This window comes from Paenibacillus phytohabitans (assembly GCF_013141775.1).
GTDB lineage: Bacteria > Bacillota > Bacilli > Paenibacillales > Paenibacillaceae > Paenibacillus_AQ > Paenibacillus_AQ phytohabitans.
Map to the genome: position 1 here is coordinate 115,011 of NZ_WHOB01000037.1, position 57,671 is coordinate 172,681.

Sequence of the window (57,671 nt, forward strand, 5' to 3'; positions counted from 1 at the left end):
GATAAGCGCTCGACCCGATACTCTGCTCCAGTTCATCTGCGCCTACCTTCGCCAGCCATTTGCTGAAGCTGACTAAAGCTTCACCCGCACCGTAAGTAACCTCCTCCAGCTCATCCATCAGATTAACGGCTTCCGTATTACTGCTGTCTGCACTGAACCTTAATTCAGCGTAGCTGAACAAGCGAAGATATATATGTTGATAAGCATTATATTGTCTAAGGAACTCTCCCATCACACTAGCAGCATCCTGAGCGCTATTCATCTGCGAGGCTGACCATGTATTCAGCTCCCCTGCAAGTGTCTCCACCATCCTGCGGTCCTGCTGAAATTGCTCCGACTGGAAGGAGGGATAGATCCGGTCCAGATCCCATGTTAATTGCATCTTCTAACATCCCCTTATCTATAGTCGCAGGAACAATTCATCCTCACATGCTTCCACCCCGTCCCGCCATAATCCTTGCTGCAAAATCCATTTCAGTATATCACGCCTGCCAAATTAGAAGTCCATGGAAATATTAGATATAATCAACTATACCAATATACCAAGCCATAACCGATTTCCGGAAAGGAGCACCGCATGGTTAACCAGTCTATTACCGAAGGAGTCATACGTACACGTTCAAAGCTGCGCAAAGATTTGCTGATTTCTATTTTTGACGAGTTCGACGGCAGCATCATGGCCCTATCTCCTGACCGGAGAACGGAGAAATATACCAAAATGGCGCAAAACGCCTTTTCCTTCTACCGGGGCAGCGCTTATCTGTTCTATTTTGATACGACAAGGCAGTACTTCCCTTACCACAGTTCACCTAGCCGTCCTACATGGATTCAAGGGGACCTGCATTTCGAGAACTTCGGCGCCTTCCGCAGTGAAGACGGGGAGATTGTGTATGATGTGAATGATTTTGACGAGGGGTATGTCGGCTCTTATCTGTACGATCTGCTGCGGATGGCGGTCAGTATTGCGCTTGCCGGCAGGCAACTCGGGCTGGGTCAGACAGAGCAGCTTAAGCTGAGCCGGAGTTATGCGGAGGCGTATTACCGGCAAATTCACCGCTTTTGTGATGGTAAAGACAATCCCGGTAATTTCGTCCTGGATGAGGATACGGCCAAAGGCCCTGTCAAGAAGCTGCTCCGCAAGCTGGAGAAACGCCGGCAGAGTCATTTCCTGGAGAAGGTCACTGCCAGATGCAGACCAGCCGGGTATTCCTTGAGACTTCGGAGCTGCTGATTCCCGGAGCTGCCGAGCAGGCACAGCTGGAGCTGGCCTTGAGCTTCTATACACAGACAGTGGTTACACGCAGCCTGAACGAGGAGCATTTCCGGATCAAGGACATCGCGGTCAAGCGCGGCTCGGGAACGGCTTCCATCGGACTGGACCGCTATTATATTCTCATTGAAGGCGGCATGGAGCAGGCCGGGACCGACGATACGGTACTCGAGGTCAAAGAAGTCCGTGTTCCCGTTCCCGCCTATTTCCTGCCCTACTCGGATTCGTTCTGGCAATCCTTTGCCCATCAGGGCAAACGTGTATCCGCGACCCAGCAGGCGATGCACCACAAGGCTGATCCCTACCTCGGCTTCTTAACGATGGACGGCCGGGAGTTCTATGTCAGAGAGCGTTCCCCGTACAAAAAAAGTCTGAAGCTGGAGAATATCGCAGACATGGACGAGCTGACCGTAGTTATCCAGCAGATGGGCAGCCTGACCGCCAAAATGCATGCCCGCGCCGATGCCGATGTCGACAAGGGTATTCTCGACTATCACAGTGAGCAGGAGATCGCCAAGGCCATGGGTCCCGATTCTGATGCCTTTGCCCGTTATATCGCAGAGTGGGCTTACGGCTATGCCGGGCAGGTAGAGAAAGACTATGCCATGTTCGCGGATTGGGTGTCGGAGCAGTACGGTATATAACGGGCGGGTCCCCCTTCTGATTACACGCAGTCAATTCTACTTTTGACAATCGCTTGTTGAAGCACAGCAGAGATACAGCTATCCCGCCTTCGGTACATCTGTTGCGCTTTAACTGCACTTCGTACAACTAAAAAGTCTGTTTTCCGCCCCCGCATCCGTTTAATTGTATTCTGTACACTTAAGCAGCCTTATAAAGACCGCATTAGCGAATTCGGGCAGATTTAGTTGTATGAACTACAGTTATATTCTGCAATTGCAACTAATCGCCGTTTTTAATTGCACATTATGCAGCTATCCCTACATCAAAGAAGCTCTCTCTACCCGGCAACCGGGCGGAAAGAGCTTCTTGATCTATCCATATTTATTTGCCGTCCGCACATTTATGAATTGAATTGGCTTGGCCGGTCCAGCTCATACAGCTTGCGGTAACGCGGTTCCCGCTCCATCAGCTCCGCATGGGTGCCGCGCATCTCCACCAGGCCATTCTCCATGAAAATCACCTCGTCCATCTGCTCCGCACCCACCAGATGATGGGTAACCCAGATCAGCGTCTTGCCCGCCATCGCCTCGAACATGGTGGCCAGCAGCTCGCGCTCTGTGCGCGGATCAAGGCCAACCGTTGGCTCATCGAGCACAACGACCGGCGTATTCTGCAGCAGAATACGGGCCAGAGCGATCCGCTGGCGCTCTCCGCCGGAGAAGCGCTGCCCTGCTTCGCGTACCGGAGTGTTATAGCCCTCCGGCAGCGAAGAGATCAATGGATCCAGCTTCGCCAGGGCTGCTGCCTGCTTAACCGCTGCCTCCGAAGCCCCCGGGTCCCCGAGCCGGATATTGTTCGCCACCGTAGTGTCGAACAGATGCGGGCTCTGGTTCAGCACGGCGATGAGCTGCGGAATCTGCTCACCGTAAGCCGCAGCGTCAATTCCGTTAATCGTCGCGGAGCCGATGGTTGGCGTGATTACGCCTTGCACCATCTTGAGCAGCGTCGATTTACCGGCTCCGCTGCGGCCAATCACGGCAACCTTCCGGCCCTGCGGCAGGTTCAGCACCATATTCTGCACTGACCAGTCGTCTCCCGCCGCGTAGCGGTAGCCCGCCGACTTCAGTTCAATATGGGCCTGCCCGCTGGTCTGAATAACCTGCACAGCGGCAGCCGCCTTCGCTTTGGCTTCTGCATTCTTGGCTGCTTCGGCCGCGGGCAGCACAGCTCCCTCCGCTGCTTCTACCCCATTCAGACGCTCCAGTGAATTCCGGTATTGCGGAATTTTCTCCACAGCCTCGGATACGGGCAGGAAGGCATCCGCTACCGGGAAGACGACCAGCACGAACGCGGCAATCAGCGTTCCGGCAATCGCTCCATCGGCATACTGTCCGCCTGCCCAGTAGAGCAGGGACAGCACGCCAAGCCCGACAACGGCTTGGCCGATGAACATGCGCAGCCGCGCCCAGCGCCGCAGCGCACCGTCCGTGCGGGCGACGGTCTGTTCGTCGGCCTCATAGGTGTCGACGAACTGGCTCTGCCGTCCGCTGATGACCCAGTCGCCCAGACCCAGCACGGCATCGGTCAGCTTCTGATACAGCCGGTTGCGCTCCTGCTTCACCTGACGCTGGCGCTTCTGGGTGAACAGCAGGGAGATCAGCGGCAATACGGCCACCAGAATCAGCATGTACAGGCCCATAAGCAGGGCAAACGCCAGATCAAACGTGCCGAGCGAAATAACGGCTACCGCATAGATCAGGAGCGCGATGATGCTCGGAAAGACCGTGCGGAGATACACATTCTGCAGATATTCGATATCGTCGGCCAGCATGCCGAGAATATCCCCGGTCTTGAAGCGCGAGGACAGGAACAAGGCCTGCGGCTCCAGAATGTTGTAGAGCCGGATTCGCATCTTCGAGAGAATGCGAAGAATCGTATCATGTCCTACGAGCCGCTCCACATAGTGGATGACGGCCCGGCTTGTCCCGAAAGTACGCACGCCGACAATTGGTACATAGATCATCAGTATATTTTCCGGCGGAATCGATGCCTTCGAGATCAGGAAGCCTGAGGTATACATCAGGGAAGACGCCGAGAAGATCGTCAGTGCGCCTAATGCAATGATCAGCACGAACCGCCAGAAGTAGGCAGAGTAATAGGGAGCAAACCATCCTTCACGTTTCAATGGATTCCCTCCAATTGACTTTGAATAAGCTCATAGTAAGCACCCTTACGGGCTGTCAGCTCACTGTGTGTGCCGACTTCGGCTACCCGTCCCTGCTGCATGACGACAATCAGATCCATGTCGGTCATCCAGTGCAGGCGGTGCGTAGCCAGGAATACCAGCTTGCCTTCGAACAGCGGCAGCATCGTTTCCTTCAGCTCATATTCTGTCTCAATGTCCAAGTGAGCCGTCGGCTCATCCAGCAGCATAACCGGGCGGCTGCTCAAGAGAGCACGTGCCAGTGCCACACGCTGCTCTTGTCCGCCGCTGAGCGAACGTCCGCCGCCGCCGATCATTTCATCCAAGCCGCCCGGCAGCGAAGATACCAGCTTCGATAATCCGGCAGACTCCAGTGCTGCCGCAACAGCTTCCTGCGTAGCCTCCGGATAATAGAACCGCACATTGTCAGCCAGTGTGCCGCTGAAGATGTAAGGACGCTGCGGGATATAAGCGGTCTGCTTGCGCCATTCCTCATCCGTAAGCGCACTGACCCCATTTCCGTTAATCGTGATATTGCCGGAGGTCGGATGAAGGAAGCCTCCCAGGATATCCACGAGTGTAGACTTACCTGCCCCGCTCTCCCCGATAATGCCGATCTTCGCATATCCGTTGAATTCAAGCTTCACCTCTTCGAGCGAGGATGCGCCTTCTTCTTCATATTTGACGCTAACTTCGTTAAGCCGTAAAGAGCTGTTATTGTTCCACGTGAAAAACGCTCCCGGAGCCTTGCCGTCCTGTATAGCTTCCTGTTCCCCCGGCTCCAGCAGCTTCGCCTGCACGGCCTCACGGTCAATAATACTCTTCATCGCCTCTCCGGCCTCCTTGCCGTCGAGTGTGGCATGGAAGTCCGCACCCACCAGCCGCACCGGCAGGAAATATTCCGGGGCCAGAATCAGGATCGTTAACCCCGTAACCAGTGTCATCTGCTCATTGACCAGACGCAGCCCGAGGCTTACCGCTACCGATGCCACCGACAGCATGGTGAAGAAGTCCATTGCGAATGAAGACAGGAAAGCCACTCGCAGCGTACGCATCGTGGCCGAGCGGTAGCGGTCGCTGACCGCTGCTATACTCTCGCTATGGCTGCGGCTGCGCCCCAGGAATTTCAGGGTTTCCAGCCCGCGCAGCGAATCCACGAAATGATTGGAAAGCGTACGATAGGACTTCAGCTGACGGTCCATCTGCTTGCGGGCCGTCATACCGATCAGAATCATGAAGACAATGATGATCGGCATCGTTAAGGTAAGAATGACACCGCTGGAGGTATCCTGGGTATATACATAGACAAGCAGCAGAGCCGGTGTTACCGCCATACCGACCATCCGCGGAATAATCAGTTCCAGGTAGGTGCGGAACTTGGTTACTCCTTCAAGCACAAGTGTGACCACATTCCCGGTTCCCCGGTCACCTGCCAGCCTCGGTCCCAGCTGGAACAGCTTGTCCATCATTTGTCTCCGTATGCTGCTGCCGGTAGCTTCCGCGAAGCGGTAAGATGTGCGGCTCATCAGCATGGCACAGGCATGGCGCACGAGAAACGCAAGAAGGAACAAGAGCGATTTAGCCCCTTGTTCCTTCAGCGGTTCTCCCGCAAACAGCGCAGAGACAACTTCGGCCAGCGATTTCGCCAGCAGAAGAATGGACAGGCTTTGCACCAGGGTAAGGAAGCCGACAATCAGAAAGACAGGCTTTACTCCTTTGTACCCAAGCAAATTTTTATCCATTAGTATTCAAGATGCTCCTTCTCGTGAACCCGTTTGTGGAAGATGAAATAACTCCAGATCTGATAACCAAGCACGAACGGCAGCAAGGTCAGCGCCACGATCGTCATTACCTTCAGTGAATAGTGGCCGGAAGCCGCATTCGTAATCGTCAGGTTGAACGCCTGATCCAGCGAGCTGATCATCACCCGCGGGAACAGTCCGATGAAGATCGAAGCTACCGACAGCGCCATTACCGCCCCGGTCATTCCGAAGGCATAACCATCCTTCTTCTTGGTCATAAAGTATCCGGAGAGCAGATAAGCAACTACGCCTAGAGCAACTACAATCCATAGCAGGGTTCCGCGTTTGTCGAAGATATCTGTCATGTTGTACGTCATTATAACGAAGGCCACCAGCAGCACTGCCAGAGGAATCAGCAGTTTCTGGGCCAGCTTACGGGCCCGCTCCTGCAAGTCTCCCAGGGTGCGGAGCGTAGTGAACATCAGTCCATGTACCAGACACAGCAGGACTACTGTAATTCCCGCTACAACTGTATAGGCATTTACGATATCGAAGAAACCGGCATACATCTGCATATCCCCGTCAATCGGCAAGCCTTTGATGAAGCTGGCGAACACCACAGCCAGCAGGAACGGCGGCAGGAAGCTGCCGAAGAAGATGCAGACATCCCAGGTTTTCTGCCACGTCTTCGAATCGCGTTTACCTCTGAATTCAAAGGCAACACCGCGGGCAATCAGCGCCAGCAGAGCGAACACGAACGGGATATAGAATCCGCTGAACAGCGTCGCATACCAATGCGGGAAGGCGGCAAACATCGCGCCCGCTCCCGTAATCAGCCATACCTCATTCGCATCCCAGAACGGCCCGATGGAATTAATCAGTACCCGGCGCTCTGTATCATTCTTGGCCAGAATCTGCGTCTCCATCCCTACACCGAAGTCAAAGCCTTCAAGGAAGAAGAACCCGACAAACAGCACTGCAATCAGCAGAAACCATAATTCATTAAGTGACATGGGTTAGTCCTCCTTGTTATACGGATCGTGGGATTCACCGTGTTCGTTATCCATAGCATAAGGGCCTTTTTTGATAACCTTGATGAACAGGCCGATCATTACCGCACCCAATATGGCATAGATTGCGGTAAACGAAATCACCGAGAACAGCACCTGTCCGCTTGTAATATTAGGTGATACACTGTCTTCCGTAGTCATAAGTCCGAATACTGTCCATGGCTGACGCCCGATCTCCGTCATAATCCAGCCAGACGTGTTGGCAATCGGTGGAAGCAGCAGCCCCCAGAACATGAACCGCATGAACCAGGTATTGGGTTTGTCCATCTTCTTGCGCCACATGAGGTAGATGGCATACACACCAAGTGCAATCATTAGCGAGCCTGCCGCAACCATGATCCGGAAGCTCCAGAAGGTTGTTTTGACAGGCGGGATATAATCTCCAGGTCCATACGCTAATTCGTACTCCTTCTGGAGCTCCAGCATACCCTTAACTTCACCGGAGAATTTACTATAAGACAGGAAGCTGAGGAGATACGGAATCTGCACCTCTCCGCTGCTGGTCTGATTCTCTGTATCGATATTAGCAAAGACCGTCCATGGCGCCGGGTCGCCGCTCTCACCCCATAGCCCTTCAGAAGCAGCCATCTTCATTGGCTGTGTTTCAACCAGATACTGCGCTTGGGCATGTCCGGCAACAGCTACGCCAAATGAAGAGATAATACCGACAATGGCCGCGATCTCGAACGATTTACGGAAAAAGGCCACGTCCTGCTTCTTAAGCAATTTATAAGCACTGATCCCCGTTACCAGGAATGCGCCTGTAGCGTATGCGGCAAGCACTGTATGCGGGAACTCCACCAGCAGCTGACCGTTTGTAATCAGTGCGAAGATATCATTCATTTCAGCCCGTCCGTTGTTGATCTGGAAACCTACCGGATGCTGCATGAACGAGTTGGCGGCCAGAATCCAGAATGCCGAGAGCATCGTTCCGAAGGCTACCAGCCAAATCGATAATAGATGAATACGCTTGGATACCTTATCCCAGCCGAAGATCCAGATTCCGATGAACGTGGACTCCAGGAAGAATGCCAATAAGGCTTCAATAGCTAGCGGGGCTCCAAAAACATCACCGACGAAGCGCGAATAGTCAGACCAGTTCATTCCGAACTGGAACTCCTGCAATATCCCTGTCACTACGCCTACTGCGAAGTTAATGAGGAACAGCTTCCCCCAGAATTGCGCCATTCTTTTGTACTCTTCATTGCCTTTTCTAACGTACATGGTCTCCATAATAGCAATTAAGAGCGCTAGTCCGATTGATACCGGCACAAAGAAATAATGAAAAATCGTCGTCGACGCAAATTGTATACGCGACAGCATTACTGTATCCATATTTCTCCCCTTCCTTCTCCCCATTCGATATGTCTATTCTGTCAAATTTTCAGGGCCTAAAGTGTGATAATTATCACATTATACACCCTGTTTGAGCATGAAATTCAATAAATTTGTGACAAATATCACAATATTACATAAAGAAAGCAAAAAAAATAAGACGGTTTCACCGTCTTGGATTTGTCCATCATTTATAGTTGTCTTGGTTCATAAAGGCATTGGTTTAGGTAATGGAAATACCTTTCTTAAGCGATTTGAGATCGCCATTCGAATTAAGCAATTGCGGCAGCATCTTCATGCTACGAACCATCGGGGAATGACAGAGACGGCAAGAAGGCGCATGCTCAAATGCGAAATTATCCCTCATCCATCCGTTACATCCATCGTTGGTACAGGCCCATATTGCGGTATTTTCTTCCGGTACTTCCTCCAAAGGCTTCTTCCGGTAGTTCATTGCCGTTCCTCCCTTCCTTTATGTTACAAGCTGAGTAACGATAAAAAAAGACCGTCCCAACTTTCACAAGCGGGGACGGCACCTTCTATTAATTACAGTTTTACAACGTTTTCGGCTTGTGGTCCGCGGTTGCCTTGAACAACGTTGAATTCAACGCGTTGGCCTTCGTCCAAAGTTTTGAAGCCGTCGCCAGTGATTGCGCTGAAGTGAACGAATACGTCGCTTCCGCCTTCAACTTCGATGAAACCGAATCCTTTTTCTGCGTTGAACCATTTAACTGTACCTGTTTGCATGTGTGTTACCTCCACAAATTTAAATTAATATGTTCTTTTTATCTTCAGACAAAGAAAAAATTCACACATTGAGAAAGGTTGTGATTCATTTGACAGCCCTTTTCAATGCGAGAATTAGGTATCAATTGTATGAATAATTTCATGTTACCACACCTTATTAACAAAGGCAAGCTGTCCCATCCGAATTTCTCCGTTTTTTCCCTTATAAGGTCTTCTTCCCAATGTAAGGGTTACCAGTTGGTCTAAATAGTAATATTTATAGCCGATATCATTGTTTACCCCATTAATTTGGACTTGAAACGGGCTCCGTCCTCTTAAATTTTGCATAAAAGGACGGCATGAACCGTTTCCGTTATCCTGACTGCCTTATTATTATATACGGCGGCTTCCGGTTTTATTCCTCGGGTTTCTCAAGAAGTTGTACCGTCACCTGCTTCACTTCACCATTGCGGTAAAATGTAATTTGCAGATCATCCCCGATCTTGGTATGGTCGTACAGATATTTGCGCAGGGACAAGGTGGATGTAATCGACTTATCATCAAACTTGGTAATTACATCATTGAATTGCAGGCCTGCATCCTTAGCCGGACCCACTGCATCCAATACTACAACCCCGTCGGTTACCGTAGTTGGAAGGTTAAGCTCTTTGCGCTGGTCTTCAGCAAGCGGTACATACGGATTATTCAAATCTACAGAGTACACGCCCAGGTAGGAACGGGCAATTTTCCCGTTAGCCGCAAGCTCATCCGCTGTCTCCATTACATGGTTGGCAGGAATCGCGAATCCCAGCCCCTCCACACCCGTATCCGAAATCTTCATCGTGTTGATGCCGATCACTTTGCCGTCCAGGTCAACCAGTGCGCCTCCGCTGTTGCCTTCATTAATGGCAGCATCGGTCTGGATAACCTCCTGCTCCCAGTCGTATACCCCATCCTGGTTCAGAGATACCGGGATCGTCCGCTCTGTATTGCTCACAATGCCAGAGGTCAGCGTATCGCCGAGGCCCAGCGGGTTACCGATCGCAATGACCGTCTCACCCAGACGCAGTTTGGAGGAATCCCCGATCTGCGCAACCGTGTTGATACCTTTGGAATCAATAGAAAGCACTGCGATATCACTCACCTTGTCGGCACCGACCAGCTCTGCCTTGCGGGTCACACCATCCACGGTAACAACCTCCAGCTTGCTGGAGCCTTCAATCACATGATTATTGGTAATGATATATGCCTTATCTTCATCTTTTTTATAGATAACTCCCGATCCTAATGCAGACTCATCGAGAATATTAAGTTCCTTGTTGTCTTCCTTATGGTTAATGATGCTTACTGCCGCCGGGCGGACAAGCGCAGCAGCCTGAATAATCCGGTCAAATGGATCGGCACTGCTCACAGCCACCTTGTCAATGACTGCCGGGGCCTGTGCTTTCTCCTCGGTGAACTGTCCCGTCACCAGACTGAACAGCAATACAGCCACAACCGCACTGCATACGGAGCTGATCAGCGATACCTGCCATGTTGCCAGCGAACGCCGTGATCTGCGGACAGACCATTTCCCTTCGGCGTATCCTTTGGAGGTACCTTGTTTGCCGGCTCTGCGCCGCGACACCTTGGTTGAATAGAAATCATCATCAAACAATCCCACGTTAAATCCTCTCCCCTCTATTGCCACCGCATTCAAGACCTGAACGCCAAGCAACCACGCCCGAGCTTAACCGCTATATCTCTTAGACTTCACAAAGTGCTAAAAGGTTTCACTTGATTCATTCACCACATTCCTGTGGGTTCTAAGCGTAAGGGGGCTCTCCTATTCTTGCAACCTACTAAAAAGTTTATAAGCTTGTATCCGGAATATTTTGCAACCTAAAAGACTACACTAGAATTAGAAGCGGCAACAGCTCATAACTTAAAGGAACGGTCTATATGATTGTATCACAGGCAGCACCGCCGCCCACATTTTTTCTGTGTTAAAAAAGATGCGAATTTTTAACATTCCCGCTACAAATTCATTTCAAAAGGAGGGCCGGACTATGGAGTCATTCTCAACAAGTATGGATCTGGTACAGTTTATCGGCAAGCTGGGTGATCTCAAGGATGAACACTACCACCTGATTCTTGTCCAAAGTGCGATGATCGAGCTGCTGATTGACAAAGGGCTGTTCTCCCGCCAGGAGCTGGAGCACAAAATCACTGAAGTGGACCGCCTTATGACTGGCTCACCTTATCCCATGGCGTAGGCCGGTCATAGTAGGTGTCACAGAGCCTGAACTCGCTGTCTTTGAAGAAGCAGCCCCGGTCCTCCATTGCCCCGCGTACAGACATTTTTGCCAGATCCATCATGTTGTGGTCTCTGCTCAAATGAGCCAGATAGGTGCGTTTGGTCCGCCCCGTCAGAATCTCGCTGAGCGCTGCTCCCGCCGCCTCATTGGACAGATGCCCCAGATCGCCAAGAATCCGCCGCTTCGTATTCCACGGGTAACGTCCCATCCGCAGCATCTCAATATCATGATTCGATTCCAGCACGAGCACATCGGCATCCGATATTGCCGTCCTTACCTTGTCGCTGACATACCCGAGGTCTGTGGCTACGCACAGCTTCTCTTTGCCGTCATAGAAATTGTAGGCTACCGGTTCCGCTGCATCATGGGAAATCGCGAACGACTCTACCCGCATACTGCCGAAATCCCGGTGCTGGCCGGTTTCCATAATGACCCGGTTATGCTCGGCAATCTTCCCGATCCCCTTCTCTATCGCTCCCCAGGTATTGGTATTCGCATAGATCGGAAGATCATATTTGCGCGCCATCGCCCCAAGCCCTTTAATATGATCAGAATGCTCATGGGTCACAAGAATTCCGTCTAACTCTGCTCCTGTCAGCTCACGCATCGCCAGCAGCTCATCTATCCGTTTGGCGCTAAGGCCCGCATCGATCATAAGCGTGGTCTCACCGTTCCGCACCACCGTCACATTCCCGGTAGAACCGCTGGACAGTACTGTAAATGAAATCCCCATATCTCTCCTGCTCCTTCTACTCTGTTGTCTTGGGACTGATAATGTCCGCACTTATCGCATCCACGTAATAGGCACTGCCGTTCTCCAGCATAAACCGCCACATCGGCGAAGCCACCTGACTCTCGGAATTGAACAATTCGCCGTAATAGCCAAGCTCAATCTCCTTCACCGCAGAATCGGCCGGAAAATACTTCTCGATCAGGCTGCTTAGCGCCTGTGAGGCCGGAAGCACCTTTTGCAGATTATCACTCCGGCTTGCACCGATCTCAATCTGCGGCCAGCGGTACGCCACAATCTTCTGATCGCTGTTGATCAGCTCCAGCCTTACTCTGAACAGCGACCACTTATTGTCCACCAGCGGATGAAGCACGAACTTGCCCACCTCGCTCTCCTGTGAATCAAAGCGGTAATTCGCGATATCTGTTATCTGGCTCTCCAGCAGACTGCTCAGCTCGGAGAACGAGGAATACATCAGCTTGCTGTCGATCGGCTCATTAAGCTTCACCGGCACTTCATTCTGCTCTTCTCCAGAGTAGCGGTACGTGATATCCGGCAGCTGCGGAGTGGCAGCCGGAATCGGACACAGCAGCCGGATGCCCTTCTCCTCCATCACCGCCTGCGTTTCTGCGGACAGGGAAGTGAAATCAAGCCCCGCGCTAACCTGATCGCGCACGTCTATCCATAGCTGATAGCATAGCAGCAGATTCAGCACCAGAAAGGCGTAGATTAATACACTTTTGGCTCTTCCCCAGTCCATACCGTTTCCTCCTCAGATAACAACGTAAGGCTAAGACGTCACTACGGTGAATATTGGACTTCCGGCCGCTGCCGCTCCTACAGTTCCAAAATCCCGCTTCGATCCTCCACGCCTTTTGTTAAATCAGCTTTGCTTTCCTCTAATCTAATTCAGCGTCAGCACACTGCCGTCACTGAGCGTCACGCGCCAGACCGGACGAAGCTGCAGCTTCTCCTCAGTCAGCGTAGGCATATAGGCGGGCGTCAGATCGGTGACCCGCAAGGAGCTGCCGATCCGGGCCAGCCGCTGCTTCAGCGCTTCACCCCCGGACAGCTCAACAATTGTTTTCTCGGACTTCTCTTCATCCATATACATCAGGGAGCGCTCATAAGAGGATACAGTCCCCTGCTGCAGCTCCAGATGGATCACACCATACTGGAGCTGAGGATTACTCATAATCGGATAGGAGCCAGATGGATAGGCACCGTAATATTGCTGAAAGGACACCTTGCGGTCCTGCCGGCCTTCTTCTGTCGCAGCCAGCCTGTAGGTTCCGTTCCAGCCGCCATGGTTATTGACGAATTCCACCGCCTCCAGCGCATCCTTCGCCGGTGTGCTGTCCCCGTCCGGAAGTGCTGCAGGATCACTATAGCTCATCCAGTTCTGCTCCTGGTCCACCTGCAGGCTGCGTTTGCTGTCGGTGTAGATTTTGGAGCCGTCCTTCTCAGGAATATATCTTGTGCTGCCTGCATCGAAGAACAGATTGCTCTGCATTTGCTCAATGGTATACATACCCGCAGGCATCACTACCTCAACCAGCGGAATTGCTGCTTCCGGAACATAATACTCACCGTTCACTGCGGTATAAGGCGTCAGATTCTTGCCGAAGTCCACATGCTGCTGCACATCCTGAACCGTCAGGTCGGCTTTGGCCGCCTCATACACAATATCACCGCGTGTGCTGAAGAAGATGGCATGCGCTTTGGAATCATTCTTGATATTGTAAATCCAGATCCGGTCGATGCTCTCTCCTTCAAACAGCGAATCCGGCGAGATCTGCATCACCCGCTGCAGCAGCGTTACTGGAATGCCTGCCCCGAAGGACAGCTCAATGCCCGGATTCTCGCTGCGGATCTTATTCCAGTCGAAATCCTGCACGGAGCGGCGCTGGAAGCTCTCGAAGCTGCGCCCCTTCAGCCGGTTCAGAATCAGATTATAGAAGGTTGAACTGGGATAGAAAAGCGTGTGCTTGTCCTCTCCCATATGAATGATCATTTTATCCGGGTAGAGCAGGTTCTCTACCTTCTCTTTAGGTCCCATAATATCGGTCTTCACATATTGGCTCTCCGACAATACCGCCGAATCACTGCCCGGCAGCCTGTAAATTAAGTAATAGCTCTCCACAAGGCTTCCGAGTATAAGCAGGAACAGCATCCATGACTTGATTTTCTCCTTCACGCCTCACTCCCCCTATGCTTCATCAAAGGCAGCGTGAACGTTACCAGAGAGCCTTCATTCAGCTCAGACTGCAGGGAAATGGAGCCGCCGTGCGCTTTGACAATTTCCCGGGCAATGGACAGCCCGAGACCCGTTCCGCCCATGTTCCGGGAGCGGGCTTTATCGACCCGGTAAAAGCGTTCGAAGATGCGTTCAATATCTTTCTTCGGAATTCCGATCCCGGAATCGCGTACAGAAACGGCCAGCATTCCGTCCTCAGTCCTATGGGCTTCAAGCCGGATCGTTCCGCCTTCAGGCGTATATTTCAAGGCATTGGAGACCAGGTTGCCCAGCACCTGATCAATCTGATCACGGTCCAGCCAGGCAGCGGCTACGTCCTTATGCACTCTCGTGCTGATATGAATCCGCTTCTGGCGGATCTGGAAGGAGAAGCGGTCCGCCACATCCTCCAGCATCTCGGAGATATCTGTCTGCTGAATACGCAGACTGGACTCCTTCGAATCCAAGCGTGACAGATGCAGCAGATCGGTGACCAGGCGGATCATCCGCTCCGTTTCGTTGCGGATAACCCCGACGAACCGCACGGCAAGCTGCGGATCATCCAGCGCACCGTCATCCAGCGCCTCCGCATAGCTCTTAATGGTGGTGAGCGGCGTCCGCAGCTCATGCGATACATTCGCTACGAACTCACGGCGCGACTCCTCGAGATTCTCTTGCTCGGTGACATCCTGCAGCACCGCAATCGTCCCGGCGATCCGGCCGCCATCGCGCCGGTGGATCGGGGTGAAGGTGACCCGCACGATATTCGGGTCCTCTCCGCCCATCGGAGACAGATGGAGCATTGCCGACTGCGCATTGCCCTGGGCCAGCGAGCCGGACTGCTCATGGTCAAGGCCGAGCAGCTCATCGAGCGGCGCTCCCTCAGGAAGCGGCCCTTCCGCTCCAAGCATCAGGGCGGCGCGGGTGTTCATCAGAATGACTGCGCCGCTCTCATCTGTCGCTACCACGCCATCACTCATATTCGCGAGGATGGAGGACAGCTTCTCCTTCTCCTCTTCATTCTGCGACAGCGCTTCACGCAGTCTGTCCGTCATATAGTTGAATGCCTGGCTCAGCTGGCCAATCTCATCGTTGCCGAATACGGGAACCTTCCGGTTGAAGCGGCCTTCTGCCACCGCAGTGGCATGCTTGGTCATTTCTTTTATCGGATGGGTAATCGTATGCGCGAGTATAACCCCCAGCACCGCTGTCAGCGCGAGCGCCAGCAGCAGCCCCGAGAGGAATACGCTGTTAATCCGGCTCATGGTGGCATATAGATCCTTCATATCTGCGGCGATATAGATCGCCCCTACGACCTTATCACCGGAAATCACCGGCTTGGCTACAACCTTCTTGCGCACGTTGTCATCCGCAATGATATATTCCTCGTTGTCACTGATACCCTGCAAGGCACGGCTGACAACCGTCTGCGTATTGCGCCGGCCCACATAATCATTCTGTGAAGGAACAGAGGTGGTAATAATCTTGCCGCTCGCATCTAGCACCTGGATTTCTGCGCCGTTAATATACAGATTGTTCACCATGCCCCGCAGGCTTTCCACAGCAGATTCTTCATCTGCCGTGCCCGTCTCACTCCCGAACTTGTCGGCGGTAAGGATCGAGAGCATCTCTGCACGCGCCTTCAGGTCCTTGGTGAAATTATCGGTCAGGGAATTCTTCATGGAGCTGACAAAGTATACGCCGATCAGCTGCATCGCAATCAGAATCAGCAGCACATAAATTACGATAAGCCTGGCCTGAATCGTCCGGAAAAAGGACAGTGCTTTCATCACAGCCCTCCGCTTTTGGGGCTATGCATCAAATAACCGAGTCCGCGCCGTGTGAATATATATTCCGGCTTGCTGGGATTCTCCTCAATTTTTTCTCTGAGCCGGCGGATCGTTACATCCACAGTCCGCACATCACCGAAATATTCGAAGCCCCAAACGGCCTGCAGCAGATGCTCCCGGGTCATTACTTTACCGGCATGGCGAATCATATAATATAGCAGCTCGTATTCACGGTGCGTCAGATCCAGCGGCTCGCCGTCTTTGTAGACCAAATACATATCCGTATCGATGAATAAGCCGAAATGATATACCCCCTGCTTGCTCTCCACGCTTTCGCTCGGCGTTTCAGACAAGGCCGGCTTATGCTGGCGGCGCATCTGGGCTTTGACTCTGGCCAGCAGCTCACGCGTACTGAACGGCTTGGTTACATAGTCATCGGCGCCCAACTCCAGACCCAGCACTTTATCAATTTCTCCGTCCTTGGCGGTCAGCATGATGATCGGAATATCCAGATGTGCAGAGCGCACCTCACGGCACACGTCCATCCCGTCCTTGCCGGGCAGCATCAGGTCGAGCAGCATCAGGTCGGGGCGTCTGGACAGGGCCAGCTCAACCGCACTGTTGCCGTCAAACGCACAGATAACCTCATAGCCCTCTTTTTCCAGATTGAATTTCAATATATCAGCAATAGGTTGTTCATCATCCACTACCAGAATCGTGCCCATTTGCATATGCTCAGCTTCACCTTTCTAACGATACTCAGGTCCTTGATTCCTTTATTTTAACATACCTGTACGGGCGTCACATCTAACTAAATAAAAACCGCCCGAAATTATCCGGACGGCTGGTCATTCTATAAGCGGAGCTTAAAATATATATATTATTTCAGATATTTCATAGGGTTGACCGCTGTTCCATTCTTGCGGATTTCGAAGTGCAGATGTGTTCCGGTTGAGCGGCCGGTGTTGCCCATAATGCCTATTTGGCTGCCCTGTCCAAGCTTCTGGCCGACGGAGACGGAGATTCTGCTTAAGTGCCCGTAGTAAGTAACGTATCCATTGTTGTGATTGACGATAACCACATTACCGTATCCGCTCTGCACACCGGCAAAGCTTACCGTACCGGCATCAGCGGCTTTGATTGTACGGTTGCCGGATACAATATCCAGTCCCTTATGTGCACGTCCCCAACGCTCGCCGTAACTGCTGGATATCGTAGCTCCGGTAACCGGCCAGGCGAACATTCCCGTTCCTTCACCGACAACCTTGGTGCCCGAATAGACCACTTCAGGCAGCGAAGCCTTTACAACCGTCTGTCCGAGCCATTCTTCTTTGACCACCAGTCCATTTTCTTTGGTCAGCCTGTATTGCATCGTCTTAAGTCCCGTCTGACCGGCACGGACCACCTTTCTCTTGCCTGCCGCCAGCTGATCGCTTTTGCGTACAATAACTTCAGGCTCTGTAACTACTTGTTCAGTTACCTGCTCCACAGTTACGACCGTAAGATCAGGCTGGGGAACCGTCAGTTGCAGCTGATCCCCGATCTGCAGGCTAAGCTCCTTGACCGCGGGATTGTTGCGGAAGATATCGGCCTGGGTAATCTGGAATCTGGAAGCGATCGCAGAGACCGTGTCTCCTTCCTGAACCGAGTAGACCAGCGGCTCTTCCTTGCCTTCGGTCAGCACCTTCACGGCTTCCTCTACACTAAGCACCTTGTTGGGGTCTGCCTTGACCGGAACAATGCTGACTTCCTCGCGGATGGCCGCCGATTCCACTTGGTCTGCCTTAGCTGGTGCTGCTGCTGTCGTCTTGGCCGCCGTCTTCATCAGCTTCGCGCCAGCGGCTGCAGCCTGCGGAGTATAATGCGCCTTCACGGCCTCGAGTACCGCGGCTGCTGTCTCCTGATCCTTCACGATCCCGAGCGGTTTGCCATCAACCGTCAATTCCACGCCTACCGCATAGGCTTTGAGCATGCCGTCCAGCTTGTCCAGTGTAGCTTCGCTGTCGATCTCCGGTTTGTACGCCTCGGCGACCTCTGTCGTGATGCCGCTGGTTTGCAGCACCATGACGGAATCCGGATACTTAAGCTGATATTCCCGTCTCTTCGCTTCAAACAGCTTGTTAAGGTCCGAATCCTGACTTAAAGTTCCGATCTCTTCACCTTTCACCAGCACCTTGTAGTAGGTTACTGTATTCGCCGCAACATGTTTCTTCTCCGCTCCGACTAGGAAGGTAGTCAGAAGAACCAGACCGGCAGTAGCCACAATCCATGAACGCCGGAGTCTGCGTGGTTTGGTTTCCGGCTGAAAGACCCGGGTTTCGCTGGCAGTGCTATTGCCCTGTTGACCTGCTGCACCTGACCCTGCGGATGTTTCTTCGCTGTTCCGCAGTTTCCCCATCCGGCGCATAAACTTAAAACCTTTCATGAAACTCTCCCTTTCAGTCCGCCCATACGGTCCGCCTTAGCGGATAAACTTATTTTTAGAGCCCCTTTTATATGTTGTACGTCATCTATTTATCTGTTTGCATGAGTATGAATATTGCTGCTTTTTTGGGCCCGGAAAAGGTTACAAAATATTAACCCCTCATAGTCCTTTTTTACTGTACCATAGCCTGAAGAAAAATTTCAACTTTCTTCACACAACAAAACCCGCGAAAATCGCGGGTTTAATCCTAAAATATGCGTTTTAAACAGATATACCGTGTCCAAAAAGTGACATTTTTTAATTTTGCGTGGAGGGTGCAGAATCAGGTGTAAGCATTTTCATTAAGGACTCATATTCCTCCTCATCCACATACCTCGCAATGATCTCCTGCAGTTCCTTTACTTCACTCTCTGTCAACCCGCCTTCCATAGCCGAGGAAATCTTTAGCATTTCCTCCTGCGGGAGCTTATTCATCAGAATATTGAAGATATTGGATTTCTCATCAGCGGGAAGATTCTCCTTCAAGTCGTTAAGTGCGCCTGGCGTCATTACCAGCTCCTGATCCAGTGCACGGTCACTCTGTTCTTCTCCGGCTGCCGCTTGTCCCATTACAGGCAGCGCATCCTCAGGCACCGTTTCGTCCACCGTATCCCCGGTTTCACTCGCGGGGGAATCTCCGCCAGTTCCTTTTTCTCCGTCCACCTTACTTGAGTCTGCCTCTTTAATTGTATCCTTAGTATCCTTAGGATCCGTAGACGAGGAACTGCTGCCGCCCATCCCCGTCAGACTCTTCACGAAGCCAAGCATACCCGGCTCAGGCCCGTCTACCTTAATATCAAAGCCCGCCAGCACCGACTGGATATACGTATTGACCACATACGCAGTCGTCAGCATGGACAACCCGCTGGCCAGTACAACAATCAGACATATGCCAAGTGTCCGTTTCATTAGTTTCATCGTCATCGCTCCCTTATGCCCTGCTCTATTCAACTCCGGAGAATCAGTCCTTGGTGATCCTATTCTCCCAGTATTGACTAGAACCCGGCCCGGGAAACCTCTGTTATCCCTAGAAAAGCCGCTTAACAGCTGCCAAAACACAAAAACAGGAGCCTCCTCCGAGGCCCCTGCTCCTGTAATTCATATTCATTCTGCTTCAATCTAGATATAGATTGGCAGTACCTGATTCGTCTGTTCCCGGTTACGGCCTACGGAGAAGATAGAGATTGGAATACCTGTCAGCTCTGATACACGTTCCACATATTTGCGAGTGTTAGCAGGCAGATCGTCCAGGGTCTTCGCACTTGTAATATCTTCGCTCCAGCCTGGAAGCTCTTCATAGACAGCTTCGCATTCCGCGAGCATCTTGAGGCTGGCCGGGTAATGCGTAATGATCTCTCCGCGGAACTTGTAGCCTGTGCAGATCTTGACGGTTTCAAGGCCGCTCAGCACGTCCAGCGAGTTCAGGGACAGACCCGTGATTCCGCTGACGCGGCGGGCATGACGCACAACTACACTGTCGAACCAGCCTACACGGCGTGCGCGGCCGGTTACAGTACCGTACTCGTGGCCTGTTTCACGGATATAGTCGCCAGTGGCATCGTTCAGTTCTGTAGGGAACGGACCGTCGCCAACACGGGTAGTGTAGGCTTTAGCCACACCAATAACCTGTTTGATCTTAGACGGGCCTACGCCTGAACCGATGCAGACACCGCCTGCGGAAGGATTGGATGAAGTGACGAACGGATAAGTACCCTGGTCAATATCAAGCATTACACCCTGTGCACCTTCGAACAATACTCTGGAATCTGCATCAATAGCATCATTCAGCACTACCGAAGTATCCGTCACATAACCGCGCAGCACTTCTGCATACTCCAGATATTTGGTCAGAATTTCTTCTACATCCAGCGGCTCTGCACCATATACCTGAGTGATAACCTGATTCTTCTCTTCCATCAACGGACGAAGTCTCAGTTCGAATTCCTCGGCGTCCATCAGATCGGCAATCCGGATACCGTTGCGGGCTGCTTTATCCATGTAGCACGGGCCAATCCCCTTGCGTGTGGTTCCGATTTTGTTCGGACCCTTGCGGTCTTCTTCAAGCGCATCCAGCAGCATATGATAAGGCATAATGACATGAGCGCGGTCGCTGATCACCAGGTTCTTCGTATCAAAGCCATTCTCATGAATATAATTAATTTCTTGAATCAGGGCCTCTGGATTGATAACCATTCCGTTGCCGATAACACAAGTTTTTTCTTTATAAAATACACCTGATGGAATCAAGCTGAGCTTGAACTTCTTCCCGTCAATCAGAATCGTGTGACCGGCATTGTTACCCCCTTGATACCGAGCGACCACATCTGCACTCTCTGCCAGAAAATCCGTGATCTTTCCTTTGCCTTCGTCTCCCCATTGTGTTCCCACGACGACTACCGTTGACATGTTCATTCCTCCGTAGGTGCTAGCAAGCACCATTATTTTTCAAAATAGAAGAATTTATATGCTTATGCTATAAATTATCATGATTAAGCTATAAATTATCCTTCTATTTCCACGCTGAAACCCGCCGTCCCTTTATAAGGACAGCGAAGCTGTTTCCACTTGTAATATGGGCTCGGTACGGACTTCTTATGTACGCAGCCCTCCGGACACCAGGGCGGGCTAGCCCGCCAAAGCACAATAATCAGTGTAACAGCGGCACTTTTTAAAGTCAAATAAAAACGAACGATCACAGTTGAAGATGTGCGATCGTTCGTGTATTGTGCGAAATTCGCCTAACCTGCGAACGGTTCCGCATGTGCCCGCTCGTAGTTGACGAACTTGTTAAAGTTCTTGAGGAATACCAGCTCTACCGTGCCTACCGGACCGTTACGCTGTTTGGCAATGATGATTTCAATAATATTCTTCTTCTCGGTATCCTGATTGTAGTAATCGTCACGGTACAGGAACGCTACGATATCGGCATCCTGCTCGATCGAACCCGATTCACGAAGGTCACTCATCATCGGCCGTTTGTCCTGACGCTGCTCTACACCACGGCTGAGCTGGGACAGGGCAATAACCGGAACATCGAGCTCACGGGCAATCTGCTTCAGGGTACGGGAGATTTCGGATACTTCCTGCTGGCGGTTCTCTCCGGCTTTGCCGCGGCCCTGGATCAGCTGCAGGTAGTCGATGACGATCATGCCGAGGCCTTTTTCCTTCTTCAGCCGGCGGCATTTCGCGCGGATATCTGTAACGGTAACCCCGGGTGTATCATCGATATAAATTTCAGCCTCAGACAACGACTGGATACCCATGGTCAGCTTGGACCAGTCATCATCGCTTTTGAAATCACCGGTACGCATAATATTGGCGTCCAGATTGGCTTCTGCGCAGATCATACGCTGTACCAGCTGGGGCGCCGACATTTCCAGACTGAAGATCGCTACGGTCTCTTTGGCACGGACCGCAACATTCTGGGCGATATTCAGGGCGAATGCCGTCTTCCCTACGGATGGACGGGCAGCCACAATGATTAAGTCGTTACGCTGGAAACCGTTCGTCATATGGTCAAGATCGGCAAACCCGGAAGGAATCCCCGAAGTGCCGCCCTTGTTCTGATGGAGCAGCTCCACCCGGTCGAATACCTGCATCAGCACATCACGGATGGCAATGAACCCGCTGCCGCTGCGGCGGTTAGAGATCTCCAGGATCCGCCGCTCGGCATCACTCAGCATGATGCCTACATCTTCGCCGCCCGTATAGCCTTCGCTGACAATCTGCGTTGCTGTACGGATCAGCCGCCGCAACATCGCCTTCTCTTCTATAATCTGTGCATAATAGTCGACGTTGGCCGCAGTCGGTACTGCATGCGCCAGCTTAGCCAAATAGCTGACACCGCCGACATCCTCAAGCTCCCCCTTGTCCTGGAGCCGGGATGTCAATGTAATCAGGTCAATCGGCTGGCTCTCTTCTCCGAGCTGCACCATCGCCTCAAATATCATCTGATGCGGTTTGTCGTAGAAGTCTTCGGTATTCACCCGCTCCATCGCGGTAATAAGTGCTTCATCCGACAGCAGAACCGCACCTAGTACGGCCTGTTCTGCCTCTAGATTCTGCGGGGGAACCCGATCGAAAAAGAGATCTCCACCCATTCTACTCCTCCGTTACCTGCACCGTGAGGTTAGCCTTTACTTCAGTGTGCAGCTTCACTGTTACCTGGAACGTGCCTACATGGCGGATCGGATCGCTCAGCTCAATCTTGCGCTTGTCGATCACGATTCCCTGCGTAGCCGCCAGCGTTTCGCCGATCTGTTTGCTGGTGATCGCCCCGAACAGACGGCCGCCTTCGCCCGCTTTGGCCTTCAGCGTCAAGGTCAGCTCATCAATCTTCTTGCCGAGCTGAACAGCTTCCTCTTTCTCCTGGTCCTTACGGCGCTGTTCCGCTGCCGCCTGGTTCTCCAGCGTCTTCACATTGCCGTCGGTAGCCGGACGAACCAGTCCGCGCGGCAGCAGGAAGTTGGCTGCATAACCTTCGGATACCTCTTTAACCTGCCCCTTCTTGCCTTGACCCTTAACATCCTTGATGAAAATGACCTTCATTCGAATAGCCCCTCTTTCGATTCAATTTCGGCCAGTACTGCAAGCAGTCTGGCTTCTGCTTCCTTAGTGGTTCCTTCAAGCTGTACAGCCGCATTGGATAGATGTCCGCCGCCCCCCAGCTTCTCCATAACCACTTGTACGTTCATCCGCCCCAGTGACCGGGCACTGATGCCGATCAGGCCGTCAGGCCGCTCACTGATCACGAATGAGGCAACCACATTGGTCATTCCCAGCAGCGTATCCGCCGTCTGGGCAATCAGCAGCTGTGGAATTTTCATTCCCGGCGCAGTAACCACCAGCGCGATATGATCATATACCATCCGCGCATGCTTGATAATCTCCGCCTTGGAGATGTACTCCTGCAGATCCTCCTTCAGCATGCGCTGAATCAGAATCGTATCTGCCCCGACACGCCTCAGGAATCCGGCTGCCTCGAAGGTCCGCGACCCGGTATGCAGCGCGAAATGCTTCGTATCCACCGTGATACCCGCCAGCAGCATGGTAGCCTCCAGCGGACTGAGCTTGATCTTGTCGTGAATATACTGCAGCAGCTCGGTCACCAGCTCACAGGTTGAAGATGCGTAAGGCTCCAGATACACGAGCACTGCATCATTGATGAACTCTTCTCCCCGGCGGTGATGGTCTACTACTACGATCCGGCTGGCGTATTGCACCAGCCGCGGCTCCATTGTCATGGAAGCCTTATGTGTATCTACAACTATCAGCAGCGTATGCTCCGTCATAACCTGCAGCGCCTGCTCTGTCGTGATGAAGGTCTTGTATAGCGCTTCATCCTTACGGATCTGCTCCATCATGCGGGTAATGGACGGATTCGGCGTCTCCATTACAATACTGGCTTCCACGTTGTACATCTGCGCGGCCTTGAGCAGGCCGATTGCCGCACCTACAGCATCGATATCAGGCACCCTGTGCCCCATAATCAGCACCCGGTCGCTCTCCTGCATCAAATCGCGCAGGGCGTGGGCGATCACCCGTGCCCGTACCCTCGTCCGTTTCTCTGCGGCATTGCTCTTGCCGCCATAGAAGGAGAGCCGCTGGCCCGCCTTCACAGCCGCCTGGTCTCCGCCCCGGCCCAGTGCCATATCCAGACTCGACTGGGCAAGAGCACCGAGCTCACTGGCCGATTCCGAGCCATAGGCAAGGCCTATGCTGAGCGTCATCGGCACCTTGAGATCAGCCGTCATCTCGCGGACCTCATCGAGTACAACGAACCGGCTCTCCTCCAGCGCCTGGAGACTGCGGTGGTTCAGCAGCATCAGATACCGCTCTGAAGACAGGCGGCGCAGATAGACTTCAAACTGCTTGCTCCACTCCGTAATCTCGCTGGCTACCTTCGCGATCAGCGATGTGCGCTGCTGATCGTCCATTCCCTGGGCCGCTTCATCCAGATTGTCCATCATTACAATACCGATCGCCAGCTTTTCTTCCTCATACCGCTCACGCAGGACCACCAGCTCAGTGATATCGTAGAGATAGAGCAGACGTTCACTTGGAATCACCACCACCTGATAATAACGGTCATCGACCGTGATCTCCTGGCGGTGATCCTTCAGCGCACCGTCTTTGGCGGGTTCGCGCTTCTGCGGTATATTCTTCAGAGAAGCAATGACATCGGGCATCAGCTCCTGCATATCTTCACCCACAAGAGTCTTGCGGGAGAAGATCTGGCTGGCATTGCGGTTATTCCACTCTACTGTACGGTCTTCACTGTACAGGATAATCCCTAAGGGAAGCATACTTACAGCCTCTCCTTCCACCCGTTTAATGCGGAAGGAGAGGCCGTTAATATAATCTACAAGGTTGCGGCGGAACGACAGCTCGGCCTGCAGCATGGTGAAACACAATGTGCCGGCCAGGAAGAGGCTGGCAACACCGAGGACCCAGTTATAGATACTGACCACTATAATCAGGACCAGCAGCAGCAAGAACGCCCACACGGTATGATACCCGTGCCAGCGTCTTTGCAGAAATTTTGGCATGAGCTCTCACCCTATCGTTTCGATTTCTTCACAAGCTCCCGCAGCGGAAACGCCAGATCGACAACACCGATAATCCAGAATCCCGGCAGGACGATAACAGGTATCGCCAGCAGCAGCGCTACTATCTTGCTCCACTTCCGTTCATGTATCAGGAAGAAGAGGAAACCGATGGTTTGAATCTTGAATGCGATTTGCAGCAGCGGCAGCAGATTGGCCGAGACCATCAGCATGAAGCCGCTGTCCGAACCGCCGAAGAGCAGGCTGAGCACTACGCCAAGCAGATAATACCAGATGAAGGCTCTGGACAGTCTCCACTCCCGTGCAGGCTTAAGTCTTGGCACCGCGTATTCCATGCTGTTCAGAATCGGACGGACAATGGAATGCGTAATGACAGCTATGATGAATGCGCTAAGGATGAGCGTCATCGGAATAGCCTGGATGGTCAACCAGCTCATCATGCCAATCTGATCCGATGAAATGGTGATCTCGGAGAGCAGAGGATTGCTTGCCCCCATAGTGGCCAGCCAGTCCGTATAAGTCTGCAGAACATCGTATACATAATCGTACAAGTTAAACTGCAGGAATGTAGTACTGATTAACAGAATCAGCAGGAATTCACCTAAAACTGCGACCATACCGGCAATTAGCGTAGACATCGCTGATGCGCGTTTCTTATACCGGCGTCCCATTACAAGGGCCGGTATCAGGAAATAAATAGCTATCAATACGTAAAACGGTGTAATCAGGCCCACAATCAGCAGGACCGGCACTATATGCAGAATAAACTGCTTCGTGCTAAGAGTCGTAAAGAGCACAATGGCCGGAATAATCATAAACAGCGTCGTGATAAGCAGTAATGGGGTGGACAGGGATAACAGCAGCAGCAGATAAGCTATGCTCCAAGCCACAGATGTCCAGCGAAATTTCAACAGTATTCACCTCTTACGCATATGTTCTTCTAGTGCAGATATATCCTGGTACCATTCTTCCAGCTGATGGCCTTCCTGCCTGTGCTTTCTCAGCTTCTCCATCAGCAAGTCATCCAGTTCACGATAAGGGATACCAAGTCTGCGCCCCAATATATATGAGCTCATAATCAGGCTGGCCAGGCTGTCGCCTACACGGGCGGTACTGCCTTCCCACAACGCTTTGAATAACCGTGAGACTTGATCGATTACTTCGGTCTTTAACCACTCAATTACCTTGGCGCGTTTGGCCACGTCCAGGTCCTTCGGCACATTGGGCACGTCTCTCTACCTCCGGCAAAAAGCATTATTCTCCATTATAGCATAAATATTTCCGAGCCACACGGACGCCAGCCTCCCGGATCATCCGCATAGTAGAGCCTTAGATCCGGGTGTGATTCATGGACTTTACAGGCACACCGGAAGGTGTCCACAGCCTGCCTTTCAAAAAAGGCCCGCATTCCGTTACGCCGGAAATACAGGCCTTGGTTCCTTAAGCATTTGTCGCCATATGGATGAGGTTATAACGATTCCTGGGATTGCCGCGAGACAACCTTTTCGCAATATTCGATGATCTGACTCCGGCGCACAATACCAATGAACCGTTTCATGTCGTCAACTACAGGTACAAAGTTCTGTACTTTGGCCAGGTTAATCAAGTCCTCCATATCCGCATCAATGGATACCGGCAGATTATTCATCCGCAGCGGTACATCCTTAAGCAGATATTTGGAAGCATTCTCAAAAGTAACGGCGCCGCCCGACTCCTTCATGTACCAGAGCAAATCACCTTCTGTGACTGTTCCTGCATATTCTCCGTTCCGGTTCAGAATCGGCACTGCGGTATAGCGGTGAAACTCCATCCGTTCCAAGGTCTGGCGCAGCGTCGAATCCAGTGTAACGCAAGCTACCTCCTGTTTCGGAAGTAAAAAAAACGCAATATTCATCTCTTGATCCTCCTCAAAGAGTTCCGAAGGAATGATGCTCTACCTTCCGTGCTGCAAGGCCCACCGTAGTTATACGCCTGAGACAGCAATTCGTTCCACTTTATTATACCATGAAGACAATAAACAGCAGCCATTAACCTTGCGAATGGCTGCTGTTTTTATGGGGGACAGAAGGTACGCGTCCGCCCTTACTGGGCTGTAGCTGTAGCCGCAGGCTCCAGGGCATTCTCTGCTTTGCCTGGTTCAATTAGCTGGTCCACCGGTGTGCTGGCATTCATCCAGTTATCGATCATGGCCTTAGCTTCACTCAGATCCTCTTCATCAACAATATCGTAATACACGCCATTGATACGTTCGCCTTCGCCCATCACCGTGAAGCTGGAGATATCCATGTCCTTGCCGCCCATGAATTTCTTGGCCAGACTGATGATCGTGGAAGGCTGTATGTCTGTTTTGAAATTATCGCCCATAATATCCAGCAGCTCCGGGATGTTGCCGATTTGGCTGATTGATAACATTTTATTCGCTACCACATCGATAAATACCTGCTGGCGTTTGGTCCGGTTGAAATCGCTATCCTCGCGGTAACGGGTGTAGTTAAGCGCCTCTTCACCACTGTAATTCGACTTATTGGCCTTAATGGTGAATTTCTCATGATCCGCACCTTTGTTGACAATATCCTTCTTGATCGGCAGCGGAACACCGCCAATAGCGTCAACCGCATCCTTCAGGCCCTGAAAATTAATTGTGGCATAATATTGAATATCATGGCCCAGCAAGGCTTCCAGGGTATCTTTAGCCATTTGCTGGCCGCCAAAAGCATAAGCATGCGTGATTTTGTCCTTCTTGTTGTCACCATGCCCGATAATTTCCGTGTACGTGTCACGGGGGATTGAGATCAGCAGAATCTTATAATCCTCCGGACGGATAACGGCATAGATCATCGTATCGGACCGGGCCACTTCATTGCCCCGCTGGTCTGTACCCAGGAGCATTAAAGAGAACGGGTCGCTTTTGTATACTACCGGGGCAGGTTTAACCGTTGTGGTAGTTGTACCGTTATTCTCCAAAGGCTGGTAGGATTCTTCCGCCAGCTTGGTTTCCACCTGATCCGACAAAAAGAGGTCAAAGGCCAGCACCGCGAGCGGCTTCTGGAACAAAAATCCTCCGGCTACAATGACCAGGGCTACAATGAGTGCAATGTATCTTTTCTTCAGTTTTTTTATTTTTTTCATAATTATAATTCCTTCTTTATGGTGGATTGTACATATGATTGCCGTGATTGCCGTGCTCTATTTATAATGCCTGCCTGGACTTTCAGACAGTCATGACTGGGCTCTTCTTGCTGCTATGCGCTGCCCTGCTTAAGGATATGGTTCCCCCTTTCCGGGATTTCGGGTCGTTCTAATTGTAGAATAAACCTGGAAAACTGCTTTGACACATAAACAATATTTCTATTGTAATCACTTCACACCTAAAAAGAAACAACAAATAACGACAGCATCGGCGCGATAGCCGCCTGTATTCCTTAAAGTATATGACGCAGGAAAGTCCGTTTTGATGCTCATTTCCAAAAAAATAATTAAAAATGACGGCCCGCACTGCCTGCCTAGGCAACAGATCGGACCGTCATTATTTATCTAATCGATTTCCTTGATCCACCAGTTCTGCGGATCACGTATATTGCTGAGCGCGTTCGTAGATACACCCTGGAGGCGTTTATTAACCGCGGTAATATTAGAGCGTTCGGAGAAAAAGATCATTGGAACCTCGTCATTAATCAGCTTCTGCCATTCATAATAAACCTCTTTGCGGAAATCCTGGTCGTAAGCTTTCAGGCTTACCCCGTCACGGATGAGTTCCTCGCTGCGCTTGGACGTCCACCGCGGATAATTCCACGAATCGGTTGCCCGCCATAAGCCCGAAGGATCGGGGTCGCTGGCCAGCCCCCATACACCGTTAAACAGCTCTACGGACGGATCATCGGACTCTACCGCTTCATAAAAGCTGTTCAGCTCCTTCAAGCTGCCGCCGTTTAACTGAACATTCAGGCCGACATCATGCCAGTTCTGCAGAATCGCTGCAGTACGCGCCTCTGCTGTTTTGCTGCCGGACATCGCGTCGTAATGAATCGTGAATTTCTTACCGCTTGGATCCTCGCGGAGCCCGTCTCCGTCCGTATCGAGATATCCTGCCTCATCCAGCAGGGTCTCTGCCTTCTCCGGAAGATAGGCATAGGTATCTATTTCCTGGTCATCGATCTTAGCCCAGCTTGAGCTGGGAATAGGAGTCTCGATCAGTGTTCCCAGGCCATAGGAATATTTATCAATAATACCTTGCCGGTCAAGCGCATAATACATCGCTTTGCGGAGCCGCTTATCCTGGAATTTGGGATTATCCATCACCACCTGGCCGCTCTCATCATCCCAGTGTCCAAACTTGAACCCTATATATTCATAAGACAGCCCCGGTGTCACTTTGATCTCCACATTGTTCAGCTGCCCTGCAGCCTGGTAAGCATCCCGCGGAAGGGTACCGATATCGATGCTTCCGGCTTCAAGCAGGGCCGTCATGTCCTTGCTGTCAATGACCTTGTAGGTTACTCCGTCCAGCAGAGCTTCCCCTTTATAATAGTCATCGAACCGTATCATCTCGACACTCTCACCCGGCACAATAGCCTTAATCATGAAAGGACCGGTGCCAATAGGCTGCTTACGGACCTGATCACTGTCCAACATATCCTTCACTGCGACGCCCTCGAAATACCTCTTGTTCATCGGATAGGCCCACAGATTATCGATCATGTTCGCCCGCGCTGAATTCATCGTAATACGCAGCGTATACGGGTCCATCACCTTGAGTCCGGTGATTTCCTTAGCCTCCCCCAGGTGGTAAGCTTCGGCTCCCTTAATCATTTCCACGCTATAATACCTGGAGCCCGGATAATCCGGGCTGGCGATGGTCTCCAGGGCAAACTTCCAGTCCTCCACGGTCAGCTCATCGCCGTTATGCCAGCGGACACCGGGTTTAATGGTGAACGTAAATACCGTATGATCCTCAGATTCCTGCCAAGTGGCAATGTTTGGAGCGGTAGACAGGTCATCGTTGACTTTGAACATGGCTTCCGTAGTGAATTCAAGCACATTCGCATCGTCTTCCCCTTCAATAAAGGCCGGTTCGAAATTGCCCTGAAACGCAGATGAATATCCATATGTTACTGTCTCGCCTGCTATAGGTTCATCGGCTGTTTTGCTTAAGCGCGTCATATAAGACTCGGCGCCTGGGCTTGGCCCGCTGCATGCAGACAACGCCACCGCAAGCATAAGCGGGAGCATTAGCCGGCCGATGATATTTTTTGACATATATTTCTTCCCTCCCGGGTTCCATCGCGCTTTAATGTAAGCGGTTTCTACACTGAATTTTACTATAACTCTCATTGTTCAGCTCATGGACATTTGAATACGCCACATAATAGAGGATAACCAATATTGGCTCTAAAGTGAAGCCTTTAATTTCTATTCGGTCTGCAGAAGCCCCCGTGAAATGTGAAAAAAGCCTGCCTTGACGGGCAGACTTCTGGAGTAATCACACTTATTTTTCCTCCTCGGGATGTATGATGCTAAGGCCCTCAACATGCCTCTTCTGCATCAGTTTGCGCTTCTTGCGGGTATCCTTGCTCTCGAAAATAATATCAAAATCATAATCCTCCGGGTATAGCTCCTCTTTGGACAGATATGGCTTCAAGCGCTTATGGTTTACGGTTATTTTCTGTTTCTGGATCATCACTCCGACCATCCCCCGGCTGTCCTTCTTCATATATACAATTCCCGTGCGCCCCAGGGTAGTGACGTAAACAGCATCTCCCACTTCAAAATCAGGCTTCGCCGCCGGAACGCTGTGCCCCGTATCAGCTGCATCATCCCGGTTTTGATCCGGATTGCCGCTCTGGGACGCAGCATTCCTCTTCTCTGCATCAGCAGCTCTTGAACCCTGTTCCTGTCTGTAAGGGCTATTCCACGGCCTCTGGCTGCCTCTATGCTCCTGCTGCTCGGCTACAAGCTGTTTGGCACGCTCAATAACCGGTTTGTTTATGCCGAGCTGCTCGGCAATCTGCAAGGCATAGCTCTCGCCCGCTTCGCCAATCGTCAGCCGGTACAGCGGCTGCAGAGTCTCTTTATCGAACTCCATCCGTGCATTCTGAAATCCCGGTGTAGCTGCCGCAAATACCTTAAGTTCGTTGAAGTGGGTGGTTACCACAATATTAGCACCTTTACGGTTCAGCTCCTCCAGAATAGCAATCGAAAGTGCGAACCCTTCCCCGGGGTCCGTACCTGCCGCCAGCTCATCAATCAGCAGAAGTACGCCTCTGCCGGCATCACTAAGCATTCCTTCTATGCTCTTCATTTGTGCAGAGAAGGTACTGAGCGACTGCGTCAGACTCTGACCATCGCCAATTACGCTAATTACATTGCTGAACACAGTAAAATCACTGCCCGGCGCAACCGGCACCAGCAGACCGGATTGCGCCATCAACGACAGCAGGCCCAGCGTTTTGAGTACTACTGTTTTGCCGCCTGTATTGGGGCCGGTTACGATCAGAGATTTGTAGCCCTGACCAAACTCCAGACTGACCGGCACCATATCCTTGAGCAGAGGATGCCTGCCCCCATTCATCCGCAGGAAGCCGCGTTCATTCAGTGAGACCGTCCGGGCATTAAGAACCCTGGCATACTTTCCCTTGGCGAAGATGAAATCATAAGTACCGGTTACTTCAATATTCAGCCGCAGAGCAGCCTGTTCCTGCTCTAGCAGCCCTGTCAGCATACTTAGGATGATTCCTTCCTCCCGGGCTTCATCAGCTGACAATAGCTCAATCTCCCCCTGAAGGGAGGCCACCTCGTCCGGCTCTACGAAGACGGTCTGCCCGCTGGTCGACTGATCCAGCACGGAACCCTTAATTTGCTTATGATACTCCCGTTTCACCGGAATCACATACCGGCCGCCGCGCATGCTGATCAGACTCTCCTGAAGGATGGACTTATGGCGCGCCATAATACTCTCCAGCTTTCGGTGCAGACGATCCTTGGCCACAGCCAGCCGTTTGCGCACCCGCTCCAGTCCTTTGCTGGCCTGATCGTCAATAACACCCAGCCGGATACAACGTTCGATCTCATCCCTGACAGAACTCAGCTCCTGCAGAGAAGCTCCGTAAGCAGCAATACGCGGCGCACTCTGCTCCTTGGATGCCATATACTTACGCAGCTGTCCGCAGCTGTGCAGGAACACGGATACTGCGGTGAAATCCTGCTCATTGTACAGATAACCGGTTCCAAGCAGTGACAGCACCCACTCAATGCCTTCCAGTGACGGAATAGGCACACTCGCCCCCCGCTCCAGCAGCTCTTTGGCTTCGTCCGCTTCATCCAGTGCACGGTGTATGGCCGGCAGATAGGTCATCGGCGCAAGCTCGCTCACATATCTTTTCCCTTCATAGGATACAGCATGGCGCATTAACTCCTGTTTGATTGTCTCATATTCCAAGATGTTCATACTCTGTAGATTCACTCTGATTCCTCCTTATATAGATGCCTGTATTTCAGGTTTGCTCCCTAACGCAAAAAGGGCGAAGACCCGCCACTGCGGCAGTCTTCGCCCTCTTTTGAATGCTATTCTCCTCTTTGGCTTCAGGTACTGGCCCCACCCGCTGGATGAAAAGCTCCTGAAAACAGAAAAAACCGTGCTGCAAAGAGCACGGTTAATCACAAAGAGAATAATAGCCGTAAAGAGGCCATCATGACGCTTCGCGTGTGTTCTTAACTAAATCATTCATTCTTACAGCCTGCGGCTAATCAGACATGTCACCAGGACATAGTCTAACAAGACATGCTCCTGGCAATGATTGGAGCACGCTGCGGCTTACTGCCGGAATGATATGAAGTTGCTTAGTTAAGAACGCTCACCAACATCAAAATTTCCCCTTTAGTTATAGGATACCTGTAATTTACTACATCTGGAATCCGGTTGTCAATTGCCGGCAAAGCAATTCATTACCCATGTAATTCCGTTTTTACCGTCGGTAACCTGTCCATGAAGTGCGCCGAAGAAGGTTTTTTGCAGCTCCACCTTGACCTGCCCGCCCTCTGAGCTCAATTTCTCATAAATCGCCCGCATTTCATCTTCGTTGTCCAGCCCCAGAATAACACTTACATCCTCTGTCTTGGCACCTTTACCGTAATCATCGGAGAAATGAATCAGTGTCTGCCCCAAATGCAGCTCAGCATGCAGCAGCTGCCATTATGTTCATTCAGAACCTTGATCTCTCCGCCAAAAACGCTCTTGTAGTACTCCACAGACTCCTGCACGTGCTCAATAATGATGTAAGGACTTGCACTGATCATTGTTCATTCCTCCAAGTTTTATTTAAATGGCATATATAGATTGAACTTGTATTTTTTCTATTTTGGGATTGCCGTGACTCCAGAGAAGGTTTGGCCCTCCGGCCGCTGCCCGTCTGCAGATTTCTTGAATGTAACCCGCTGCTCGCGGTGGAAATCCGCAGACAAAGGCGGACGCTGGCGCTCCTACAGTTCCAAAATTCTCCTCCGAAACTTTTCCCTTTTTAGTATATTTTCAAGTTCAATCTATATAGCTAGTATTCTGCCCTGTTATACAGTTTTTGCCCGCGGTAATTCTTTTGTATGCATGCAAAAAAGCAGCCGGCTAAGCCGGCTGCTTCATAAAACGTCCTATTCCGTTGTGTAAGGCAGCAGCGCGATTTGACGCGAGCGTTTTACAGCAATGGTCAGAGCGCGTTGGTATTTTGCACTTGTACCAGTTACACGACGCGGCAAAATCTTTCCGCGTTCGCTGATGAACTTCTTAAGAAGCTCAGTGTCTTTATAGTCAATGTGAGTAATCTTGTTCACAGTGAAGTAGCACACTTTTTTACGCTTGTTGCGTCCACCACGACGTGCCGGTCTTTTGTCGTTGTCCGCGCCTTCTCTTGGTTTAAAAGCCATGTTCAGTTCAGTCCTTCCTTATTAAAATGGCAAATCATCGTCCGATATATCGATCGGTTTTCCATCGCCTGAAAAAGGATCTTGAGTATTGTTGTTACGCGAGAAATTGTTGTTATTTCCGCGTGCACTGTTACCGCCGTTACCGCCGCCACCAAAGGCAGGCTCTTCGGGAGTACTTCCACCACTTGGTGCATTTCCGCCTTCACGGTTCTGCGAGGATTCCAGGAATCGGACATTATCAGCAATAACTTCAGTGACGTATACACGTTTACCTTCATTATTCTCGTAATTCCGTACTTGGATGCGTCCTTCTACGGCTGCCAGTCGTCCTTTGCGCAAGTAATTGGCACAGGTCTCAGCCAGCTGTCTCCAGGTTACTACCGGGATAAAGTCCGCTTCGCGTTCACCGTTCTGGCCCGTAAAGTTGCGGTCTACGGCAAGCGTAAACTGCGTTACGGCAACACCAGCGGGAGTATAACGAAGTTCCGGGTCACGGGTCAACCGACCGATCAGAATGATACGGTTCAACAATTCAATCCCCTCCTTATAGCGCGATTCGTTACAAAGCTTGTCAATATCTTAGGCAACGTCGTTCGTAATGAGATAACGAATTACTTCGTCGGAAATCTTCATGAGACGTTCCAATTCGGTAACTACTGCAGGTTCTGCATTGAAGTTAACCAAAACATAAACGCCATCACGGAATTTCTTGATCTCATACGCAAGACGGCGTTTACCTTGCACATCGTGCTTTGTAATTTCTCCGCCGTTGGAGATGATGCCTTGGAATTTTTCGACTGCTGCTTGAACAGCTTCTTGTTCAATGTCAGGACGAATAATGTACATGACTTCATATTTGCGCATAATTTTCACCTCCTTATGGTCTGAGGCCCCTGATCACGTCAGGAGCAAGGAACGAGCACAAACATAGACTCGCACCAAATCAATATACCAAATCCCACTGATGAATGCAAGCTTTATTCATACGCACCAGATCATGGACCGATATTAATTACATGAAGATGTCTCTGCAAGGCCACAATATAACCGCTCCACCACTTTACAGAAGGAGGCTTATCATACTATGGGCGAGAAAACAGAGTACGAAAAGGGCGATAAAGCCCCCAATCCGGGGGTTTATACAGAAGTAGGCGAAGCGCGCAGCTTCCATACCGAGATCCAGAATCCCAAGCGGATTGAAATGGAGAAGGGCGACACGTTTCCTGAGACCTCCAATCAGAACCGCAAGTGGAAAAAGGTCGAGAAAGCACGCGTGCATTAAAATAACCAATCGCATCGCATGTATAAAACCTGTCCGGCTGCACATACTATACTCAGGCAGTACAAAAGAGAGGTGTGGTTCCGTTGAACGTCGTAGACGAACACAATCACAGGGATTCTGAATCAGCAACTATTGTAACCCGGGGAGAGTAAAGGCCGTTCCTAAAAAAAGCAGCCTGGCACAACCTGTTTCACTTTAGCGGCTACAGACAGAGATTTCCAAACATCATTGATGTACTGCCTCTGGAGAGAGACCTTTGCAGGTCTCTCTTTTTGTATGTCTTCATGCAGAAATAAAAAAACCTTCGTCACCAGAACGAAGGGATAGTATTTAATGTATATAATGCTGAAGTGGCGGAGAGGGTGGGATTCGAACCCACGCACGCTGTGACACGCCTAACTGATTTCGAGTCAGCCCCCTTGGGCCTCTTGGGTACCTCTCCGCAGCAAGAATTATTGTATCATGCCAAAGTTACAATTGCAAGCTATTTGCACTAGCGCTTTACCTCTGCTGCAAGCTTAATTGTTTTCGGCTCCGCTCTCAGCAGAATGAAGAACCTTCTTCATGTTTTTTTCGAATTTAGCACGGGGGATTAGGACGCTATGCTGACAGCCGGTACATTTAATCCGGATATCCATTCCCATACGGATAATCTCCATCTCGTTCGTTCCGCAGGGATGCGGCTTCTTCATCTGTACAATATCACCCAGCCCGAATACTTTGCGTTCCATTATTCTTCTTCCCCTTCCTCTCCCTCTTGCGCAGCAGCTATCTGTCTTCTCGGACTTGCCTGCTGCTCCTCACGGGCTCTACGGGCGCTCTCAGAGAGTTCCTCCTCTTGAGCCGCTTCAGCCTCCCTTGCCTCCCTGTCTGCCTGCACACGAGCCTCCTGCTCTGCCTTGGCTGCTTCCAAAGCGCTTTGCTGCTCCAGGGCCTGCTTAATATCACTCTGAATCTGCCGCTCTGCGGAATCTCTGGCGTTAGGCATGCAATTAGCCGCCACCCGGATTACATACTCCGAAGTACTCATCGACTGAATACCCAGCACATTGGGATAGTCAATTACACTGGGGTTCCGTTCCTCTATCCCCTTAAGCGCTTCTCCAATCAGTGCAAGTGTTGCTTCTAAACCCCGCTCTATTTTGACAGGCACATCCACCACCGCCAGGGCATTAGCCAGCGAATAATTCGTAACGTTTACAATCGTGCCATTCGGTATGATATGCACTTCCCCTGTCGCACTCAGCAGCCGGGTCGTTCTCAGGCCAATCATTTCTACCGTACCTTTATAGGTTCCACTCTGGATGACATCGCCTACTGCAAATTGATCCTCGAAGATGATGAAGAAACCGGTAATTACATCTTTGACCAAACTTTGTGCGCCGAACCCTATCGCCAGCCCCACAACTCCGGCCCCGGCCAGCAGCGGTTTCAGATCGAATTGGAATACAGACAGAATCATCATAATCATGACAAAGTTACATATGAAGGCAACCACATTTTTCATAAGTCCGCCTACTGTTGAGAATCGGCGGTTATTCGCTAAGCGCCTTCCCCGCGTCTCCCTCTCCAGGGAACGGTCGATAACACCTGAGACTACCTTAATAATCACCCGGGTCACAAGAAAAAGCAGCAGAATCTGCACCCCGGAAAACAGCACGGTAGCCCACATATCTGCATTGGTTACCCATTCCCATATTCTATCCTTAAAGCGGACCGCTTCTTCGACTGCCTCGCTCGGTGTTGTCACTTCCAGCATCCAGTTATTCATCTAGCTCCTCCTTCTTCACAACCTCCACATATCCAATACCATCACTTGATTTGGCAAAGATCCCGCGTATCTCTACATTCTGCTCCGCCACAATGACCCGCACCTCTTCCAATGCATTCCGGTAGAATTGGATCGACATGGCGCAACCGGCTGTAATCTCCTTGGGTGTAGGAAATATATCAATTTCAATCTCCGCATATTCCAGCAGCATCTCAGCGCGCAGCGCCTGCTGGGTCGAATCAAAGGCTATTAGCAGTTCATCCTCCACACTCCGCGCCTCCTCTGGGCTATTCGTCCTATCTATTGCCGCCATAGTATAAAAAGCCACTTTCATCCATATACTAGGATCATCAGAACAGAAAGGAAGATCATATGAATTTCTCTTCTAAAGCTTCATCCCTGCAAGAACCATCCTGTTTAAAAATATCACATGCTGATCCCGATATCTATTCTGCGATTACTCATCGGCTTCTTTTCCACTTTTCACGCACACGTACAGATACACCCATTGTTATTGTCTGTGTAGGCACAGACCGCTCTACCGGTGATTCACTTGGGCCGCTGGTCGGCACTGCGCTTGCCCGCTTCCATAGCCCCTTATTCCATCTCTACGGAACGCTGGACGAGCCAGTTCATGCTGTTAACCTGGAGGAGACTCTCTCCCTCATTTATCAGAAACACCCTAACCCGTTCATCATCGGAATTGATGCCTGTCTGGGCCAGTCAACAAGCGTTGGCTGCATCCAGGTCGTAGACGGCCCCCTCCGGCCGGGAGCAGGGGTCAACAAGCAACTCCCGCCAGTAGGTGATATCCATTTGACAGGCATTGTGAATGTCGGCGGCTTCATGGAGTATTTTGTACTGCAGAATACGAGATTAAGCCTTGTAATGAGATTATCCGATATCATTGCTTCCAGCCTATACTCCGCACTTAAGCAATGGAACCTTCATGCTAGATCTGCTGCAGCGCGAGAGCAATAACTTCCTTCTCCTCTGGAGACAGGGGATACTGCGACTCTCCCTTTTCAAGCGGTTTGGAGTATATATATGAGTTCTCGCGGTTGTGCAGACTGCTCAGCACAATTCCGCTATGGTTGTCATCCAGAATGGCAAGCGAGAAGCTCAGATCATTGCCGCGCTCTCCAAAGGCATTATAGCGTTTCATGGCTACCTTGGACTTCATCCCCCGCATTTTGGCTTGTGCGGCTTCAATCATTGCCTTATGCTCACGCTGACCATCCTCCAGCATATCTCCCTGGTTCTTCAGGTTTACCAGCAGGCTCTCCAGATCCTCAATGCCGTTCCCGGTCATCATCGCTTCGTATCTGCGCCGCATCTTGCGGATCTTGGCACCTTGAATAATTAGAACAATTGCCAGCAGAATAATTATCACTGCAAAACCCATAATGAACACCGACAGCTGTTCACTTATTACTTCATTTAATTCCGACATATATGGACCATCCTTTGTCTAAATATAAAAATTCATCAGGTTTCACATGATAGCTTATCCTTCTATTTCCCGCCGAACGGTACCGTCCTTTAAAAAGGACGCCAAAGCCATGTCCACTTGTTATCTTGTTCGTGAAGCACCATACATTTCGGCCATCGCATCCAGCAATCTGTTAACATCCTCTTCTGTCGAGCTTACACCAACACTCGCCCTCACCGCTCCACTCTCCAAAGTGTCTGCGGCTTTATGGGCCAGCGGCGTACAATGCATGCCTGCACGCACTGCAATGTTATATTCACGGTCCAGGCGATGGGCAATATCCGCTGACTCTTGTCCCTCCACTACAAACGCTACAATTCCACTGCGCTGAATGCCCAGGCCAGGGCCGAGAATCCTAATCCCCGGGATAACGGCCAAGCCTTCCATCAGCCTCTGCGTCAGCTCCCACTCCTGCATATGAATCCGTTCCGTTCCCATGGCCAGTATTTCCTTCACACCCGCCAGCAGCCCGGCTACACCAACGGCGTTCTGAGTGCCCGCTTCATAGCGGTCAGGCCGCACCACGGGCTGATCACTATTTTCCGACTGGCTGCCTGTTCCGCCGTGCATCAGAGGCTCCAGATCTAAGTGTGGCGATATATACAGCCCCCCGGTCCCTTGAGGTCCTAACAACCCTTTGTGCCCTGGAAAAGCCAGCAGATCGATATTCATTTCCGGCACATTTATATCTAGTGAGCCCGCACTCTGAGCAGCATCCACCAGAAATACAGCTCCGTGTGATTTGACTATATCGCCGATAACCCCAAGAGGAAGTATACTCCCGAGCAGATTGGAGCTATGATTACAAACCACCATTCTGGTATTGTGGCGGAACGAATTTTGAAGTTCTAGCAGATCAACCTGCCCCTCACCATCCACCTGTAAATAATCTACTTCAATACCTATTGTCCGGCGTAAATACTCTAAGGGTCTGCGTACAGAGTTATGTTCTGTCATCGTTGAAATCACATGATCCCCTGGTTGAAGTGTACCCTTAATAGCCATATTTAGCCCCATGGTTGTGTTATGGGTAAAGGCAATATTCTGAGCATTGGAGACTGCGAACAGTTGAGCCAGCAAAGCCCGCGCCCGCACCAGCACGCGCCCTGTACCTATCGCCAGCGAGTGGTTACCGCGTCCGGCATTTGCCCCGGAATGCTCCAGAGCATCCATCATTGCAGCAGCCACTGCAGGCGGCTTAGGCCACGAGGTTGCTGCATGATCCAGATAAACCAGTCTCTCCATCTCTTCACCTCACTATTTTCCGTTTAAAAAACATATCCCTCCATATCCGTTTTAGGGATATCTCAGGATATGTTTTCGGCACAAATATCCAAATCAGTTCCCGAGCAACTCCAGCAATCTTTCCAGGTCTTGGGCACTGTAATAATTTAATTCTATTTTACCTTTTTCCTTACCTTGCTTAATCTTAACGGTTGTTTTGAACCGTTCCCGCAATACTTCCTCAACGTTATCAATATAAGGATCGCGTTTGACCACCTTAGCTTTGATCCCATTCGCAGGTTTGCGGTCGAGGTTTTTCACTACCTCTTCCAATTCTCTCACACTCCACTGCTGTTCCACACACTGTTCGGCTAATTGCTTTATCGTCTCCGGATCTTTCAGCGCTACAATTGCCCGGGCATGACCCATAGAAATTGTTCCACGTGAAACATAATCCTTCACTTCCTCCGGCAGACTAAGCAGCCGCAGGAAGTTGGCAATATGGGATCTGGACTTCCCCACCTTCAGTGATAGCTCTTCTTGGGTAAGAGCAAATTGATCCATTAGCCCTTGATATGCAACCGCAATTTCCATTGCGTTTAGATTCTCACGCTGCAGGTTTTCAATCAGGGCAATCTCCATAACCTGCTGGTCGCTTAAGCTGCGGACTACCGCAGGGATCGTTGCTTTGCCGCAATACTGGGATGCACGGAACCGGCGTTCACCGGCAATGATCTCATAACCCTTCAATACACTGCGGACAATGATTGGTTGAATGACCCCGTGCTGTCTGATAGATTCAGCCAGCTCCTGAATAGCTTCTTCGTTGAAATCTTTACGCGGCTGATACGGATTGGCTCTTAACTGCGACAAGGGTATTTCTACAACCTTGTCATCCTCGTTAATGGATAAAGAAGGTATTAAAGCATCCAAGCCTTTGCCTAGGCGCTTACTCATAAGAAATCACTTCCTTTGCCAACTCTAAATACACTTCCGCTCCTTTGGAACGGGAATCATAAGTAATAATGGATTGTCCGTGTGAAGGAGCTTCACTCAGGCGGACATTACGCGGAATAATGGTTCTATATACCTTTTCCTGGAAGTACTTTTTCACTTCTTCAATCACCTGAATCCCCAGATTGGTCCGGGCATCAAGCATAGTGAGCAGTACCCCCTCTATCTTAAGGTGAGGGTTAAGATTCTTCTGCACCAGTCTTACGGTGTTAAGCAGTTGGCTTAGCCCTTCAAGCGCGTAGTATTCACATTGAATCGGTATAATGACTGAATCCGCTGCTGTCAGAGAGTTAATGGTAAGAATACCCAATGATGGAGGGCAATCGATGATGATGTAATCATAATTCGCCTTGACCGCATTTAGAGCCTTCTTCAGCTTTAGTTCTCTGGATATGGTAGAGACTAATTCAATTTCCGCACCCGCTAATTGAATAGTCGCCGGTATGATATGAAGGCCTTCGATTTGGGTCTCCAATATCGTTTCCTGCGGGTTTGCTTCATTAATAAGAATATCATAAATGCAATTTGCTACATCCGCTTTGTTGACGCCAACGCCGCTCGTAGTGTTGCCTTGCGGATCAATATCAACAAGCAGCACTCTTTTCCCCAAAGTAGCCATGCCGGCACCCAGGTTTACAGAGGTTGTTGTTTTACCGACCCCGCCTTTTTGATTTGCTATGGCAATAATCTTGGACACTTATTTCACCTCGAATTGTTAGAAAGAATCATCTTGTAAGGTCATGAGTTGTATTGGCATAATGATTTGTATACTACGGCATCACATGTGCGGGAAGTGTAGACAAATATACATTAACTTATCCATAAAGTGTATGTGTGATAACGTCTGGAGCTAGTCATAGAAAAGGCGGCCAATCACCTCAGGGCCGCCTTCAGCTTTTGAAACCATTTATCTTTTTGGGATTTGAATAACAATCTCATAATGATCGCCACGGTCATTCTCGGAGGTCTTGATTTCCATCCCCGAACCGGACACCATGTCTATGGATTGGCGTATTGTATTAAGGGCGAGACGAACATCTTTTGTATAGGATACCCGTTTTGATTTCTTTGTCTGTGTAACGGCTTTATAGAATGCAATACGTGCTTCTGTTTGCTTCACATTGAGCTCTTTGGAGATAATCTCAGCCAGCACCTTCATCTGCATCTCTTCACTGTCCAGAGACAAAAGCGAACGCGCATGACGCTCAGTGATCTTTCTTTCCATCAGTGCAACTTTGACTGCCTCCGGTAAATTCAGCAAGCGAATTTTGTTGGCAATCGTTGACTGGCTTTTACCAAGCCTTTGGGCCAGACTCTCTTGCGTCAATTGATGCAGATCAATCAGCTTCTGATAGGCGATTGCCTCTTCAATAGAAGTCAGACCCTCACGCTGCAAATTCTCTATCAGTGCAATTGAAGCTGCTTGTGAATCATTGAATTCGCGTACAAGAGCTGGAATAGTCTCCATGCCCAGCTTTTTGACCGCCCGCCAGCGTCTTTCACCGGCAATGATTTCATACTGGGAATCACGCATACGCACAACGATCGGCTGGATAACTCCATGAGTTTTGATAGTCTGGCATAGCTCATCTATCTTGTCATCATCAAAAATCGTCCGTGGTTGATATGGACTGCTGATGACCTCATGAACCGGGATTTGTTTGATCTCTTCTCCGCTGCTCCGCTCGGTAAATCCAAAAAGCTTGGTGAATTGTTCTTTCATTCCGTTCATAACCACCTAATTTCGTTATAGTACGATCCTTCTAACCTTTCTTACGAAAAGCCTATCGTACAGCGTGAGAAAAGCATCTATCCTATTCATAGTCGCTTTCCTTACAATTAAAGAATGAATCAGATCGCTGATCAGCTCTTTAATTCAAGAACAGCCTGGCCATATTTCTGACCTTCGGTTCTCTGCAACCAGGGTAGTAACAGAGTAGCAGACGAGTCTTCTCTATAAAAAGTCTTACTATAGTATTCTATCACTTTTCTGCTCATAATCCTATTCTCCATATAGACCTATTTTTCCTGCCTAAAGGTCCCCCCGGGTCCTCTTATTCACAAATAAACTCCATAGGGGCCAGTCTTGAGGTAATATGTTACGGCACTGGTGAAAATGCCGTTGATGCTTGGGCATCTATCACAAATCTCATTAAAAAAGATCAAGCTCATTCTGCATGAGCTTGATCTAATTTCGCAAATATGATTTTGATTGTTTCACGTGAAACAATTATACAAGGGGCGACTTTGCTGGCACGCCTGGCTTACGCGGATACTTTGCCGGTGTTGCCCCTGTCTTACGTACGAGAATAATATGCCGGGCGGATTCTTCTACAGGCAAGCTGAAGGATTCTACCTTCTGCAGCTCAGCACGAAGTTCCTTGAAGCTGCGTTTGGCTTCTGCCAATTCCTCAGCCGGGTCGCTCCCCTTCATTGCGGCGAAGATTCCATCCTTGCGTGTAAACGGAAGACAAAATTCATTCAAAAGAGATAGGCGGGCAACTGCACGTGCAGTCACCACATCATAAGCATCACGGTGGACAAACTGTCTGGCGACATCCTCTGCACGTCCGTGGATCAGTTGTACACCAGTCAGGCCCAAGGTGTCACATACATGCTGCAGAAAGGAGATCCGTTTGCTGAGTGAGTCTACAATTGTCAGCTTCAGATGCGGGAAACAAATCTTCAGCGGGATTCCAGGAAACCCTGCACCCGATCCGATATCAGCAAGACTCTTGGTTTCATCCATATTCAGATAGAAAGCCAGAGATAGAGAGTCGTAGAAATGCTTCGTATACACCTGACTTCTTTCCGTAATACCTGTAAGGTTCATCTTTTCATTCCAGGAAATCAATTCCTGGAAGTATAGTTCGAATTGTTCTAATTGCTTCGTTGAGAGCTGTAGTCCGCGCTCTTTGAGCAGAGCGGTGAACTGGGCTGCCGTATTATCCATAGATTATCCTTTCGCCGCTGTCACACGGTTATAATGCTCCAAATGTACCAGCAAAATCGAGATATCCGCCGGTGTTACTCCTCCGATGCGCGAAGCCTGCCCGATGGAGATGGGTGCGATTTTGGTCAGCTTTTGCCGGGCTTCCATCGCAAGTCCATGAATCTCATTGTAGTTGATATCATCAGGAATCTTCTTCTTCTCCATCTTCTGCAACTTCTCAACATGCTGGAGCTGTTTCTCAATATATCCGGCATACTTTATCTGAATCTCAACCTGTTCCTTCATATCTTCGTCCAACTCTTCCGGAGCAGGCGATATCATATCTACGAAGCTGTAAGTAAGCTCCGGACGGCGCATTAAGGTCAGCAGATTGCTTCCGTCAACAATAGGTGCCGATTCATAACCAGCAAGGGCCTCATTCACCTGAACAGGTTTAACCTTCGTTTCCTGCAGGCGGATGATTTCACGGTCCACCCGTCCTTTTTTATCAAGGAATGCCTCATACCGTTGCTCTGGAATAAGTCCGATTTCATAACCGATTGGAGTCAGGCGCAGGTCCGCATTATCATGACGGAGCAGCAGGCGGTATTCCGCACGCGAAGTCAGCAGACGATAAGGTTCATTGGTTCCCTTGGTGACGAGATCATCAATCAGAACACCGATGTAACCTTGGGACCGGTCAAGCACCACGGGCTCCTTCTCCTGTACTTTACGCGCTGCGTTAATGCCTGCAATTACACCCTGCCCTGCAGCTTCCTCATAACCGGAGGTGCCATTGATTTGTCCGGCTGTGAACAGTCCCGGCAACCGTTTGGTTTCAAGGGAAGGCCAGAGCTGTGTTGGAACCATCGCATCATATTCAATGGCATAGCCGTTACGCATCATTTCAACCTTTTCCATACCGGGAATGGAACGCAGCACTGCCAGTTGTACATCCTCAGGGAGACTTGTGGACAGACCTTGTACATAGTATTCCGATGTGTTTTTGCCTTCAGGTTCAAGGAAGATTTGATGCTGCGATTTATCGCTGAAACGCACGACCTTATCTTCGATCGATGGACAATAGCGAGGACCTGTTCCTTCAATAATTCCGGTAAACATCGGTGCCCGGTGCAGGTTGTCATTAATAATCTGATGTGTGACCGGTGATGTGTAAGTCAGCCAGCAAGGCAGCTGTTCATTATCTGATGACTTGGTTTCAAAAGAGAAAAATTTCGGTTTATCGTCGCCCGGCTGGATTTCTGTCTTGGAGAAATCAATCGTATCCCTATGCACACGCGGCGGAGTTCCTGTCTTAAAGCGGACAAGATCGAATCCAAGCTCACGCAAATTCTCCGACAACCGTACGGACGGCTGCTGATTGTTTGGCCCGCTCTCATAAGTCAGTTCACCCATAATTACTTTGCCGCGCAGATAGGTTCCAGTCGTCAGGATAACAGTTTTGCTGTGATATACGGTTCCGGTCTTCGTAATGACCCCGGTGCAGCGGCCGTCCTCAACAATCAGTTCTTCCACCATACCCTGGCGCAGGGTCAGGTTAGGTGTCTTTTCCATCGTTTCCTTCATCGCATGCTGATAAAGGAACTTGTCTGCCTGTGCACGAAGTGCATGGACAGCAGGTCCTTTCCCGGTATTAAGCATCCGAAGCTGAATGAAAGTCTTATCTATATTGCGGCCCATTTCCCCGCCCAGCGCATCAATTTCACGCACTACATGGCCCTTGGCGGGTCCGCCAATGGATGGATTACATGGCATGAAGGCCACCATATCCAGGTTAATCGTGATCATCAGTGTGCGGCAGCCCATCCGTGCAGCAGCCAGAGCCGCTTCACAGCCGGCATGTCCGGCGCCTATGACGACAACATCATAGCTGCCTCCATCATAATTCATAACTGTTCCCTCCTTTTATTTGCCTAAGCAGAACTGCGAGAAAATCTGATCAAGCAGAGAATCCGCAGCCGTATCTCCAACAATCTCACCGAGCTGCTCCCAAGCCAGACGCACATCAATCTGTATCATATCTATAGGAATAAGCATCTCCGCAGCTTCGTAGGCATCCTGAAGTGATTTATGCGCCTTCTTCAGCAGGCCAATATGTCTTACATTACTTACGTAAGTCAAATCACCTGACTCCAGCTTGCCTCCGAAAAAGAGTGCCGAGATCGCCTCTTCCAGTTTATCCAGTCCTTCCTCTTCCAGCACAGACATCGGTACAATGCTCGACTCGTCAAAAAAGGAGCGCAGCTTATCCGTATCCAGACGGGACGGTAAGTCCATTTTATTCATGATGACCAAGGCTTGTCTACCGTGGATTTGTTCCATAAGTGCCAGTTCATCCTCATGCAGCTCATCATTGGCATTCAGCACCAGAAGAATCAGATCCGCATCACTAAAAGCCGCCTTCGAACGTTCCACACCGATTCTTTCTACCACATCCATCGTTTCACGGATACCGGCAGTGTCCAGCAGCTTCAGCGGGATATTATTAATCGTTACATACTCTTCTATTACATCACGCGTTGTTCCCGGAATATCGGTTACAATCGCCTTGTTGTCGCGGGCAAGTGCGTTAAGCAGGGAGGATTTGCCGACATTGGGCCGGCCTACAATTGCTGTTGTAATCCCTTCGCGCAGAATCTTTCCTTCATTAGCTGTACGAAGCAGCTTGTTAATGCCTTCCATAACCTCTTGACTCTTGTCCTTGATGAAATCGGCTGTTAAGGATTCCACATCATGTTCCGGATAATCAATGTTCACTTCAATATGAGCCAGCATCTCAATAAGAGTGTGCCGAAGCTCATGAATCCGTGCGGATAGAGAACCGCTAACCTGCTTAAGCGCAACCGAGAAGGCACGGTCCGACTTGGAACGAATCAGATCGATTACAGCTTCCGCCTGGGAAAGGTCAATCCGCCCGCCCAGAAAAGCACGTTTGGTGAATTCCCCCGGCTCAGCCAGCCGGATATCCTGCTGCAGCAGCAGGTCCATCACTCTTCTTACAGAGATTACGCCGCCATGGGCACTGATCTCCACTACATCTTCCGTTGTAAAAGAACGCGGTCCCTTCATGACCGTAACCAGCACTTCTTCCATCCGCTCCCCATCCAGCGGACTTACAATATGTCCATAATGCACAGTATGGGATTCAGCTTCCGTAAGGGGGATACGGCTTTTGAACAATGGAGCAACCTGGCTGATAGCCTGCGGTCCGCTAACCCGGATGATGGCAATTCCGCCCTCGCCCAGAGCCGTCGATACAGCAGCAATAGTATCACTAAGCATGTTGTTATTCACCTCTGGCTTGATCTTTTCTTATTTGTCTCTTCAAGTGGAAACGGTTAAGCCGTCCTTCAAAGGACGGCACGTTTCAGCGGGAAATATAAGGGTAATATATTTCGCGAACCATATAAATTGTTATATTTCAAAAAAACAATGACTCCTCGCATAGGTCAAGGAGTCATTGCGGCATATAGATCTACTTCAATGTTATAACGACGCGGCGGTTCGGTTCTTCACCCTTGCTAAGCGTGTTTACCTGCCGGTGATCTTGTAATCTGGAATGAATAATCTTGCGTTCCTGCGGGGACATGGGTTCCAGGACAACCTCTTTACGGGTCCGGACTACACGTCCCGCGAGCCGGTCCGCCAATTCCTCAAGCGTCTTCTTGCGGCGTTCACGGAAGTTCTCCGCATCCAGCACAAGGCGGATGAAGCTGTCGGAATAGCGGTTGGCAACAATATTAGCCAAATACTGCAGAGCATCGAGAGTTTGTCCTCTTCTGCCGATCAGCAGCCCGAGATCCGGACCGGATATTTGCAGAACAGTTGATTCCTTGGTATGAACGATTTCAACTTCCACCTCGAGCCCCATGCTCTTGGCGACATCCACAATGAAATGAACGGCCTGTTGGTAAGCTTCCTCCACCGGTTGTCCGGAATCCTGGCGCGGTACGCCGCTGATCGCCTCTGGTTTGCTCTCTCTTGTTGACTGCTGAGACAGTAGCGGAGCACTCGCCGCTGATGCCGGTGCGGCTTCAGAGATCAAGGTCAATTCTACCTTGGCTCCCTTCGCACCGATCAATCCAAGGAATCCTTTTGACGGCTGTTCAAGTACGTTGACCGTTACCCGGTCCTTCTGAACTCCAAGCTGGTTAAGTCCCCGTTCTACAGCTTCTTCAATGGTTTTCCCTGTCGCGACGACTTTGCTCATTTTGACTTTTTGACCCCCTTCTTCCCTTTGCTGCTATTGCCTTTTGCAGCAGGAGTAACATCTTTGCGGGCGTTATTGTTGCTGTTCTTGCTCTTCGTCAAATTCACTTCTTTGGCTTTGCCGTTACCCGCAGTAGCGTTAGCGGTGGCACTTGCAGCTGCAATAGCCGCTTTATGTTTATCGTTGTTGCGGTACAAGAAGTAGTTCTGAATAATGGTGTACAGATTGCTATAGAACCAGTACAGCGGAAGAGCAGACGGGAAGTTGTAGGACATGATGAAAATTAGAACCGGGTATACCATCATCATGAACTGCATTGGACCCTGCTGTTGTACCGGGTTCATTTTGGTCATCATACGGGTCTGAATGAATGTCGTAGCAGCGGCAAGAAGCGGCAGAATGAACAGGTGATCGGGCTTGCCGAGCTGCAGCCACAGGAAGTCATGCAATCTAAGATCCGGGTTGTAATAGATCGAGTTGTACAGGGCGATGAAGATCGGCATCTGCACGATCAGCGGCAGACAGCCTGCCATCGGATTTACCTTGTTCTCCTGGAACAGGCGCATCGTTTCCTGCTGTACCTTTTCGGGCTCATCTTTATATTTTTTCTTAATCTTCTCAAGTTCCGGTTGAATGGCCTGCATCGCACGTGAACTCTTAACCTGTTTCATGGTAAGCGGCAAAATTAACGTACGCACAATGATAACCATTACAAGTACGGCTAATCCGTACTGGCCATTAAACCACTTCGCGAAAGTATCCAGTGCAATGGCGAAATAATAGACGACATTACTTTGCCAGAAGCCTCCATTTTTCAAATCTTCCGTAGTGTGCGTCACTGATGCCGCCCCAGACGGAGAACACCCCGACAGAACAGCAATCATTAGAACCATTAACCCGAGGAGAAGAAACATTTTTCCTCGCTTAGTCTTCATTAGAGACACTTCAAAACCCCTCTCATAAACATTCCATTGCACCGTAAATCATAACATAATTATGGATACAAATAAACAAGCCCCCTGTGCCCCTCTTACTTGTGCAAAGCCTTGAGCAGCTTGGCTTTGCGAAGCACATGCAGCACGCTTTTCTCGAGCTCGCCGTAATCCTTGGAGAGAGCTCCTTTTCTTACGATGAACACGATGTCCAGACCCCCGATAATTTCCGGCTCATGGTGACGGACAATTTCCTTTACCAGACGCCTCATCCGGTTGCGTACCACGGCGTTTCCAACCTTCTTGCTGACAGATATACCTACGCGGAAACGCTCCACCTCTTTTCTGGGAAACCAGTACACCACATATTGATGATTCGCAAATGACTTCCCATGGCGGTATACGCGGCTGAAGTCGGCACGGTTTCGTAATCGTAGACTTTTGTGCACGGGACTCTCCTATTCAAATACCGGATTTCGCGTAAGCTCCGGAATTTCATCTTCTAATTAGTATAGTCATTCAGGGGATGCCATAAACGGCATCTGTTTCAGCGGAAAGATAAGGCTCCTTCATGATGCAAAGCGTATACAATTTCATCTTTCAAAAAAAGCCCCGCAGTAGCGCTATCATCCTCTGCAGAGCCAAACTTCTATTGTTGCAGTTGCAGAATAACAGTGGTCCTCCCGCTCTGAGGAGATGCATCCAATTCTGCGCTATATATAGAAGGGAAAAATGCCGGGCATCCTCTTCCTTCCTTATATAACAATCAAAAAAAGCCCCGCAAAGTGCGGCTCTGTAGTGAAGCGTGATCCGTAACTTTTGCGGGGATCCCATGTAAAATAACCCCACAAAGTGGGGCTTTGCTTCGATGATTACTCAGGTACTTTATAGGGACCCCATTGAATTCTCATCTTGTTAAAAAAGGACCACCGCAGTGGTCCCTAAGTGGCCTAACTTACGCACTCAAAACTTTTCTGCCTTTCAAGCGGCGGGCTGCCAGCACTTTGCGGCCGTTTTTCGTGCTCATTCTTTTGCGGAAACCATGCACCTTTTTGCGTTTGCTCACATTCGGTCTGAACGTCGGTCTCATGTATTGCACCTCCCTTACAGGAACTTAATTACTGTCATATAAGCAGAAACGGACTAAGCCGTCCTTAGAGTAGGGACAGTATCTACAAGTATTATCAATTAAATTTGGAGACATATCCTCACAGAAAACACCTTTATATATTTAAACACATAATCAAGGCAAAAGTCAACCTTGTCCCCTTCCTCCCTCTTTTTTATTTCTCCACAGGTCTCTTCAGCAGCTGCTGTCTATCTATCCCCAGTTTGCTTCCGTCCCTCCAAAATTCGGCCTCTGCGTCTTATCCACAGCCCTTTTGTCTCAAAAAGTAATCCACAGGACATTATAGTTATCCACCTGTGATCAAAAAAAATAGTCGACTGCTCACAACTGAGCACAACCTGTGTATAAAAATATCGAAGCCATGACGGAAACTGTCGAACGGTAAACAATTTATCAACAATATGTAGTGGTGTTCCTAAAAATTATACACAAGTGATTGAATTTGTGGATAAAATAGCGTGGCTCATTGAAAAACAAGGGGGGTTTTGCTATGATGGTATTACTTTTGAATGTGAATAGATTTGTTTGTTCTCTATATTATCAACAAGCTGTGGATAAAGTTGTGAACAATTCAAATTTATCCATATTTTTTTGTCTCTTGATATTGCATATTGGGGATAAGATTCAGCAACAACCCATTTTCTTCGACATTTCCACTTCATGGCTGATGCCACATTTGGAAGATTTAAAGGAGTGACAGTCTGTGGACAGCCATACTTCCGAATTATGGCAGCAAATTTTATCGATTATTCAAACCAAACTAAGCAAGCCGAGCTTTGATACCTGGTTTAAGGCTACCAAGGCCTTAACGTTTAGCCACCAGGCTCTTATTATCTCGGCGCCTACAACTTTTGCCGTAGAATGGCTGGAAAGTCGCTACACCAAACTGGTAGGAGCAACGGTTTATGAGGTCACCGGACAACAGGTTGACGTCAAATTTGTAATTGAAGAGAACAAACCCTCTGAGCCAATAGTTCAACAAATGGCGACCACTCCCGCAGTTTCACGCGAAGAAGCACAGACGCATTTGCTCAATCCCAAATACACTTTTGATACGTTCGTGATCGGTTCGGGCAACCGTTTTGCGCATGCAGCCTCACTGGCTGTAGCCGAAGCGCCCGCCAAAGCTTACAATCCTTTGTTTTTGTACGGAGGCGTGGGTCTCGGGAAGACTCACTTGATGCATGCCATCGGGCACTATGTGCTGGAGCATAACCCTAACAATAAGGTTATCTACATCTCGTCCGAGAAGTTTACGAATGAATTCATCAACTCCATCCGTGACAACCGCGGCGAAAGCTTCCGTAACAAATACCGCAGTGTTGACATTTTGCTGATTGACGATATTCAATTCCTGGCCGGCAAAGAGTCAACGCAGGAGGAATTTTTCCATACGTTCAATGCTCTTCATGAAGAACGCAAGCAAATTATCATCTCAAGCGACCGGCCTCCCAAGGAGATTCCCACACTGGAAGAACGGCTGCGTTCCCGGTTTGAATGGGGACTTATCACCGATATTCAGCCTCCGGATCTGGAGACACGGATTGCGATTCTCCGTAAGAAGGCCAAGGCGGAGAACCTGGATATCCCGAACGAAGCGATGATGTATATCGCCAATCAGATCGACACGAATATCCGCGAGCTGGAGGGTGCACTGATCCGCGTTGTAGCCTATTCATCACTGACTAATCAGGATGTGACTACGCATCTGGCAGCTGAAGCGCTGAAGGATATCATTCCCTCCAGCCGGCCGAAGATGATCACCATGAATGATATTCAGCAAAAAGTCGGCGAATACTACAATTTGCGCATGGAGGATTTCAAAGCGCGGAAACGCACGAAGGCTGTTGCTTTTCCAAGGCAGATTGCCATGTATCTCTCCCGTGAATTAACGGATTATTCGCTTCCCAAGATCGGTGAAGCCTTCGGAGGGCGCGATCATACGACAGTTATCCATGCCCATGAGAAGATTACGCAGCAATTAAAGGTGGACCAGGAGCTCTATAAAGTGGTAAATAATCTTGCGGAGAAAATTAAAAATCCTTCCTAAGAGGAACAAAGAGCCTATACACAATCTATACACATGTGGGTAGGCTTAATTTTATGCTGTTTAGCGACTTATCCACATAAACGGAGCCCCTACTACTAATACTATTAAATAACTATAATAATTCATCTTCTAAGAGCAGGTTTCAAAGAGGTCAAACGTACACCCATTTCCCAATTTTTCAGCTAGGAGTGAAATCATGAAAATCAGCATTCTCAAAAATGAACTCAACGAATCTATAGGCCATGTCTCCAAGGCGATCTCGAGCAGAACAACCATCCCTATTTTGACCGGAATAAAGCTTGAGGTTAGCCACCAGGGAGTAACATTGACGGCAAGCGACACGGATATCTCAATTCAATCCTTCATCCCTGCCGAGAATGACAGCCATACGATCGTAAAAGTGGAACAGCCCGGCAGCGTAGTGCTTCCAGCCAAGTTCTTTGTCGAGATCATCAAGAAGCTTCCCTCCAAAGAAATTCACATGGAAGTCAAAGAGGGCTTTCAAACCTATATCTCTTCCGGATCTACGGAGATTCAGATTGTTGGCCTGGACCCTGAAGAATTCCCTGTTCTGCCAAGCATTGAGGAGAATGAAACCATCTCAATGCCAGGCGATTTGCTGAAGAATATGATTAAACAAACCGCGTTCTCCATCTCTACCCAAGAGACAACACCAATTCTGACGGGTATTCTCTGGAATCTTGCCGATAACGAGTTCAAGTTCACGGCTACCGACCGCCACCGTCTGGCAACAAGAGCAGCACATCTGGAAGGTACAGAGAATGTTCAGTTTGCGAATATTGTTATTGCCGGCAAAACGCTGAACGAGCTCAGCAAAATTATCCCGGATCAGAATATGCTGGTGGATATTGTCGTTGCGGATAACCAGGTCCTCTTCAAAATCGACAAAGTGCTGTTCTATTCGCGGATCCTGGACGGAATTTATCCGGATACTTCTAGAATTATTCCAACCACCTACAAAACAGAACTAACTCTTGATACAAAAAAACTCAGCGAATCGATTGACCGCGCTTATTTGCTATCCCGTGAAGAAAAAACGAACATCGTCCGGATGCAGACTCTTGAGAATGGCGACGTAGAGATTTCTTCCAGCTCATCAGAGCTGGGTAAGGTCCGGGAAGAACTTGAAGTAATTGATTTCAAAGGGGAGCCTTTGCGGATCTCCTTCAACTCCAAATATATGCTCGATGTGCTGAAGGTTGTGGAGAGTGAGCAGCTCGTGATTGCCTTCACCGGCATGATGAGTCCGATTATTCTCAGACCGCTCGACGAGAGCCGCAGCCTGTACGTCATTCTGCCTTACCGAACAACTAATTAATGCCCTGTCCATGGCCTGTGGATAAGTGGTGGAAAGGACAAAAAAGATGAAAAAAATAGTTATCCACAGTGGATATATCAAGCTGGACCAGTTTTTGAAGCTGGCGGATTGTGTATCCACAGGTGGCATGGCCAAAGCGCTGCTGCAGGAAGGGCACGTACAAGTGAACGGGGAGAAAGAAGAACGGCGTGGCAGAAAGCTCTACCCGGGTGATAAGATAGAGGTACAGGATAACGGCGTATTCGAGGTTGAAGGCGGCGGAGTCAAAGAGTAGTACACCCAAGGAGGCACAGGGTCTTGTTTGTCAAAAATATCGGTCTGCAGTATTACCGCAACTATGGGCTGCTGCGTCTGGAGAGCCTGGGTGATGTGAACCTCATTCTCGGTCAGAACGCCCAAGGCAAAACAAATCTCATGGAGGCTTTGTTCGTTCTGGCGATGACCAAAAGCCACCGTACCTCCAAGGACAAGGAACTCATATCCTTCGATGCTCCTGCAGGTTCCGCACAGATTGTGGCCGAAGTGGAGCGCAAATACGGTGATCTTAAGCTGGAGCTTACCCTGTCACCCCAAGGCAAAAAAGCCAGAATTAACGGACTGGAGCAGCGCCGGCTTAGTGAATTCGTAGGTTCACTGAATGTGGTGATGTTTGCTCCGGAGGATCTCGAGATTGTCAAAGGCACCCCGGGCATCAGGCGCCGGTTCCTTGACATGGAGATTGGCCAGGTCCAGCCCAGCTACCTGTTTCACCTGCAGCAATACCAGAAGGTGCTGCTCCAAAGAGGGAATCTGCTGAAGCAGCTATGGGGAAAAGAAGCTGCCGGCAAGGAGCTTCTGGAGATATGGGATGCGCAACTTATAGAGCATGGTGTTAAAATCGTCAAAAAAAGGAAACAATTCATAAAGAAGCTGCAGATATGGGCAGAAAGCATCCATCGCGGCATTACAAACGGCGGAGAAGAGCTCAAACTGCTCTATGTCCCCTCTTTCGGTGAGCGCGAAGAGGAAGATGAAGCTGTCTTATTGGACAAATTTATGTTAAAGTTATCACAAACAAGAGATCAGGAAATCAGGCGCGGCATGACGCTGACGGGTCCCCATAGGGATGACCTGTCCTTTTTTATCAACGGAAGAGAAGCTCAGGTCTACGGTTCCCAGGGACAGCAACGTACGGCAGCTTTATCGCTCAAGCTGGCGGAAATTGAACTGATCCATGAGGAGATCGGAGAGTATCCTGTGCTGCTTCTTGATGATGTTTTGTCCGAACTTGATCCCTATCGTCAGACCCAGCTTATCGAAACCTTTCAAAGCAAGGTACAGACCTTCATCACCGCCACCGGTGTAGAGGGACTGAATGCCGATAAATTAAAAGGCGCAAGCCTGTATCATGTGCACGGCGGCACAGTGGAGCTATAAAGAGCGGAGGAAGACCATGTATATTCATTTGGGCGGAGAGAAAATTATTCGATCCTCAGAGTTGATTGCTATATTTGATATATCGATTGAGAAGTCCTCCAAGGTGTCGAAGCAATTTATGACTCATTCCCAGCAGGATAAGAAGCTGGAGCGCATTGGTGAAGAGGAAGCAAAGTCTATTGTCGTCACCAAGAATACTGTCTACTACTCCCCTATCTCCTCCTCCACTCTCAAAAAAAGAGCCAAAATCTTGTTAGAAATATAATGTTTCGGTAGTTACAGGAGATAATCTGAAAGAAGTAGGTGAAGGCATGTCAATGAATCAACCGACATATGATGAGAGCCAGATTCAGGTACTGGAAGGGCTGGAAGCGGTTCGGAAACGTCCCGGCATGTACATTGGCTCCACTAGCGCCAAAGGTCTGCATCATTTGGTCTGGGAGGTTGTCGATAATAGTATCGATGAGGCGCTGGCAGGTTTTTGCGACCGGATTCAAGTGAAAATTCATGAAGATAACAGTGTGACTGTTATTGATAACGGCCGGGGAATACCTGTCGGCGAGAATGTTAAGCTCAAGAAATCCACGCTTGAAGTCGTAATGACTGTCCTGCATGCAGGCGGTAAATTTGGCGGCGGGGGTTACAAGGTTTCCGGCGGTCTTCACGGCGTGGGGATCTCGGTAGTTAACGCACTGTCTGAGAAGGTAGTTGTAACAGTCAAACGTGACGGCCATGTCTACCAGCAGGAGTATAGACGCGGCGCACCGCAATATGATATCAAGGTAATCGGGGATACTGAGGAGACAGGAACGACTACAACCTTCCATCCGGATCCTGAGATTTTTACCGAGACAACTACTTTCGAATATGCAACTCTGCTTACCCGGGTCCGCGAGCTTGCCTTCCTGAACAAGGGCATTGAGCTTTCTTTGCTGGATGAACGGACCGGAGTCAGTAATACATTTAAGTATGATGGTGGTATTGTAGAGTATGTGAAATATCTTAACGAGAAAAAAGAAGCCATGCATGAGGACCCGATCTACGTGGAAGGCTCACGGGATATGATCGCCGTTGAAGTGGCTCTCCAATATAACGATTCTTATACAGAGAACATCTATTCCTTCGCTAACAATATCAATACCCATGAGGGCGGAACGCATGAATCCGGCTTCAAGAGTGCCTTAACGCGGATTATCAATGACTATGCCCGCAAGGCAGGCGTGATCAAGGATAGCAGCCAGAACCTGACCGGAGATGATGTCCGTGAAGGCCTGACGGCGATTATTTCCGTCAAAATTCCTGAGCCGCAGTTCGAAGGCCAGACTAAAACCAAGCTGGGGAACAGCGAAGTCCGCGGGATCGTCGAATCTCTGTTCGGTGAGAAGCTGCAGGAATTCCTGGAAGAGAACCCGGCTGTCTCCCGCAAGGTGCTGGAGAAGTCGCTGCAGGCCTCCCGTGCCCGCGAAGCGGCCCGCAAGGCCCGTGAGCTGACCCGCCGTAAGAGTGCGCTTGAGGTCAGTGCCCTCCCGGGCAAGCTGGCTGACTGCTCCTCCAAGGATGCGTCAATCAGTGAGCTGTACATCGTCGAAGGTGACTCTGCGGGGGGATCGGCCAAGCAAGGCCGTGACCGTCATTTCCAGGCGATCCTGCCGCTGCGCGGTAAGATTCTGAACGTAGAGAAGGCCCGGCTCGACCGGATCTTGTCCAATGCAGAAATCCGGGCGATTATTACCGCTCTCGGAACTAGCATCAGCGATGATTTCGATTTGTCCAAGGCACGTTACCACAAGGTTGTAATTATGACTGATGCGGATGTCGACGGTGCCCACATCAGAACATTGCTGCTGACCTTCTTCTACCGCTACATGCGGAAGCTGGTCGATGCCGGATATATCTATATTGCCCAGCCGCCGCTGTTCAAGATCGAACGCAACAAAGTCATCCGCTATGCGCAGACCGAGAAGGAACGCGATGAGATCATTGCCGGCTTTGGTGAGAACGTCAAAGTAAACGTTCAGCGCTACAAAGGTCTGGGTGAGATGAATGCCGCGCAGCTTTGGGATACTACAATGGATCCTGAGAGCCGCACCATGCTGCAGGTAACGATTGAGGATGCGATGCTGGCTGACAGCATTTTCGATACACTGATGGGTGACAACGTTGAACCGCGCCGTGAATTCATTCAGGAGCATGCCCAATCGGTCAAAAATCTCGACATTTAAGCGCAAGCTGTATTTGAACCTCCGGATTCCTCCCTTAGTAGGAGGACCGGAGGTTTTTTAATGCAGTCAGAGAGTTTTTTGGCGTAACTTTAATGCTTGAGTGTTCGTCTGCGGCGGTAGGTTGGGGACGGGCGGGTGCGCTTCAAACGTCCATAGGCAACAGCATAGCGGTGGATTCGGCGGTAAATGGCTTTGTTCGGAAACATTTTGAAGACGATGATCGAAGGCAGCGTATTAACTTCAAGCAGCCATAGATCATGATGCTGATCCATCGCTACATCCAGTCCAATTTCTTTGAGGCCCGGATAGGCAGTTTCCAGCTGGGACCCGATTCTGACTCCCAGTGATTTCAGCTGCTGGATGGTTGCCGTCATTTCTTCGGGCGTCATATGTTCTTTGAACAGGGCATCTACCGAAAAAATGCTGCCTCCGTTGTGATAGTTGGTGACCACCTTTTGCGGAGCAGCCACCCGCCCGAGCATGCCTGTAGTCTCCCAGGACCCCTGAAGATTCTTCTGGGTCAGTACCCGCAGGTCAAACGGCCGGTCCTGATGCTGAAGCAAATCAATGCCTTGCTGAACGAGATAAGAACGCCCCTTAATCCGCGGCAATAGGGCAGCATGAAGCTCTTCCGGTGTATTGAAGATTTCTGCATCCTTGGCGTATCTCAG

53 protein-coding genes, 1 tRNA gene and 2 pseudogenes (2 of these 56 cut by a window edge) are annotated in these 57,671 nt (G+C 50.1%); 10 read left to right on the forward strand and 46 right to left on the reverse strand.

The window, feature by feature from the left end; genetic code table 11:
• On the reverse strand, positions 1 to 382 hold the 5' portion of the coding sequence (locus tag GC101_RS13950; RefSeq protein ID WP_171717753.1) for a M3 family oligoendopeptidase. Its footprint begins 1,403 nt before the window's first position; only the first 382 of its 1,785 coding nucleotides appear in the window; the start codon lies at positions 380 to 382; the stop codon falls past the left edge of the window.
• 336 nt (positions 383 to 718) lie between these two features.
• On the opposite strand from GC101_RS13950, the pseudogene GC101_RS36915 reads away from it, so the two are divergent.
• Positions 719 to 1,914 (forward strand): annotated as a pseudogene (locus GC101_RS36915) (DUF2252 domain-containing protein).
• Positions 1,915 to 2,294: 380 nt separating this feature from the next.
• On the opposite strand, the gene cydC reads toward GC101_RS36915, so the two are convergent.
• From cydC to GC101_RS13990, 7 genes are all read right to left on the reverse strand, one after another.
• On the reverse strand, positions 2,295 to 4,079 hold the full coding sequence (gene cydC / locus GC101_RS13960) for a thiol reductant ABC exporter subunit CydC (RefSeq protein WP_171717754.1): 1,785 nt from the start codon (positions 4,077 to 4,079) through the stop codon (positions 2,295 to 2,297).
• On the reverse strand, positions 4,076 to 5,839 hold the full coding sequence (gene cydD, locus GC101_RS13965) for a thiol reductant ABC exporter subunit CydD (protein ID WP_171717755.1): 1,764 nt from the start codon (positions 5,837 to 5,839) through the stop codon (positions 4,076 to 4,078). Before cydD ends, cydC begins: the two co-directional genes overlap by 4 nt.
• On the reverse strand, positions 5,839 to 6,852 hold the full coding sequence (gene cydB / locus GC101_RS13970) for a cytochrome d ubiquinol oxidase subunit II (protein WP_039295886.1): 1,014 nt from the start codon (positions 6,850 to 6,852) through the stop codon (positions 5,839 to 5,841). The genes cydD and cydB overlap by 1 nt, the downstream gene beginning before the upstream one ends.
• A gap of 3 nt (positions 6,853 to 6,855) precedes the next feature.
• A complete protein-coding gene (locus GC101_RS13975; protein WP_171717756.1) occupies positions 6,856 to 8,244 on the reverse strand; it encodes a cytochrome ubiquinol oxidase subunit I in 1,389 nt (462 codons plus the stop codon).
• A 223-nt stretch (positions 8,245 to 8,467) separates the two neighbouring features.
• Positions 8,468 to 8,698 carry a cold-shock protein gene (locus tag GC101_RS13980; RefSeq protein ID WP_039295880.1) on the reverse strand — a complete coding sequence of 77 codons (231 nt, stop codon included), beginning with the start codon at positions 8,696 to 8,698 and terminating at the stop codon, positions 8,468 to 8,470.
• Between the two features lie 92 nt (positions 8,699 to 8,790).
• Positions 8,791 to 8,991: a cold-shock protein gene (locus GC101_RS13985; RefSeq protein WP_019914582.1), complete on the reverse strand. Its 201-nt coding sequence runs from the start codon at positions 8,989 to 8,991 to the stop codon at positions 8,791 to 8,793.
• A 394-nt stretch (positions 8,992 to 9,385) separates the two neighbouring features.
• Positions 9,386 to 10,633 (reverse strand): trypsin-like peptidase domain-containing protein, encoded by a 1,248-nt coding sequence (locus GC101_RS13990; protein WP_171717757.1) that lies wholly within the window; start codon positions 10,631 to 10,633, stop codon positions 9,386 to 9,388.
• Between the two features lie 385 nt (positions 10,634 to 11,018).
• Between GC101_RS13990 and GC101_RS13995 the strand changes: the two genes are divergently transcribed.
• On the forward strand, positions 11,019 to 11,225 hold the full coding sequence (locus GC101_RS13995; protein ID WP_039295868.1) for a hypothetical protein: 207 nt from the start codon (positions 11,019 to 11,021) through the stop codon (positions 11,223 to 11,225).
• Here the strand turns inward: GC101_RS13995 and GC101_RS14000 are convergent.
• From GC101_RS14000 to rpsF, 21 genes and pseudogenes are all read right to left on the reverse strand, one after another.
• On the reverse strand, positions 11,194 to 12,000 hold the full coding sequence (locus GC101_RS14000; protein WP_076243729.1) for an MBL fold metallo-hydrolase: 807 nt from the start codon (positions 11,998 to 12,000) through the stop codon (positions 11,194 to 11,196). The two genes, GC101_RS13995 and GC101_RS14000, sit on opposite strands and share 32 nt — an antisense overlap.
• Positions 12,001 to 12,016: 16 nt before the next feature.
• Positions 12,017 to 12,757 (reverse strand): two-component system regulatory protein YycI, encoded by a 741-nt coding sequence (yycI, locus tag GC101_RS14005; RefSeq protein ID WP_039295862.1) that lies wholly within the window; start codon positions 12,755 to 12,757, stop codon positions 12,017 to 12,019.
• A 144-nt stretch (positions 12,758 to 12,901) separates the two neighbouring features.
• A complete protein-coding gene (locus GC101_RS14010; RefSeq protein WP_171717758.1) occupies positions 12,902 to 14,194 on the reverse strand; it encodes a two-component system activity regulator YycH in 1,293 nt (430 codons plus the stop codon).
• Positions 14,191 to 16,023, reverse strand: a complete 1,833-nt coding sequence (gene walK, locus GC101_RS14015) for a cell wall metabolism sensor histidine kinase WalK (protein WP_171717759.1) — start codon at positions 16,021 to 16,023, stop codon at positions 14,191 to 14,193. Before walK ends, GC101_RS14010 begins: the two co-directional genes overlap by 4 nt.
• The gene (gene yycF / locus GC101_RS14020) at positions 16,023 to 16,754 is read right to left on the reverse strand and encodes a response regulator YycF (RefSeq protein ID WP_171717760.1); all 732 of its coding nucleotides are present in this window, start codon (positions 16,752 to 16,754) and stop codon (positions 16,023 to 16,025) included. The genes walK and yycF overlap by 1 nt, the downstream gene beginning before the upstream one ends.
• A gap of 149 nt (positions 16,755 to 16,903) precedes the next feature.
• Positions 16,904 to 18,448: a M23 family metallopeptidase gene (locus GC101_RS14025; RefSeq protein ID WP_042140587.1), complete on the reverse strand. Its 1,545-nt coding sequence runs from the start codon at positions 18,446 to 18,448 to the stop codon at positions 16,904 to 16,906.
• Positions 18,449 to 18,745: 297 nt separating this feature from the next.
• The gene (locus GC101_RS14030) at positions 18,746 to 19,405 is read right to left on the reverse strand and encodes a hypothetical protein (protein ID WP_171717761.1); all 660 of its coding nucleotides are present in this window, start codon (positions 19,403 to 19,405) and stop codon (positions 18,746 to 18,748) included.
• A gap of 201 nt (positions 19,406 to 19,606) precedes the next feature.
• Positions 19,607 to 20,893: an adenylosuccinate synthase gene (locus tag GC101_RS14035; RefSeq protein WP_042140589.1), complete on the reverse strand. Its 1,287-nt coding sequence runs from the start codon at positions 20,891 to 20,893 to the stop codon at positions 19,607 to 19,609.
• Between the two features lie 332 nt (positions 20,894 to 21,225).
• Positions 21,226 to 22,587 (reverse strand): replicative DNA helicase, encoded by a 1,362-nt coding sequence (gene dnaB / locus GC101_RS14040; protein WP_042140590.1) that lies wholly within the window; start codon positions 22,585 to 22,587, stop codon positions 21,226 to 21,228.
• Position 22,588: 1 nt separating this feature from the next.
• Positions 22,589 to 23,035, reverse strand: a complete 447-nt coding sequence (gene rplI / locus GC101_RS14045) for a 50S ribosomal protein L9 (RefSeq protein ID WP_039295840.1) — start codon at positions 23,033 to 23,035, stop codon at positions 22,589 to 22,591.
• Positions 23,032 to 25,035, reverse strand: coding sequence for a DHH family phosphoesterase (locus tag GC101_RS14050; protein WP_171717762.1), 2,004 nt, complete (start codon positions 25,033 to 25,035; stop codon positions 23,032 to 23,034). The genes rplI and GC101_RS14050 overlap by 4 nt, the downstream gene beginning before the upstream one ends.
• 11 nt (positions 25,036 to 25,046) lie before the next feature.
• Entirely contained in the window at positions 25,047 to 25,964 is a 918-nt protein-coding gene (locus GC101_RS14055; RefSeq protein WP_076243735.1) for a DUF2232 domain-containing protein, read from the reverse strand.
• Between the two features lie 6 nt (positions 25,965 to 25,970).
• A complete protein-coding gene (locus GC101_RS14060) occupies positions 25,971 to 26,273 on the reverse strand; it encodes a MazG-like family protein (RefSeq protein ID WP_171717780.1) in 303 nt (100 codons plus the stop codon).
• Between the two features lie 248 nt (positions 26,274 to 26,521).
• Positions 26,522 to 26,947 (reverse strand): CBS domain-containing protein, encoded by a 426-nt coding sequence (locus tag GC101_RS14065; protein ID WP_039295831.1) that lies wholly within the window; start codon positions 26,945 to 26,947, stop codon positions 26,522 to 26,524.
• 188 nt (positions 26,948 to 27,135) lie between these two features.
• Entirely contained in the window at positions 27,136 to 28,182 is a 1,047-nt protein-coding gene (locus tag GC101_RS14070; protein ID WP_042140592.1) for an LCP family protein, read from the reverse strand.
• Between the two features lie 405 nt (positions 28,183 to 28,587).
• Complete coding sequence (gene opp4A / locus GC101_RS14075) at positions 28,588 to 30,309, reverse strand: oligopeptide ABC transporter substrate-binding protein (RefSeq protein WP_171717763.1); 1,722 nt, start codon at positions 30,307 to 30,309, stop codon at positions 28,588 to 28,590.
• Positions 30,310 to 30,538: 229 nt separating this feature from the next.
• Positions 30,539 to 32,512: an endonuclease MutS2 gene (locus GC101_RS14080; RefSeq protein ID WP_171717764.1), complete on the reverse strand. Its 1,974-nt coding sequence runs from the start codon at positions 32,510 to 32,512 to the stop codon at positions 30,539 to 30,541.
• A gap of 459 nt (positions 32,513 to 32,971) precedes the next feature.
• A pseudogene (locus GC101_RS14085) lies at positions 32,972 to 33,345 on the reverse strand (VOC family protein).
• Between the two features lie 348 nt (positions 33,346 to 33,693).
• A complete protein-coding gene (rpsR, locus tag GC101_RS14090) occupies positions 33,694 to 33,966 on the reverse strand; it encodes a 30S ribosomal protein S18 (protein WP_036699837.1) in 273 nt (90 codons plus the stop codon).
• A 21-nt stretch (positions 33,967 to 33,987) separates the two neighbouring features.
• Complete coding sequence (ssb, locus tag GC101_RS14095) at positions 33,988 to 34,497, reverse strand: single-stranded DNA-binding protein (RefSeq protein WP_039295814.1); 510 nt, start codon at positions 34,495 to 34,497, stop codon at positions 33,988 to 33,990.
• A gap of 48 nt (positions 34,498 to 34,545) precedes the next feature.
• Complete coding sequence (rpsF, locus tag GC101_RS14100; RefSeq protein WP_038598251.1) at positions 34,546 to 34,830, reverse strand: 30S ribosomal protein S6; 285 nt, start codon at positions 34,828 to 34,830, stop codon at positions 34,546 to 34,548.
• 220 nt (positions 34,831 to 35,050) lie between these two features.
• On the opposite strand from rpsF, the gene GC101_RS14105 reads away from it, so the two are divergent.
• Positions 35,051 to 35,248 carry a YjzC family protein gene (locus GC101_RS14105; RefSeq protein ID WP_039295806.1) on the forward strand — a complete coding sequence of 66 codons (198 nt, stop codon included), beginning with the start codon at positions 35,051 to 35,053 and terminating at the stop codon, positions 35,246 to 35,248.
• Positions 35,249 to 35,599: 351 nt separating this feature from the next.
• On the opposite strand, the gene GC101_RS14110 is transcribed toward GC101_RS14105, so the two are convergent.
• The 4 genes from GC101_RS14110 to GC101_RS14125 all read right to left on the reverse strand — a co-directional run bounded on the left by GC101_RS14110 (position 35,600) and on the right by GC101_RS14125 (position 37,287).
• A tRNA-Ser gene (locus GC101_RS14110) sits at positions 35,600 to 35,690 on the reverse strand.
• Between the two features lie 76 nt (positions 35,691 to 35,766).
• On the reverse strand, positions 35,767 to 35,979 hold the full coding sequence (locus GC101_RS14115) for a DUF951 domain-containing protein (RefSeq protein WP_039295799.1): 213 nt from the start codon (positions 35,977 to 35,979) through the stop codon (positions 35,767 to 35,769).
• The gene (locus GC101_RS14120; protein WP_171717765.1) at positions 35,979 to 37,019 is read right to left on the reverse strand and encodes a mechanosensitive ion channel family protein; all 1,041 of its coding nucleotides are present in this window, start codon (positions 37,017 to 37,019) and stop codon (positions 35,979 to 35,981) included. The genes GC101_RS14115 and GC101_RS14120 overlap by 1 nt, the downstream gene beginning before the upstream one ends.
• Entirely contained in the window at positions 37,012 to 37,287 is a 276-nt protein-coding gene (locus GC101_RS14125) for a putative Se/S carrier-like protein (protein WP_171717766.1), read from the reverse strand. Before GC101_RS14125 ends, GC101_RS14120 begins: the two co-directional genes overlap by 8 nt.
• Positions 37,288 to 37,391: 104 nt before the next feature.
• Between GC101_RS14125 and yyaC the strand changes: the two genes are divergently transcribed.
• Positions 37,392 to 38,000: a spore protease YyaC gene (yyaC, locus tag GC101_RS14130; RefSeq protein WP_039295795.1), complete on the forward strand. Its 609-nt coding sequence runs from the start codon at positions 37,392 to 37,394 to the stop codon at positions 37,998 to 38,000.
• Here yyaC and GC101_RS14135 read toward each other — a convergent pair.
• The 12 genes from GC101_RS14135 to rpmH form a co-directional block, all read right to left on the reverse strand.
• Positions 37,972 to 38,472: a DUF4446 family protein gene (locus tag GC101_RS14135; protein ID WP_076243742.1), complete on the reverse strand. Its 501-nt coding sequence runs from the start codon at positions 38,470 to 38,472 to the stop codon at positions 37,972 to 37,974. The two genes, yyaC and GC101_RS14135, sit on opposite strands and share 29 nt — an antisense overlap.
• A 120-nt stretch (positions 38,473 to 38,592) precedes the next feature.
• Entirely contained in the window at positions 38,593 to 39,756 is a 1,164-nt protein-coding gene (locus GC101_RS14140; protein WP_171717767.1) for an aminotransferase class V-fold PLP-dependent enzyme, read from the reverse strand.
• A 93-nt stretch (positions 39,757 to 39,849) separates the two neighbouring features.
• Entirely contained in the window at positions 39,850 to 40,692 is an 843-nt protein-coding gene (locus GC101_RS14145) for a ParB/RepB/Spo0J family partition protein (protein WP_042140601.1), read from the reverse strand.
• Positions 40,685 to 41,446, reverse strand: a complete 762-nt coding sequence (locus GC101_RS14150) for a ParA family protein (protein WP_042140602.1) — start codon at positions 41,444 to 41,446, stop codon at positions 40,685 to 40,687. The genes GC101_RS14145 and GC101_RS14150 overlap by 8 nt, the downstream gene beginning before the upstream one ends.
• A gap of 210 nt (positions 41,447 to 41,656) precedes the next feature.
• Complete coding sequence (noc, locus tag GC101_RS14155; protein ID WP_039295780.1) at positions 41,657 to 42,472, reverse strand: nucleoid occlusion protein; 816 nt, start codon at positions 42,470 to 42,472, stop codon at positions 41,657 to 41,659.
• A 507-nt stretch (positions 42,473 to 42,979) separates the two neighbouring features.
• A complete protein-coding gene (gene rsmG, locus GC101_RS14160; protein ID WP_171717768.1) occupies positions 42,980 to 43,702 on the reverse strand; it encodes a 16S rRNA (guanine(527)-N(7))-methyltransferase RsmG in 723 nt (240 codons plus the stop codon).
• A gap of 3 nt (positions 43,703 to 43,705) precedes the next feature.
• Positions 43,706 to 45,592, reverse strand: a complete 1,887-nt coding sequence (gene mnmG, locus GC101_RS14165; RefSeq protein WP_171717769.1) for a tRNA uridine-5-carboxymethylaminomethyl(34) synthesis enzyme MnmG — start codon at positions 45,590 to 45,592, stop codon at positions 43,706 to 43,708.
• Between the two features lie 15 nt (positions 45,593 to 45,607).
• Positions 45,608 to 46,984 (reverse strand): tRNA uridine-5-carboxymethylaminomethyl(34) synthesis GTPase MnmE, encoded by a 1,377-nt coding sequence (gene mnmE, locus GC101_RS14170; RefSeq protein ID WP_171717770.1) that lies wholly within the window; start codon positions 46,982 to 46,984, stop codon positions 45,608 to 45,610.
• A gap of 193 nt (positions 46,985 to 47,177) precedes the next feature.
• Positions 47,178 to 47,912 (reverse strand): RNA-binding cell elongation regulator Jag/EloR, encoded by a 735-nt coding sequence (jag, locus tag GC101_RS14175; protein WP_039295766.1) that lies wholly within the window; start codon positions 47,910 to 47,912, stop codon positions 47,178 to 47,180.
• On the reverse strand, positions 47,909 to 48,856 hold the full coding sequence (locus GC101_RS14180) for a YidC/Oxa1 family membrane protein insertase (RefSeq protein WP_042140606.1): 948 nt from the start codon (positions 48,854 to 48,856) through the stop codon (positions 47,909 to 47,911). Before GC101_RS14180 ends, jag begins: the two co-directional genes overlap by 4 nt.
• Before the next feature lie 86 nt (positions 48,857 to 48,942).
• Complete coding sequence (gene rnpA, locus GC101_RS14185; protein ID WP_042140607.1) at positions 48,943 to 49,293, reverse strand: ribonuclease P protein component; 351 nt, start codon at positions 49,291 to 49,293, stop codon at positions 48,943 to 48,945.
• Positions 49,294 to 49,799: 506 nt separating this feature from the next.
• Positions 49,800 to 49,934, reverse strand: coding sequence for a 50S ribosomal protein L34 (gene rpmH / locus GC101_RS14190; protein ID WP_039295761.1), 135 nt, complete (start codon positions 49,932 to 49,934; stop codon positions 49,800 to 49,802).
• Between the two features lie 742 nt (positions 49,935 to 50,676).
• Between rpmH and dnaA the strand changes: the two genes are divergently transcribed.
• From dnaA to gyrB, 6 genes are all read left to right on the forward strand, one after another.
• A complete protein-coding gene (gene dnaA, locus GC101_RS14195; protein WP_039295750.1) occupies positions 50,677 to 52,023 on the forward strand; it encodes a chromosomal replication initiator protein DnaA in 1,347 nt (448 codons plus the stop codon).
• Positions 52,024 to 52,219: 196 nt separating this feature from the next.
• Positions 52,220 to 53,362, forward strand: a complete 1,143-nt coding sequence (gene dnaN / locus GC101_RS14200) for a DNA polymerase III subunit beta (protein ID WP_039295747.1) — start codon at positions 52,220 to 52,222, stop codon at positions 53,360 to 53,362.
• Positions 53,363 to 53,408: 46 nt separating this feature from the next.
• Complete coding sequence (gene yaaA, locus GC101_RS14205; RefSeq protein ID WP_039295744.1) at positions 53,409 to 53,636, forward strand: S4 domain-containing protein YaaA; 228 nt, start codon at positions 53,409 to 53,411, stop codon at positions 53,634 to 53,636.
• Positions 53,637 to 53,659: 23 nt separating this feature from the next.
• On the forward strand, positions 53,660 to 54,778 hold the full coding sequence (gene recF / locus GC101_RS14210; RefSeq protein ID WP_039295741.1) for a DNA replication/repair protein RecF: 1,119 nt from the start codon (positions 53,660 to 53,662) through the stop codon (positions 54,776 to 54,778).
• A 16-nt stretch (positions 54,779 to 54,794) separates the two neighbouring features.
• Positions 54,795 to 55,043 (forward strand): extracellular matrix regulator RemB, encoded by a 249-nt coding sequence (gene remB / locus GC101_RS14215; RefSeq protein ID WP_039295738.1) that lies wholly within the window; start codon positions 54,795 to 54,797, stop codon positions 55,041 to 55,043.
• Positions 55,044 to 55,089: 46 nt separating this feature from the next.
• Complete coding sequence (gyrB, locus tag GC101_RS14220) at positions 55,090 to 57,000, forward strand: DNA topoisomerase (ATP-hydrolyzing) subunit B (protein ID WP_039295729.1); 1,911 nt, start codon at positions 55,090 to 55,092, stop codon at positions 56,998 to 57,000.
• 89 nt (positions 57,001 to 57,089) lie between these two features.
• Here the strand turns inward: gyrB and GC101_RS14225 are convergent, their stop codons facing one another.
• On the reverse strand, positions 57,090 to 57,671 hold the 3' portion of the coding sequence (locus GC101_RS14225) for a YheC/YheD family protein (RefSeq protein ID WP_171717771.1). 306 nt of this gene lie beyond the right edge of the window; the window shows 582 of its 888 coding nt (coding positions 307–888); its start codon lies beyond the right edge, outside the window; its stop codon occupies positions 57,090 to 57,092.

Excerpts from the sequence above, each read along its gene's own strand:
- GC101_RS14035 (WP_042140589.1), bottom strand. The coding sequence starts at position 20,893 with ATGTCAACGGTAGTCGTCGTGGGAACACAATGGGGAGACGAAGGCAAA.
- GC101_RS14140 (WP_171717767.1), bottom strand. The coding sequence starts at position 39,756 with ATGGAGAGACTGGTTTATCTGGATCATGCAGCAACCTCGTGGCCTAAG.
- opp4A (WP_171717763.1), bottom strand. The coding sequence starts at position 30,309 with ATGTCAAAAAATATCATCGGCCGGCTAATGCTCCCGCTTATGCTTGCG.
- cydB (WP_039295886.1), bottom strand. The coding sequence starts at position 6,852 with ATGTCACTTAATGAATTATGGTTTCTGCTGATTGCAGTGCTGTTTGTC.
- dnaB (WP_042140590.1), bottom strand. The coding sequence starts at position 22,587 with ATGGGTGGAGATCTCTTTTTCGATCGGGTTCCCCCGCAGAATCTAGAG.
- cydD (WP_171717755.1), bottom strand. The coding sequence starts at position 5,839 with ATGGATAAAAATTTGCTTGGGTACAAAGGAGTAAAGCCTGTCTTTCTG.
- GC101_RS14025 (WP_042140587.1), bottom strand. The coding sequence starts at position 18,448 with ATGAAAGGTTTTAAGTTTATGCGCCGGATGGGGAAACTGCGGAACAGC.
- GC101_RS14050 (WP_171717762.1), bottom strand. The coding sequence starts at position 25,035 with ATGCCAAAATTTCTGCAAAGACGCTGGCACGGGTATCATACCGTGTGG.
- rpmH (WP_039295761.1), bottom strand. The coding sequence starts at position 49,934 with ATGAGACCGACGTTCAGACCGAATGTGAGCAAACGCAAAAAGGTGCAT.
- dnaN (WP_039295747.1), top strand. The coding sequence starts at position 52,220 with ATGAAAATCAGCATTCTCAAAAATGAACTCAACGAATCTATAGGCCAT.
- GC101_RS13985 (WP_019914582.1), bottom strand. The coding sequence starts at position 8,991 with ATGCAAACAGGTACAGTTAAATGGTTCAACGCAGAAAAAGGATTCGGT.
- GC101_RS14030 (WP_171717761.1), bottom strand. The coding sequence starts at position 19,405 with ATGAAACTAATGAAACGGACACTTGGCATATGTCTGATTGTTGTACTG.
- rpsR (WP_036699837.1), bottom strand. The coding sequence starts at position 33,966 with ATGGCTTTTAAACCAAGAGAAGGCGCGGACAACGACAAAAGACCGGCA.
- yaaA (WP_039295744.1), top strand. The coding sequence starts at position 53,409 with ATGAAAAAAATAGTTATCCACAGTGGATATATCAAGCTGGACCAGTTT.
- mnmG (WP_171717769.1), bottom strand. The coding sequence starts at position 45,592 with ATGAATTATGATGGAGGCAGCTATGATGTTGTCGTCATAGGCGCCGGA.
- rsmG (WP_171717768.1), bottom strand. The coding sequence starts at position 43,702 with ATGGATAATACGGCAGCCCAGTTCACCGCTCTGCTCAAAGAGCGCGGA.
- gyrB (WP_039295729.1), top strand. The coding sequence starts at position 55,090 with ATGTCAATGAATCAACCGACATATGATGAGAGCCAGATTCAGGTACTG.
- yycF (WP_171717760.1), bottom strand. The coding sequence starts at position 16,754 with ATGCAAATGGGCACGATTCTGGTAGTGGATGATGAACAACCTATTGCT.
- GC101_RS14145 (WP_042140601.1), bottom strand. The coding sequence starts at position 40,692 with ATGAGTAAGCGCCTAGGCAAAGGCTTGGATGCTTTAATACCTTCTTTA.
- GC101_RS14135 (WP_076243742.1), bottom strand. The coding sequence starts at position 38,472 with ATGTCGGAATTAAATGAAGTAATAAGTGAACAGCTGTCGGTGTTCATT.
- GC101_RS14000 (WP_076243729.1), bottom strand. The coding sequence starts at position 12,000 with ATGGGGATTTCATTTACAGTACTGTCCAGCGGTTCTACCGGGAATGTG.
- mnmE (WP_171717770.1), bottom strand. The coding sequence starts at position 46,984 with ATGCTTAGTGATACTATTGCTGCTGTATCGACGGCTCTGGGCGAGGGC.
- yyaC (WP_039295795.1), top strand. The coding sequence starts at position 37,392 with ATGAATTTCTCTTCTAAAGCTTCATCCCTGCAAGAACCATCCTGTTTA.
- rpsF (WP_038598251.1), bottom strand. The coding sequence starts at position 34,830 with ATGCGCAAATATGAAGTCATGTACATTATTCGTCCTGACATTGAACAA.
- GC101_RS14065 (WP_039295831.1), bottom strand. The coding sequence starts at position 26,947 with ATGAATATTGCGTTTTTTTTACTTCCGAAACAGGAGGTAGCTTGCGTT.
- GC101_RS14070 (WP_042140592.1), bottom strand. The coding sequence starts at position 28,182 with ATGAAAAAAATAAAAAAACTGAAGAAAAGATACATTGCACTCATTGTA.
- GC101_RS13975 (WP_171717756.1), bottom strand. The coding sequence starts at position 8,244 with ATGGATACAGTAATGCTGTCGCGTATACAATTTGCGTCGACGACGATT.
- jag (WP_039295766.1), bottom strand. The coding sequence starts at position 47,912 with ATGAGCAAAGTCGTCGCGACAGGGAAAACCATTGAAGAAGCTGTAGAA.
- GC101_RS13995 (WP_039295868.1), top strand. The coding sequence starts at position 11,019 with ATGGAGTCATTCTCAACAAGTATGGATCTGGTACAGTTTATCGGCAAG.
- GC101_RS14115 (WP_039295799.1), bottom strand. The coding sequence starts at position 35,979 with ATGGAACGCAAAGTATTCGGGCTGGGTGATATTGTACAGATGAAGAAG.
- rplI (WP_039295840.1), bottom strand. The coding sequence starts at position 23,035 with ATGAAGGTCATTTTCATCAAGGATGTTAAGGGTCAAGGCAAGAAGGGG.
- walK (WP_171717759.1), bottom strand. The coding sequence starts at position 16,023 with ATGAAAGCACTGTCCTTTTTCCGGACGATTCAGGCCAGGCTTATCGTA.
- GC101_RS14105 (WP_039295806.1), top strand. The coding sequence starts at position 35,051 with ATGGGCGAGAAAACAGAGTACGAAAAGGGCGATAAAGCCCCCAATCCG.
- yycI (WP_039295862.1), bottom strand. The coding sequence starts at position 12,757 with ATGGACTGGGGAAGAGCCAAAAGTGTATTAATCTACGCCTTTCTGGTG.
- GC101_RS14120 (WP_171717765.1), bottom strand. The coding sequence starts at position 37,019 with ATGAATAACTGGATGCTGGAAGTGACAACACCGAGCGAGGCAGTCGAA.
- GC101_RS13980 (WP_039295880.1), bottom strand. The coding sequence starts at position 8,698 with ATGAACTACCGGAAGAAGCCTTTGGAGGAAGTACCGGAAGAAAATACC.
- noc (WP_039295780.1), bottom strand. The coding sequence starts at position 42,472 with ATGAAAGAACAATTCACCAAGCTTTTTGGATTTACCGAGCGGAGCAGC.
- remB (WP_039295738.1), top strand. The coding sequence starts at position 54,795 with ATGTATATTCATTTGGGCGGAGAGAAAATTATTCGATCCTCAGAGTTG.